Annotated in this window: 50 protein-coding genes (2 of these 50 running past the window's edge); 21 read left to right on the top strand and 29 right to left on the bottom strand. The window is 40.8% G+C overall.

What is annotated here, in order from left to right; translation table 11 throughout:
* Positions 1-825: the 5' portion of a methylisocitrate lyase gene (gene prpB, locus EVU92_RS13130; protein ID WP_130051603.1), read on the bottom strand. It extends 51 nt beyond the left edge of the window; the window shows 825 of its 876 coding nt (coding positions 1-825); the start codon lies at positions 823-825; the stop codon falls past the left edge of the window.
* 84 nt (positions 826-909) lie between these two features.
* Positions 910-1,614 carry a GntR family transcriptional regulator gene (locus EVU92_RS13135; RefSeq protein ID WP_130051604.1) on the bottom strand — a complete coding sequence of 235 codons (705 nt, stop codon included), beginning with the start codon at positions 1,612-1,614 and terminating at the stop codon, positions 910-912.
* Positions 1,615-1,895: 281 nt separating this feature from the next.
* On the opposite strand from EVU92_RS13135, the gene rsmF reads away from it, so the two are divergent.
* Positions 1,896-3,335 carry a 16S rRNA (cytosine(1407)-C(5))-methyltransferase RsmF gene (gene rsmF / locus EVU92_RS13140; protein ID WP_130051605.1) on the top strand — a complete coding sequence of 480 codons (1,440 nt, stop codon included), beginning with the start codon at positions 1,896-1,898 and terminating at the stop codon, positions 3,333-3,335.
* 310 nt (positions 3,336-3,645) lie between these two features.
* A complete protein-coding gene (locus EVU92_RS13145) occupies positions 3,646-4,461 on the top strand; it encodes a polysaccharide deacetylase family protein (RefSeq protein ID WP_130051606.1) in 816 nt (271 codons plus the stop codon).
* On the opposite strand, the gene EVU92_RS13150 is transcribed toward EVU92_RS13145, so the two are convergent.
* The 14 genes from EVU92_RS13150 to yceD all read right to left on the bottom strand — a co-directional run bounded on the left by EVU92_RS13150 (position 4,458) and on the right by yceD (position 16,157).
* On the bottom strand, positions 4,458-6,278 hold the full coding sequence (locus tag EVU92_RS13150; protein ID WP_130052295.1) for an alkaline phosphatase D family protein: 1,821 nt from the start codon (positions 6,276-6,278) through the stop codon (positions 4,458-4,460). The genes EVU92_RS13145 and EVU92_RS13150 overlap by 4 nt on opposite strands.
* A 35-nt stretch (positions 6,279-6,313) precedes the next feature.
* The gene (locus EVU92_RS13155) at positions 6,314-7,093 is read right to left on the bottom strand and encodes a YchF/TatD family DNA exonuclease (RefSeq protein ID WP_130051607.1); all 780 of its coding nucleotides are present in this window, start codon (positions 7,091-7,093) and stop codon (positions 6,314-6,316) included.
* A gap of 13 nt (positions 7,094-7,106) precedes the next feature.
* Positions 7,107-7,433: a PilZ domain-containing protein gene (locus tag EVU92_RS13160; RefSeq protein ID WP_054554720.1), complete on the bottom strand. Its 327-nt coding sequence runs from the start codon at positions 7,431-7,433 to the stop codon at positions 7,107-7,109.
* 8 nt (positions 7,434-7,441) lie between these two features.
* The gene (locus EVU92_RS13165) at positions 7,442-8,335 is read right to left on the bottom strand and encodes a DNA polymerase III subunit (RefSeq protein ID WP_130051608.1); all 894 of its coding nucleotides are present in this window, start codon (positions 8,333-8,335) and stop codon (positions 7,442-7,444) included.
* A gap of 1 nt (position 8,336) precedes the next feature.
* Entirely contained in the window at positions 8,337-8,963 is a 627-nt protein-coding gene (gene tmk, locus EVU92_RS13170) for a dTMP kinase (RefSeq protein ID WP_130051609.1), read from the bottom strand.
* A gap of 18 nt (positions 8,964-8,981) precedes the next feature.
* Complete coding sequence (gene mltG / locus EVU92_RS13175; RefSeq protein WP_130051610.1) at positions 8,982-9,959, bottom strand: endolytic transglycosylase MltG; 978 nt, start codon at positions 9,957-9,959, stop codon at positions 8,982-8,984.
* Positions 9,956-10,768 carry an aminodeoxychorismate lyase gene (gene pabC / locus EVU92_RS13180; protein ID WP_130051611.1) on the bottom strand — a complete coding sequence of 271 codons (813 nt, stop codon included), beginning with the start codon at positions 10,766-10,768 and terminating at the stop codon, positions 9,956-9,958. The genes mltG and pabC overlap by 4 nt, the downstream gene beginning before the upstream one ends.
* 57 nt (positions 10,769-10,825) lie before the next feature.
* Positions 10,826-12,064 (bottom strand): beta-ketoacyl-ACP synthase II, encoded by a 1,239-nt coding sequence (gene fabF, locus EVU92_RS13185; protein WP_054554715.1) that lies wholly within the window; start codon positions 12,062-12,064, stop codon positions 10,826-10,828.
* A gap of 117 nt (positions 12,065-12,181) precedes the next feature.
* Positions 12,182-12,418: an acyl carrier protein gene (acpP, locus tag EVU92_RS13190; RefSeq protein WP_016707440.1), complete on the bottom strand. Its 237-nt coding sequence runs from the start codon at positions 12,416-12,418 to the stop codon at positions 12,182-12,184.
* Between the two features lie 238 nt (positions 12,419-12,656).
* Positions 12,657-13,403, bottom strand: a complete 747-nt coding sequence (gene fabG / locus EVU92_RS13195; RefSeq protein WP_130051612.1) for a 3-oxoacyl-ACP reductase FabG — start codon at positions 13,401-13,403, stop codon at positions 12,657-12,659.
* 11 nt (positions 13,404-13,414) lie between these two features.
* Positions 13,415-14,341 carry an ACP S-malonyltransferase gene (gene fabD, locus EVU92_RS13200; RefSeq protein ID WP_130051613.1) on the bottom strand — a complete coding sequence of 309 codons (927 nt, stop codon included), beginning with the start codon at positions 14,339-14,341 and terminating at the stop codon, positions 13,415-13,417.
* A 70-nt stretch (positions 14,342-14,411) separates the two neighbouring features.
* The gene (gene plsX / locus EVU92_RS13205) at positions 14,412-15,440 is read right to left on the bottom strand and encodes a phosphate acyltransferase PlsX (protein ID WP_054554712.1); all 1,029 of its coding nucleotides are present in this window, start codon (positions 15,438-15,440) and stop codon (positions 14,412-14,414) included.
* An 11-nt stretch (positions 15,441-15,451) separates the two neighbouring features.
* Positions 15,452-15,622 carry a 50S ribosomal protein L32 gene (gene rpmF / locus EVU92_RS13210; protein ID WP_036967969.1) on the bottom strand — a complete coding sequence of 57 codons (171 nt, stop codon included), beginning with the start codon at positions 15,620-15,622 and terminating at the stop codon, positions 15,452-15,454.
* 10 nt (positions 15,623-15,632) lie between these two features.
* A complete protein-coding gene (yceD, locus tag EVU92_RS13215) occupies positions 15,633-16,157 on the bottom strand; it encodes a 23S rRNA accumulation protein YceD (RefSeq protein ID WP_130051614.1) in 525 nt (174 codons plus the stop codon).
* 141 nt (positions 16,158-16,298) lie between these two features.
* Here yceD and EVU92_RS13220 point away from each other — a divergent pair, with 141 nt between their 5' ends.
* Positions 16,299-16,895: a nucleoside triphosphate pyrophosphatase gene (locus EVU92_RS13220; RefSeq protein WP_130051615.1), complete on the top strand. Its 597-nt coding sequence runs from the start codon at positions 16,299-16,301 to the stop codon at positions 16,893-16,895.
* Here the strand turns inward: EVU92_RS13220 and EVU92_RS13225 are convergent.
* On the bottom strand, positions 16,843-17,535 hold the full coding sequence (locus EVU92_RS13225) for an HAD-IA family hydrolase (RefSeq protein WP_130051616.1): 693 nt from the start codon (positions 17,533-17,535) through the stop codon (positions 16,843-16,845). The genes EVU92_RS13220 and EVU92_RS13225 overlap by 53 nt on opposite strands.
* The gene (gene rluC, locus EVU92_RS13230) at positions 17,522-18,490 is read right to left on the bottom strand and encodes a 23S rRNA pseudouridine(955/2504/2580) synthase RluC (protein ID WP_130051617.1); all 969 of its coding nucleotides are present in this window, start codon (positions 18,488-18,490) and stop codon (positions 17,522-17,524) included. Before rluC ends, EVU92_RS13225 begins: the two co-directional genes overlap by 14 nt.
* A 619-nt stretch (positions 18,491-19,109) precedes the next feature.
* Here rluC and rne point away from each other — a divergent pair.
* Positions 19,110-22,250 carry a ribonuclease E gene (rne, locus tag EVU92_RS13235; protein ID WP_130051618.1) on the top strand — a complete coding sequence of 1,047 codons (3,141 nt, stop codon included), beginning with the start codon at positions 19,110-19,112 and terminating at the stop codon, positions 22,248-22,250.
* Positions 22,251-22,455: 205 nt separating this feature from the next.
* Here rne and EVU92_RS13240 read toward each other — a convergent pair whose 3' ends face one another.
* The 5 genes from EVU92_RS13240 to yejK all read right to left on the bottom strand — a co-directional run bounded on the left by EVU92_RS13240 (position 22,456) and on the right by yejK (position 26,031).
* Complete coding sequence (locus tag EVU92_RS13240; RefSeq protein ID WP_130051619.1) at positions 22,456-23,340, bottom strand: PhzF family phenazine biosynthesis protein; 885 nt, start codon at positions 23,338-23,340, stop codon at positions 22,456-22,458.
* A 150-nt stretch (positions 23,341-23,490) separates the two neighbouring features.
* Positions 23,491-23,856: a cupin domain-containing protein gene (locus tag EVU92_RS13245; RefSeq protein ID WP_130051620.1), complete on the bottom strand. Its 366-nt coding sequence runs from the start codon at positions 23,854-23,856 to the stop codon at positions 23,491-23,493.
* A gap of 2 nt (positions 23,857-23,858) precedes the next feature.
* Positions 23,859-24,380 carry a GNAT family N-acetyltransferase gene (locus tag EVU92_RS13250; protein WP_130051621.1) on the bottom strand — a complete coding sequence of 174 codons (522 nt, stop codon included), beginning with the start codon at positions 24,378-24,380 and terminating at the stop codon, positions 23,859-23,861.
* Positions 24,381-24,830 carry a DUF3291 domain-containing protein gene (locus tag EVU92_RS13255; RefSeq protein WP_130051622.1) on the bottom strand — a complete coding sequence of 150 codons (450 nt, stop codon included), beginning with the start codon at positions 24,828-24,830 and terminating at the stop codon, positions 24,381-24,383.
* Between the two features lie 184 nt (positions 24,831-25,014).
* Positions 25,015-26,031 carry a nucleoid-associated protein YejK gene (gene yejK / locus EVU92_RS13260; RefSeq protein ID WP_130051623.1) on the bottom strand — a complete coding sequence of 339 codons (1,017 nt, stop codon included), beginning with the start codon at positions 26,029-26,031 and terminating at the stop codon, positions 25,015-25,017.
* Between the two features lie 63 nt (positions 26,032-26,094).
* Between yejK and EVU92_RS13265 the strand changes: the two genes are divergently transcribed.
* From EVU92_RS13265 to EVU92_RS13300, 8 genes are all read left to right on the top strand, one after another.
* Complete coding sequence (locus tag EVU92_RS13265) at positions 26,095-26,307, top strand: DUF1414 domain-containing protein (protein ID WP_036967930.1); 213 nt, start codon at positions 26,095-26,097, stop codon at positions 26,305-26,307.
* A 5-nt stretch (positions 26,308-26,312) separates the two neighbouring features.
* Positions 26,313-27,806, top strand: a complete 1,494-nt coding sequence (locus EVU92_RS13270) for a DUF3413 domain-containing protein (RefSeq protein WP_130051624.1) — start codon at positions 26,313-26,315, stop codon at positions 27,804-27,806.
* A gap of 75 nt (positions 27,807-27,881) precedes the next feature.
* Entirely contained in the window at positions 27,882-28,361 is a 480-nt protein-coding gene (locus tag EVU92_RS13275; protein WP_130051625.1) for a DUF4124 domain-containing protein, read from the top strand.
* Between the two features lie 259 nt (positions 28,362-28,620).
* Positions 28,621-30,345 (top strand): bifunctional isocitrate dehydrogenase kinase/phosphatase, encoded by a 1,725-nt coding sequence (gene aceK / locus EVU92_RS13280; protein ID WP_130051626.1) that lies wholly within the window; start codon positions 28,621-28,623, stop codon positions 30,343-30,345.
* Positions 30,346-30,361: 16 nt separating this feature from the next.
* Entirely contained in the window at positions 30,362-31,300 is a 939-nt protein-coding gene (locus tag EVU92_RS13285) for a LysR family transcriptional regulator (RefSeq protein ID WP_130051627.1), read from the top strand.
* A gap of 187 nt (positions 31,301-31,487) precedes the next feature.
* Positions 31,488-31,931 carry a PA2169 family four-helix-bundle protein gene (locus EVU92_RS13290; protein ID WP_054554697.1) on the top strand — a complete coding sequence of 148 codons (444 nt, stop codon included), beginning with the start codon at positions 31,488-31,490 and terminating at the stop codon, positions 31,929-31,931.
* A 309-nt stretch (positions 31,932-32,240) separates the two neighbouring features.
* Positions 32,241-33,683: an IS1182 family transposase gene (locus tag EVU92_RS13295; protein ID WP_004589456.1), complete on the top strand. Its 1,443-nt coding sequence runs from the start codon at positions 32,241-32,243 to the stop codon at positions 33,681-33,683.
* 312 nt (positions 33,684-33,995) lie between these two features.
* Complete coding sequence (locus EVU92_RS13300) at positions 33,996-35,204, top strand: beta-propeller fold lactonase family protein (RefSeq protein ID WP_168990021.1); 1,209 nt, start codon at positions 33,996-33,998, stop codon at positions 35,202-35,204.
* Positions 35,205-35,448: 244 nt separating this feature from the next.
* On the opposite strand, the gene EVU92_RS13305 is transcribed toward EVU92_RS13300, so the two are convergent.
* Positions 35,449-36,426: a catalase family peroxidase gene (locus EVU92_RS13305; protein WP_130051629.1), complete on the bottom strand. Its 978-nt coding sequence runs from the start codon at positions 36,424-36,426 to the stop codon at positions 35,449-35,451.
* A gap of 289 nt (positions 36,427-36,715) precedes the next feature.
* Between EVU92_RS13305 and EVU92_RS13310 the strand changes: the two genes are divergently transcribed.
* Positions 36,716-37,114 (top strand): biopolymer transporter ExbD, encoded by a 399-nt coding sequence (locus tag EVU92_RS13310; protein ID WP_130051630.1) that lies wholly within the window; start codon positions 36,716-36,718, stop codon positions 37,112-37,114.
* Between the two features lie 59 nt (positions 37,115-37,173).
* Here EVU92_RS13310 and EVU92_RS13315 read toward each other — a convergent pair whose 3' ends face one another.
* The 3 genes from EVU92_RS13315 to EVU92_RS13325 are packed head-to-tail and all read right to left on the bottom strand — an operon-like array spanning position 37,174 to position 41,833.
* The gene (locus tag EVU92_RS13315) at positions 37,174-40,197 is read right to left on the bottom strand and encodes a TonB-dependent receptor (RefSeq protein ID WP_130051631.1); all 3,024 of its coding nucleotides are present in this window, start codon (positions 40,195-40,197) and stop codon (positions 37,174-37,176) included.
* Between the two features lie 8 nt (positions 40,198-40,205).
* Positions 40,206-41,276 carry a FecR domain-containing protein gene (locus tag EVU92_RS13320; RefSeq protein ID WP_130051632.1) on the bottom strand — a complete coding sequence of 357 codons (1,071 nt, stop codon included), beginning with the start codon at positions 41,274-41,276 and terminating at the stop codon, positions 40,206-40,208.
* Entirely contained in the window at positions 41,273-41,833 is a 561-nt protein-coding gene (locus EVU92_RS13325; protein WP_130051633.1) for an RNA polymerase sigma factor, read from the bottom strand. Before EVU92_RS13325 ends, EVU92_RS13320 begins: the two co-directional genes overlap by 4 nt.
* Positions 41,834-42,270: 437 nt before the next feature.
* Here EVU92_RS13325 and EVU92_RS13330 point away from each other — a divergent pair, with 437 nt between their 5' ends.
* From EVU92_RS13330 to EVU92_RS13365, 8 genes are all read left to right on the top strand, one after another.
* Positions 42,271-43,476, top strand: a complete 1,206-nt coding sequence (locus tag EVU92_RS13330) for an efflux RND transporter periplasmic adaptor subunit (protein WP_130051634.1) — start codon at positions 42,271-42,273, stop codon at positions 43,474-43,476.
* 14 nt (positions 43,477-43,490) lie between these two features.
* Entirely contained in the window at positions 43,491-46,664 is a 3,174-nt protein-coding gene (locus EVU92_RS13335; RefSeq protein ID WP_130051635.1) for a multidrug efflux RND transporter permease subunit, read from the top strand.
* 104 nt (positions 46,665-46,768) lie between these two features.
* The gene (locus EVU92_RS13340) at positions 46,769-47,362 is read left to right on the top strand and encodes a PilZ domain-containing protein (protein WP_130051636.1); all 594 of its coding nucleotides are present in this window, start codon (positions 46,769-46,771) and stop codon (positions 47,360-47,362) included.
* 84 nt (positions 47,363-47,446) lie between these two features.
* Positions 47,447-48,505, top strand: coding sequence for an agmatine deiminase family protein (locus EVU92_RS13345; protein WP_130051637.1), 1,059 nt, complete (start codon positions 47,447-47,449; stop codon positions 48,503-48,505).
* Positions 48,498-49,391 (top strand): carbon-nitrogen hydrolase, encoded by an 894-nt coding sequence (locus EVU92_RS13350; protein ID WP_130051638.1) that lies wholly within the window; start codon positions 48,498-48,500, stop codon positions 49,389-49,391. The genes EVU92_RS13345 and EVU92_RS13350 overlap by 8 nt, the downstream gene beginning before the upstream one ends.
* Before the next feature lie 29 nt (positions 49,392-49,420).
* Positions 49,421-52,894, top strand: a complete 3,474-nt coding sequence (gene mfd, locus EVU92_RS13355) for a transcription-repair coupling factor (RefSeq protein ID WP_130051639.1) — start codon at positions 49,421-49,423, stop codon at positions 52,892-52,894.
* Entirely contained in the window at positions 52,894-53,727 is an 834-nt protein-coding gene (locus EVU92_RS13360) for a CsiV family protein (protein ID WP_130051640.1), read from the top strand. The genes mfd and EVU92_RS13360 overlap by 1 nt, the downstream gene beginning before the upstream one ends.
* Before the next feature lie 11 nt (positions 53,728-53,738).
* Positions 53,739-54,002 carry a DUF3862 domain-containing protein gene (locus EVU92_RS13365; RefSeq protein ID WP_130051641.1) on the top strand — a complete coding sequence of 88 codons (264 nt, stop codon included), beginning with the start codon at positions 53,739-53,741 and terminating at the stop codon, positions 54,000-54,002.
* 33 nt (positions 54,003-54,035) lie between these two features.
* Here the strand turns inward: EVU92_RS13365 and EVU92_RS13370 are convergent, their stop codons facing one another.
* Together EVU92_RS13370 and EVU92_RS13375 are read right to left on the bottom strand one after the other, a co-directional pair.
* Positions 54,036-55,421, bottom strand: coding sequence for a hypothetical protein (locus EVU92_RS13370; RefSeq protein ID WP_130051642.1), 1,386 nt, complete (start codon positions 55,419-55,421; stop codon positions 54,036-54,038).
* Between the two features lie 108 nt (positions 55,422-55,529).
* Positions 55,530-57,671 carry the 3' portion of a TonB-dependent receptor gene (locus EVU92_RS13375; RefSeq protein ID WP_130051643.1) on the bottom strand. Its footprint extends 450 nt past the window's final position, so 2,142 of the gene's 2,592 nt are visible here — the last part of the coding sequence; the start codon falls outside the window, past its right edge; its stop codon occupies positions 55,530-55,532.

A 57,671-nucleotide genomic window follows, 5' to 3' on the forward strand; every position in this document is an offset into this window, starting at 1 on the left:
ATAATCTAAAAACTCATATAATTCCGCACGTGTTTGCATGTTGTCTACTTGGCTTTGTTGCGAGCCTTCGCTAAGAATAGACGAATACACATTAAGTGCAGCTTTGTTCATAGCTCTAAATGCACTAAGTGGATAAAGTACAATTTCAACACCCACTTCGCTTAATTGCTCTGCTGTATATAGCGGTGTCTGGCCAAACTCAGTGATGTTCGCAAGAATTGGAACATTTAACGCTTTTGCAAATGCTTGGTAGTCGGCTAAATCATGCACAGCTTCTGCAAAGATTGCGTCGGCACCTGCTTCAACACATGCGGCAGCGCGGTCAATGGCTGCATTTAAACCTTCTTTTTGGAATGCATCAGTACGTGCCATGATGTAAAAATCGCTATCTGTTTTCGCATCTACCGCAGCTTTAATACGGTCAACCATTTCATCTTTTGACACGATTTCTTTATTAGGGCGATGACCACAACGTTTTTGTGCAACTTGGTCTTCAATATGGAAACCTGCAGCACCTGCCTTAGTCATTTCTTTCACTGTGCGTGCAATATTAAATGCACCACCCCAGCCTGTATCAGCATCAACTAGAAGTGGTAAGTCGGTAGCGCTGGTAATTCGACGAATATCTTCAAGTACATTATCTAAGCTAGTCATACCTAAATCTGGCATGCCGTATGATGCGTTAGCAACACCTGCACCTGAGAGGTAAAGTGCTTGGTGACCTGTTTTTTCTGCCATCATTGCGCAGTACGCATTGACGGTGCCAACCACTTGTAGTGGCTTATTGTTTGCGATTGCCTGTTTGAACTTTAATCCTGCTGACATTGGATAACTCCTATCTTTGAACGGTTTCAGCTCTTTGGCTGACTCTAATTTTTAAATCTAAATTATGACTGTTTAACGACTGCACTACTGTTTTTTTGCTGCTAGTAAGTCAAACTTAGTCTGAATATTTGCCTGAGACGCACTTATGTGGCGCTTCATAAGCATTTCTGCTAATTCCCCGTCATGGTTTTCAATAGCATTGATAATTGCCAAGTGTTCATCAAATGCTTTTGATACACGTGGCCCAACCATACCCATTTGTACACGGTACATACGAATTAACTGGTACAACTCATTACATAAAAGATGAATTAGGTGCGCGTTTTTAGAGCCTTTAATAATGCGATAATGAAAATCAAGGTCGCCCGCTTCTTGGTAGTATGATTCACCTTCTTTTACACGCTGTGTTTGTAAATGCTGGTTCAATAACTGCTTTAAACCCTGCACTTCTTCAGGTTCCATGTTGTCGGCAGCTAACCGACAAGCCAACCCTTCTAGGGCACTACGTACCTGATATACTTCGATTAAACGCTCAGCAGTCAGTGCTACAACACGACAACCGACATTCGCTTTACGCTCCACTAAATAACAGCTTTCTAAACGATTTAATGCCTCTCTTAAGGTGGCACGACTTACACCATAGCGTTTCGCTAATTCTGGCTCAGAAATTTTGCTACCCTGCTCAATGGTGCCTTGTACAATTTCACGACGCATGTCGACAAACACTTGGTCTGATGCAGTTGTGATCGTGATATCGTTGTAGTTATCGTTGGCTTTTTGCTCTGTCATAAATAAGTCTATCAAAGTACTAAATTAGGATTGTCGACAATTTGTAAGTTCACTATGCGCTCTAACATGAAAAGTGTCAACCTCGAGATCAGCAAAACAGACTAAAAAACCACCAAAATGTCGACATAAAATGATATTTGTCAAAAATAATGGCTATAAACAACATTTATATTGCCAATTTGTCGACACTTCAATATTAACCTGAACAAGCTAAAAATATCCCATGAAAGCGCTATAAATGGTATGATCTACCAATTATTACGTGACGTGAGAGCCATTTAGTGGACGCTAATACTTATATCCCTGACTCATTTATTGATGATGTTAAAAGCTACCTTCCTGAACATTTATCATTAGACGACTTTATTGCAGCCTGTCGACGCCCACTTAGACGATCTGTACGCGTAAATACATTAAAAATGTCAGTCGCAGAATTTCAGCATCAATGTGCCAATAAAGGATGGGAGTTAACAGCGATCCCATGGTGCGAAGAAGGCTTCTGGCTAACACGTCCAAGTGACGAAGAAGCGGCCCTTGCAATCGGTAATACCGATTTACACTTAAGTGGCGCTATGTATGTGCAAGAAGCCAGCTCAATGCTGCCGCCGGTTGCACTGAGAGCTGAAGTTAAACAAAGCGATGCTGTACTTGATATGGCTTCAGCTCCGGGCTCGAAAACATCACAAATCGCTGCCATGATGGATAATAATGGCGTGTTAGTGGCCAATGAGTTGTCATCGTCACGCTTAAAAGTATTAGCAGCAACCCTCAAACGTATGGGCGTAGGTAATTGTGCTTTATCACATTTTGACGGTGTGATATTCGGGGATTACATGTATGAGTGCTTCGACAGTATTTTGCTAGACGCCCCGTGTTCAGGTGAAGGCACGGTTCGTAAAGATGCAGATGCCCTAAAGAATTGGTCAATCGAGTCTAATATTGATATTGCTGCTGTACAAAAAGCCCTTATCAAAAGTGCCTTTTATGCCTTAAAACCTGGCGGCACATTAGTTTATTCGACCTGTACTTTAACACCACTTGAAAACCAACAAGTGTGCGAGTATCTATTAGCAGAATTTCCTGATTGCATCGAAGTACAATCGCTTGATAGCCTTTTTGATGGTGCAGAGAAAGCAACAACCAGCGAAGGTTATTTGCATGTTTGGCCGCAAACTTACGACAGTGAAGGTTTCTTCATCGCTAAATTTAAGAAAATAGCGTCAAGCGATAACCCAAATCAAAAAGTTAAAAAAGGCGCATTTCCGTTTGCTGAGTTTGATAAAAAGCAAAGCCAAGCGTTTATGCAAACAATTAAAAAACAGTTCGGTCTAAAATCACTACCAGGGAATTTAATGCAACGTGATAAAGAGCTTTGGTTATTCCCTGATCGCTTTAATGAACTGCAAGATAAAATTAAATACTCCCGATTAGGGATCCAGCTTGGTGTTATTCACAAAGGCGGAGTTCGCTTAGCTCATGAATTTGCCACTGTATTTGGACAAAAATGCGATAAAAACACCTTTGAGATGACACAAGCACAAGCAAACGATTACTTTAACGGTAAAGATATTCGACTCGAAAAACCAACCCAAGATAATGGTGAAGTGATCTTAATGTTATGTGGATGCCCTGTAGGCCTTGGCAAGTGGCAAAAGAATAAAATTAAAAACTCACTACCTCGTGATTTAGTCCAAAATGCTCAGTTGATAACTTGGGTATAAGTTGCGCATAATGACTGTATAAATAAGGTACTAATTTAGGTAAAAAGCCGTAACAGACTGATTTTAAACTAGTATAAAATTTGTACATTTACCGTGCAATTTCCTGCTGATTAACTACACTTAAAAGTACTTTCTACTTCTCCCTACTGAATTTAGAAGGTGTTTTTTTATAGTTAGCGCAGGCTCGCACGAGCCACCCCCTAAGCCCAGAACAATGCGGATTCGTTCTGGGCGTTTTTTATTCAAAAGTCGCATAGTAAAGCATCACCCTTTTTGATTTCATTGTAAAAACAATGATAAAGGATTGATTATGCTTAAACCCCTGTGCGTCGTACTACCACTTTTAATAAGCAGCCAAACTCTGGCAAAAAGCAGTGACTACCTAGGCTTTGACTACCCTAATAAGGCTAAAAATGCCGTCAGTATCACTTTTGATGATGCAAGACATAGCCAAGTCGATACCGGTTTAGCGCTTTTAAACAAGTACCAAGTAAAAGCGACATTTTATGTATCTCCTTTTAACGTAAAAGAACGTGTTGAAAAGTGGCAAATGGCAGTTAAAACAGGTCACGAAATTGCTAATCATACGGCAAGCCATTTGTGTACGGGTAACTTTGAATGGCTTCGTGAACTCGGCGTATCACTTGAACAAGTTACATTAAAAGAAATTGAGCAGGATATCCTTAAAGGACAGGATTACATAAAAGCCACACTTAACGTGACACCAACCGCTTTTGCGTACCCTTGTGGAAATACTTTTGTTGGGCGTGGTGCCAATACAAGAAGCTATGTCCCATTAATAGCCAAGCATTTTAAAACCGGTAGAACTTGGCTTGATGAAACAGCGAATAATCCAAACTTTACTGACTTTTCGCAGTTAACTAGTTTACCCATTGATGGGCAAACATTCGCTGAGATCAAAAAAACCATAGAGCAACACCGAAGCAACAATAGCTGGATCATTCTTGCAGGCCATAATATAGGTAAGCGAGATCAGTACACCACCGACAGTAAAGTACTAGAGCAGCTTATTGTTTATCTACAAGACCCTAAAAATGGTTTTTGGTTAGATACGGTAAGTAATGTTGCCGACTATGTTGAGGCTAACCGCAAAGCATTCGATTAATTATCGTTTAAATCGAATTCAGTAATTTGGTTGTCAGCGTGGATCAGTTCATATTTAGCGAGTAAACCATCGTTGAGCTCAATTAAGCTGATAGCCGCATTACTGACCAAATACTTTTGCCCTTCTCCTATGGTTTGATGTTTATCAACTTCCATCTGCCAACGTTTAGTAAAAAAGTTAAGTGGGCTTTTCGGGGCATACAAAATTGAGTCTAGCTTATCGAGGATATTAATAAGCTTACGAGGAAATTCATTTTTAATGCCACTGGCAGTCAACTGCCAAATACGGTTTTTATGTTTACCAAAGCGCTTTTGCACTGAAAAGCAAAATGAGTAATGTACATCACCAGAGAGGATCAAGGTTTCCTTTGGTGTATCTTCACGGCGAAATGTATCGAGCAATTTTTTTGCCGATCCTTCGTGAGCCATCCAGTTTTCAACATCAACCAACAATGGCTGTCCGCAAAAATTAAAAATCGCTTGGATTGCTTCAATCGATTTAACACCGAATACCGGAGCTGGAGATACGATAATCACTTTATCGTGAGACAATAAGCTTTCTTCTAATTCAGTGAGCCTTTCCCAATCAAGTAAACCTGATGGCTCATTGAAATTTTGTTCATTACGCCATCGGTGCGTTCGGGTATCGAGTACTACAACTTTAGGAATGGTATTAAGCTCGTAATGCCAATGGTTAAAATTGAGTATTAGCTTATCAAAGTCTTTAAAATTCCAGCTCTGTTGCTGCAGGCTTTGTTTAAAACTGGGTAATAATGACAGCGAGTTATCACCTGCGTCATTACCAATCCCCTGCATTAACCAATAACTAATTAGGCCATTATTTACAATGCGACGGCTAGATGGGTGCTGATAAATAGCTTGCTCCCAACCCGCGGTTAAGTTCCAATCATCGGTGACATCATGATCGTCAAACATCATTAATGTCGACACATTGGCGAATAACCTTTCAACGCTTTGAAGACCCTTTGCAAAGCCAACCAGTGCGTCCTTTTCGAGTTTAAAAAGATTTGCGTATTTAGGGGCTAATGCTGGGCATTCAATTGATTCAAAATCAATTAGCTGCCAAGTAACAGCGCTGAAGTTTAATAAATAAAGCGCTATAAATTCTTGAAAATGAATTAAGTGGTTTTCTGCTTTTAAGCTTGAGAAGTGTGGCTCATCTTTTTTAAGCCAATAACCAACACCAAATTTGCTCCGTTTCTGCCAAGGCACTTTGGGTAAGTGTAAATGGCGCTGGTAAAGTTGCTGCTCAAATCCTGCTGGTAAATCTAAATCAAGCGCTGGCTCTTGAAACACACCAAATAGGCTAATCACTTTTTCGATCGCGAGCAGCATTGGCCCGGCTACATCATCCGCATATATTTGGTCGCCAGATAACAATAATAGGTCTGCACCTGCATTAAGTGAATGGCGCTGATCATTTTGCCAATTATCTGCAGCAACAAGGCTGTCTTTTGCAGGGTGATGAGGGTTACGACACGAGCCATGCAGAATTCTATCGAGTCTATTTGGGATCACAAATGCAGGAGATTCTGCTCGTTCATAGCAGAAAGACGACAAATCAAGGCTTTTATCTTCATCATGTAACGAATAGTAGATCAGTGAATCAACTGCAAACTGGCCGCTGGCGGGCATTACATTGATAAAATTTAAGTGAAGATGGAGCCCTAATTGGATTGACTCTAAATTCGAGAATGTCTCAACACCGCTAAACTCTATTCGGTATTGGCAAGGCCTAGATGTAACAAATTGAAAGCACACTCGCCCTGCATCTGCTCGGCGTACCATTGGCCCCATTACTAACTGAGGTAAATTCGATACGCCGTACACTATTACGCCCTTTTAGCTTGATTGAACAACGAGTAAAAGTTGTTGGTTGTTGCTTCAGCTAATTCGTTAAAAGTAAGCCCTTTTAACTCGGCAATGTAGTAAGCGACATCTTCAACATAGGCTGGTTGATTTGTTTTACCACGATATGGCACAGGTGCTAAATACGGTGAGTCTGTTTCGATTAGTAAGCGATCTAGCGGAATTTGCTTTACAACGTCTTTTAACTCTACGGCATTTTTAAATGTAACAATGCCCGAAATCGAAATATAAAAGCCCATATCAATGGCTTTTTTGGCCATTTCCCAGTTTTCTGTAAAGCAATGCAATACACCACCACAGTTTTCCGCATTGTGAGCGCGCATTAAATTGATGGTGTCTTCTCTGGCATCACGAGTATGGATAATTAGTGGCTTATTAAGCTCATTAGCAACGTCAATATGACCAACAAAACTTTCTTGCTGAACAATATGTGTGTCTTTTGAGTAATAGTAATCAAGCCCAGTTTCACCAATTGCTACTACTTTGTCGTGACTAGCTAGGTCGATGAGCTTTTGTTTATCCAGTGCGTCTTTTTGATCAAGTGGATGAACACCACATGATGCAGAAACATCTGGATAGTTTTGTATTTTATCCAGCATACTTGGGAATTGATCTAAGGTCACACTGACACACAAGAAGTGTTCAACTTTCTTTGCGCGGGCGTTATCAAGTACTTGGTCTAAGTTTAGGTCGAGTTTATCGAAATCTAGGCGATCTAAATGGCAATGAGAATCTACAATCATGGTACTACTTTTATTACATGGTATAGGTCGGATTGCCTGAGTTTAACATAGTACCGAGTAGTTTTTCGATTTTAGCATTCAAATTGGTTTTATCATCGATAAAGTTAACACCGATACCTGGTGGGTTTGAGCTTTGTGCACCTTGTGGTGTTATCCAAGCAACTTTCCCCGTTACTACATCATCTTCTAGTGCATCTGGTAAGGTGACTTTTAGAGCTAATGAATGGCCCATTTCAAAACGCATATTAGTGCGAACAAATAAACCACCATTTTTTAAATAAGGCATGTAACAGCGATATAATTCTTCTAAGTCTTCAATATCTACTAATAATTCTTGCACGATACTTCCTAATTTTGGCTTTCCCGTAAAGTAAACGCTAGTTGCGAAATGGCTAGTTCCATATTCAAGCCAAGCACATGTGAGCTATTATAAAGAAACTCTGAGATTGCAGATTGTGCTTTCTGATAATTGAAAAAGTCCATTCCTAACACCAATTGCGTCTTGAGATGCTCTGTTAAAAATAACGCAAATACATTAACCAAGCTATGGTCTTTATTAAGGATGTCGACTAACGCACTGAAATTATGGCTGTCTTTTATCTCAGTTGCAAATTTAAAAAGTGAATCGATTGCCTCAAGTTGATTATCATTTTGCCACTGCTCAACAAGCAGTGGTTGCCTAGCGAATAATTCTAACCATGAATAATTAGGGATATTTAAAAGAGCTAACCATTGTGTTGTATATTCTGGGTTAACTTTTATTTCATGAACTGCACAGCGACTTAAAATAGTTGCTGGTAATAATGCCGTTTGCTCACACGTTAATAATAAATAGCGGCGTATACTAGGCTCTTCAAGAGTTTTTAATAAGGCGTTAGCCGCTGCAGTGGTCATTTTGTGACATTGTTCAAGTACCACAACTTTATTACCGTTTTGAGCGGCTGAATGATTGATAAAATCACTTATTAAACGAATTTCATCAACCCCTATCGTCTGCCCCTCTACTTTAACAACACGTTTATCTGGATGGGTACCCGCTTGATTCAGTTGACAACTTTTGCAATTACCACAGGCTTTTAAGTTTACAGGTGACGCACATAGTAAGCCATCGGCAAGCGAATCGACTAAACGTTGTTTGCCTACACCTTTATCACCATTAAATAATTGTGCATGATGAAAGCGTTGCTGTGCAAAGCTTTGCGCTAGCTGCTTATAAAGGCCTTCAAGCCATGGCAAATGCATATTAGCTTAAACCTGCAAAAAAGTTATCAAGCACCTTTGTAATTGCCGCATGCACTTCAGGCATTGTTTTATTAGCATCCACTGTTTTGATGCTGTTGTCAGTGCTTGCAATTTCAAGGTAACGTTCTCGCGTGCGCTCAAAAAAGCCTAATGCTTCTTGTTCAATACGATCAAGCTCACCACGGCCTTTTGCACGAGCAAGCCCAACTGCAGGGTCAATGTCTAAATAAATGGTTAAATCAGGCTTTAAACCATTTAGCACCATATCAGCTAAAAAAGAGAGTTTAGTTTGTTCAATACCACGGCCACCACCTTGATATGCTTGTGATGAAAGATCATGGCGATCACCTAACACCCAAGTGCCCTTTTCAAGTGCCGGATTAATAACATTAGCAACTAATTGCGAGCGTGCTGCATACATGATTAATAACTCAGTTTCGCCTGTAACCGTTTCTTGGTGAGCCTGTTTTACGATATTACGCAGCTCTTCAGCCATAGCTGTACCGCCAGGCTCACGCACATTAATAAAATCGACTTGCTTGTTTTCTAAATAAGCTTGGCATACGGCAATGGCCGTTGATTTTCCGGCCCCTTCAAGGCCTTCAATCACAATAAATTTTGCTGTCATATGACTCAATTCTGGTTGTTAGTTTAATTGGTACTGCTTTACCGCACGATTATGTTCTTGCAATGTTTTCGAAAATTGATGGCTGCCATCACCTTTCGCAACAAAATATATAAATTCAGACTGTGGTGGATTAACCGCTGCAAGCAACGCCGCTTTCGAAGGCATAGCAATCGGTGTTGGCGGCAAGCCTTTTATTTTATAAGTGTTATACGGTGTATACGTCGTTAAATCTTTGCGTTTGATATCGCCATCAAAATCAGCACCAATGCCATAGATAACAGTGGGATCTGTTTGTAAGCGCATATTTGTTTTTAAACGATTGGTAAAAACTGCAGAAATTAATGGCCGTTCACTGGCTAAACCGGTTTCTTTTTCAATTATAGAAGCAAGTATTAGAGCTTCATAAGGTGAGCTTAACACTAAATCTGATGCTCTATTTTGCCACGCAGATTCTAGTTCCTGCTGCATTTTACTATAAGCACGTTTTAATAAGCCGCTGGCACTATCTCCACTGTGGTAGTGATAGGTATCAGGGAACAACCAGCCTTCTAAATTTTTTTGCGTGTTACTTATCTGCGTCGCTAAATTTTTTGTATCTAAGTCATGTGTTAAATGCACTTGCTTTTGGATATTAGCAACGACGTCACGAAGAGGCTGTCCTTCAATAATTGTGAAGCTAAAGCTTACTTGTGCACCTTGATTAATGCGGCGGATATTATCAATCACAGCGCTTGTATCAAGTTCATAAAGACCCGCTTTTAGATCAGTAAGCGTAGGATCTAATTTAGCGAGCACCTGAAATTTAAAGCAGCTATCAACCCACTGTTTTGCTTGCCATGCTTGGCAAAGTTGATTGAACCCAGTACCACGTTCTACTTTAAATAAAGTACTGTTTTCAACCTTTAACGGCATTTTCATTGCTGATTGAAGCTGTTGATAGCCAATACCACAGCATAGCAATGCTAATAACAGCACGCTAACAATGACTTTTATCACACATTCTCCTTGGCAAACTGCGCCGTTAATAGCGCTTTACTGCGTTCAATATCAAATTCTGTATCAGTAATCCGTGAAACGGGAACCACGCCCATTAAACTATTACACATAAATACGGCATCCATAGCTAAAAGCTCATCTAGTTGGATTGCTTTAAATTCAATGGCTAACTTATCACATAAAGCGCTGAGATAAACCCCAGTGATACCGCAGCGGTTTAACTTAGGTGACATAACTTGACCGTCTTTAATGGCAAAAATATTTGCAGCCGAGCACTCAATCACATTGTTATCATAATCAAGTACAACAACGTCATCACACTCAAGGGTGTTCATTTGTCTTTTGATAAGTACTTGCTCTAAACGGTTCAATGTTTTTAAGCCTGCAAGTAAAGGTTGATGTGCAAGTTTAACGTCGCTAACTGCTAGGCTTACGCCCTGCTGCTGCCAACTTTTATAGTGTGAAACTGCAGGCATTACACTGATCAGCACTTGGATACTTGGTGTATCTGGTAAGCCATAACCACGCCCACCTGCACCTCGGGTGATAACTACTTTTAAAATACCCGCTTGCGTTTCACTGATTGCGTGGTTAACCCTACGCTCGATTGCAGGTAAATCTAACTCGGGGAAAAATAGCCTTTGCGCGCATTCTTCTAATCGCGCTTTGTGTAAATCCCAGTGCTCAACGACAGAATTCACCACAGAGGCTGTGGTAAAAAAGCCGTCACCATAATTTAAGCCACGATCTTGCGTGCTTATACTGGTATCTGGTGTGGTTATTTTTATTGTTTGTTTTAATTTATTCATACAAAAAAGCCCAGTCAAACAACTGGGCTCTTCTTTTTAGTCCGTTGTTAAAAAGAATTATACCTTTTTAAACAGCAACGAGCCATTAGTACCACCAAAACCAAATGAATTACATAGAGCGTAATCCAATTTAGCGTCTCGTGCAGTGTGCGGTACATAGTCTAAATCACAGCCTTCATCTGGGTTATCAAGGTTGATTGTAGGGCTTACTTTCTGATCAACAAGTGACAAGATAGTAATGATCGACTCTACCGAGCCAGCAGCACCTAACAAGTGACCCATCATTGATTTCGATGAACTTACCATCACATCTTTAGCCGCATCACCAAAAATAGTTTTAACGGCTGATGTTTCTGCCTTATCGCCTGCATTAGTCGATGTTCCGTGAGCATTAATGTAGCCAACTTGGTCTGCATTAACTTGTGCATCGTTTAGGGCATTTTCCATCGCCAGTGCTGCGCCTGCACCGTCTTCAGGTGGAGATGTCATGTGATATGCATCACCACTCATACCAAAACCAACGAGCTCAGCGTAGATTTTCGCGCCACGTGCTTTAGCATGCTCATATTCTTCCAGTACGATAACACCTGCACCATCAGCAAGAACAAAACCGTCACGGTCTTTATCCCAAGGGCGTGATGCTGCTTGTGGATCATCGTTACGGGTTGATAATGCACGTGCTGCATTAAAGCCACCCATACCAATTGGTGTCGATGCTTTTTCAGCACCACCGGCTACCATTGCATCTGCATCGCCGTATGCAATCATACGCGCAGCATGACCAATGTTATGTAGACCTGTAGTACAGGCTGTAACGATTGAAATATTTGGACCACGTAAGCCGTGCATAATCGATAAATGACCAGAGATCATATTGATAATGGTCGAAGGCACGTAGAACGGAGAAAGCTTTCGCGGGCCGCTATTTAATAGTTTAATGTGGTTTTCTTCAATTAAAGTTAAACCACCGATGCCAGAACCCACTGCTACACCAACACGGGTGGCGTTTTCTTCAGTGATCTCTAGACCAGAATCTTGTAGTGCTTGTACACCCGCTGCAATGCCATATTGGATAAACAAATCCATTTTCTTTGCATCTTTCGGTGACATGTATGCTGATGCATCAAAGTCATTCAGCAAACCTGCGAATTTGGTGCCGAAACTTGAGGTATCGAAATGCGTGATAGTTTGAATACCACTTTTACCGTTTAACAAACCTTGCCAAGTAGATTCAACATCATTACCTAGCGGTGTCAACATTCCTAAGCCAGTTACGACGACTCGACGTTTAGCCACGGGTTGCCTCCAATAAGGAAATTATTTTAGGTGGGGTGTATACCAAATTTATTAGTATCATTCTTCAGATAGACTAAGGGCAGCTTAATGCTGCCCTTAAAATCAAAATGCGTAAAATTACTCAGCGTGAGCTGTAACGTAATCGATTGCAGCTTGAACTGTAGTGATCTTTTCAGCTTCTTCGTCTGGGATCTCAGTGTCGAATTCTTCTTCAAGAGCCATTACTAGTTCTACTGTGTCAAGTGAATCAGCACCTAGGTCATCAACGAAAGAAGCTTCATGTTTTACTTCTTCTTCTTTAACACCTAGTTGCTCAATGATAATTTTCTTTACGCGTTCTTGGATGTCGCTCATTCTTCTTTCCTTTATTAAAAACGCCAATGCGTTATTTTCAGATTGCGGCGTAGTTTACGCCGCATAATTCTGTGATTCAAGGATTTGCTGATAATTACTTATCTGGTCAAACCTCTCGAATAGTATTTGTTCATTTATCGCTTATTTTCATAGCGAATTCAAGTATGTTTAAAGCAAGATCACAAAAAATTCAACAATTTTCGATAATCTTTCGTTAGCAAATTTCTGCCAACTTTCATTAGACCATGTACATCGCGCCATTTACGTGCAATGTTTCGCCTGAAACATACGCAGCAGCGTCAGATGCTAAATAACATACCGCAGCAGCAATTTCATCAGGTTGACCTAAACGTCCTGCAGGTACATTTGCAAGCGTAGCCGCTTTTTGGTCTTCAGTCAGCTCATCTGTCATATCTGTTTGGATAAAACCAGGTGCAACAACGTTTACAGTGATGCCACGTGATGCAACTTCGCGTGCTAATGACTTAGTAAAACCAATTACACCCGCTTTCGCTGCAGCATAGTTAGCTTGCCCCGCATTACCCATAGTGCCCACTACAGAACCGATATTAATGATACGGCCATTTTTCTTTTTCATCATAGGGCGTAAAACAGCCTTAGATAAACGGAAAATTGAGCTTAGGTTAGTGTCGATGATGTCATCCCACTCACCGTCTTTCATACGCATTAATAAGTTATCGCGAGTGATACCTGCATTGTTAACTAATACATCGATATCACCTAAATCAGCCTTGATCGCAGCAAGTGTCGCCTCAATCGATTCAGGATCTGTAACGTTAAGAGCATAACCTTTACCGTTGTCACCTAGGTATTCACTGATTTTAGCAGCACCTGATTCACTTGTTGCTGTACCCGCTACTTTTGCACCTTGTGCAACTAGCGTGTTTGCAATCGCTTTACCAATACCACGGCTTGCACCAGTGATTAGGACAACCTTGCCCTCAAGAGAAAATAAATTTGTCATTCTATTCCTACTTATTTCGCTTCATCAATAGCAGCTTGCGTATTAACCGCAGCACATACCATTGCTTTATCAATTCGTTTTGCAAGACCCGTTAGTACTTTACCAGGGCCAAACTCATAGCTTTGTGTGATACCTTGCGCAACTAATGCTTGTACTGTTTCAGTCCAGCGAACTGGGCTGTATAGTTGACGTACTAATGCATCTTTAATTGCTTCACTTGATTGCTCTGCTTTTACATCAACGTTGTTGATTACATCACACTTAGGTGTATTAAATGTTAAAGCAGCTAAATCAGCAGCTAATTTCTCAGCAGCTGGTTTCATTAGTTCACAGTGAGAAGGTACGCTTACTGCAAGTGGTAAAGCACGTTTAGCACCTGCTTCTTTACATGCTTCTGATGCACGCTCAACTGCCGCTTTATGGCCGGCAATAACAACCTGTCCTGGTGAGTTGTAGTTTACTGGTGAAACAACTTCGCCATTTGCTGATGCTTCACACGCTGCTTTAATTTCGTCGTCACCTAAGCCGATGATTGCAGCCATAGAACCAACACCCGCAGGTACTGCTTCTTGCATGTATAAACCACGATTTTCAACTAGTTTAACGGCTTCGCTTAAGCTTACAACGCCAGCACAAACTAATGCTGAATACTCACCTAAACTGTGACCGGCCATCACAACATCGGCATCAGGGTTTGCGTCTAACCATTGACGGTAAATAGCTACACTAGCAGTTAAAAGTGCTGGTTGTGTACGATGGGTTTGATTTAATTCTTCTTCTGGACCATTTAGTACAAGTGCAGCTAGATCATAGCCAAGAGCTTCAGATGCTTCAGCGAATGTTGTTTTAGCAATCTGTGAATCAGCTAATAGTTCAGATAACATGCCCACAGTTTGTGAGCCTTGACCTGGAAATACGAGTGCAATTTTATGTGCCATACTTTGCTCTTATAATTAAACAAAAAAATATTCTGTAGCAGGCAGCATAACAAGTTTTAGATATGCTGCACTACTTTGTTGTTGGATGTGTTTGCTCAAAAATCGCAGCGATTTTTTCAGGGAGTTGGCGTTCGACTTCCCGCGCGGCTTCATCAATAGCTGCATGAAACGCCTTCGGTGAGGCATTGCCATGGCTTTTAACAACAATACCGCGCAATCCTACCAGACTTGCGCCGTTATACTGGTCGGGGTTCACCCGCTTGTAGAGTTTTTTTATCACCGGACGTAATAAAAACGCTAAACTTTTGTATAAGAAATGTTTGTGTAAGGCTTTGGTGAGTTTGTGCATGATCAGTTTGGCAATACCTTCACAGGTTTTTAATGCCACATTACCTACAAATCCTTCGCACACAATAACATCGGCTTTTCCGCTGAAAATATCACTACCTTCACTGTAACCAGTGTAGTTGAGATATTCACACTGCTGCATTAACTGTGCAGCTTGTTTTATTCCTTCATGCCCTTTGATGTCTTCAGAGCCAATATTCAATAAACTAACTCTTGGGTTATCACAGCCAAGAGCCTGCCCTGCTACCACAGAACCCATAATGCCAAATTGATAAAGAGTTTGTGCATCACAATGCACATTAGCACCTAAATCAAGTAAATAGACTGGGTTTTTACGTTCGGTTGGAACGGCAGAGATTAATGCAGGACGTTTTACGCCTGGAAGCATCTTTAATACGTAATGCGCCATAAAAAATAACGCGCCTGTATTTCCAGAACTTACACACGCTTGCGCTTCACCCGACTTGACTAAATCGAGGGCAACTCGCATTGATGAATCTTTTTTAGAACGAACCGCTGAAGCAGGTTCACACGCATTTGTCACGACTTCGCTACAATGACGAATAATTAAACGAGGGTGCGAAACAGAATCGAGTGCTTCGAGTTCTTTTAGAATAACTTGCTGATTACCACATAAGATGAGTCTTAAGTTGGTATTAGCATTTACCGCTTGCACGGCAGCGGGGATAGATGAACGGGGGCCGTAATCGCCCCCCATCATATCTAACGCTATGGTTAGATTGGTCAGCATATAGCAATCTCTTAGTTAGAAATTACTTTAACGCCTTTGTAGTAACCGTCAGCAGTTACGTGGTGACGACGGTGAGTCTCACCAGAAACTTGATCTACAGTTAAAGTTGGACCACTGATCGCATCGTGTGAACGGCGCATGCCGCGTCTTGCACGAGACTTTTTGCTTTTTTGTACAGCCATTAGTCTTCTCCTAAGAATCTTTCTTAAGTTGTTTCAAAATATCAAATGGATTTGGTTTGTCATCTTTTGCTGCTAATTTACCAAAGCTAGTAGGCTCTGATGAATAACTGCACGAAGCTTCGTTGTGTGTAGGCACTATTGGAATCGCTAAAATCAATTCGTCTTCGATTAACTCAAATACGTTGATTTCACCGTTTTCGTCCAGTTCTACTTCATCGTAGCCTTCAGGAAGATGATCTGACTCTGCATCCAAACCAACTGGCGAATACACAAAGTCTTGATCCAAATCCAACCCTAATTCACCATTACAGCGTTGACAAGTTACAGTTACATGTGTTGATAAGTTTCCACTTATTACCACTAAACCTTGCTCATCAATTTTGCAATGAATCTTTACCGCTATTTCACCTACTTCTTCCTGCACAACTTGCTCTAAACGAGAAAGTTTTTCAAGCGGGACAATACCGTCATACGTTAAACGATGTTGAGCTGCTTTGCTGGGATGAAGAGTGATGGGAATTTTCACCTTTTGCATAGGGGCTGCATCATATAGATAGTTAGTAAGTTAGTCAAAGTAAAAAACCAATTTTGATAGGTTTTTAACGATCTTCTGCTTTGTTTTCGGATTCATTGTGGCTTATCCTTGGCAAAATACAATTTTTATCCAGAATTTATTATGAAACCAACACTTATATTAGCGTCCAGCTCACCTTTTAGACAGCAATTATTAACTAAGTTTAACTTACCTTTTCAAAGTTTTTCACCAGATATAGATGAATCCCCTATTGCAGCTGAAACGCCAGAACAATTAGTTGCACGTTTAAGCGAGCAAAAAGCCCGAGTTGCCAAACAACATTTTAGTGAAGGTTTGGTGATCGGCTCTGATCAAGTTGCGGTATTCAACGATACAATTTTAGGTAAACCTCATACTAAAGAGAATGCCGTTAAGCAGCTATCATCGTTCAGTGGCCACACAGTGACCTTTTTAACGGGTTTAAGTGTATATGACATACAAAGCGATAAAGCAATTACCACTGTGGTGCCATTTGATGTGACATTTAAAACACTCACACTTGAGCAGATCAATGCTTATTGCGATGCAGAGCAGCCATACAACTGCGCAGGCAGCTTTAAAAGTGAAGGGTTAGGCATCTGTTTATTTGAAAAGCTCAGTGGCGATGACCCTAATACATTGATAGGTCTGCCACTGATCACATTAACTAAAGTGCTGGCTGAGTTTGGTGTTGATATATTGATGCTTCAAGGGAAGTAGTTAAAACTTGTAATAGCTGTTGATATGAATCAACAACACATAACGGCGTGTGTTGTAGTAACTGCGCCGGGCTATGAGCACCAAAACTCACACCAATACAAGCAATACCTGCGGCATTAGCCATTGCCATATCGAGTTGGCTATCGCCAACCATCACAGCATCACGTTTAGCTATGCCCTGCTCTTGTAAAATTTGCTCAAGCATATCCGGTGATGGCTTAGACTTAGCATCATCTGAGCATTTTACAGTGGCAAAGTACTTACCAAGGCCTGACTCGTTAAGTAGTCTATCGATGCCTTCACGACCTTTACCGGTAGCCACTGCCAATTGCATACCTGCGTCGCTTAGCTGCTTTAGTACAGTTTCTACATCAGCAAATAAAGGCGTGGGTGTGACATCTAACTCACGATACTGCGCTTTGTAGGCTGCAACCAGTTCATCGTTTAAATGTAAATGGGCAGGAAAAAGCGCCTCAGTAGCCTTTGCTAGCGATAAACCAATCACATCTTTTGCTTGCTGAACTGTTGGTACAGCAATACCGAGCTGTCTTGCTGTATTTTGCAAACAAGTAACGATTTTTGGCACAGAGTCCATCACTGTGCCGTCCCAATCGAAAATAACCAGCTTAAACTTGTTCATTATCTGCACGTAGCTTTTTAATGCAGTTTTTAAGTGCATTATCTAGTGGTGCCTCAACATGCATGGTTGTTTCGTTTTTAGGATGCATAAAACGTAAATCATGAGCATGTAAAAACAAACGATTTAAACCAGTTAGCTTGTTCACGTATTGATCAAACTCTGCAACGCCGTATTTATCATCACAAGCAATCGGGTGACCTTTACATTGTGTATGCACACGAATTTGGTGAGTACGCCCTGTTACCGGCGACGCTTGCACTAGTGAGCACTCAGCATATCGCTCAAGCACACGAAAACGTGTATGTGATGGTTTACCTTCAGTATTATCAACGCGTACAACACGCTCACCTGACTTCAACGTGTTTTTACGAAGTCCTTCGGTAACATTTTTTGTTTTAGAGTCCCATTGGCCATCGACTAACGCCCAATAGTTCTTTTCCATGGTTTTTTCACGTAACTGCTTATGCAAATCAGTCAACACAGAACGACGCTTTGATATTAGCAAGCAACCTGATGTGTCACGGTCTAAACGGTGAACAAGCTCTAAGCTACGCTCCTCTGGACGAAGTACACGAAGTGCTTCAATTAATCCATAACTCAAGCCACTGCCGCCATGCACAGCCATGCCCGAAGGCTTGTTGATCACCATTAAATACTTGTCTTCAAACAAAATGGCGTCTTCAAGCTGTTTTACCTTATCGAGTTTTTTTGGCACAAACTCTTCTTTTTCAGCCACTTTAATAGGTGGAATACGAACTACATCATTTAGTTGTAGTTTGTAGACAGGTTTTATGCGTTTTTTATTTACTCGCACTTCGCCCTTACGAAGGATTTTATAAACTGCACTTTTAGGCACACCTTTTAGGTGAGTAATAAGAAAGTTATCAATACGTTGACCGAGATGGTCTTCACCTATGGTAACAAACGAAACTTGTAAGCCGGTTTTTTCTGACATTGCCTAATCACTGATTTAAGTAAATAATTTAGTTGCTAACGCGACGGTAATAGTGGGATAATCACCGTCGCGAACATAAAGTTTGCAAGTAACAACGGTGCTTTTATCACATTAATACATTCGTGAAGCATATTCTGGGTTGCCGATCATACAGATCCGCGCTAAGTTTTCCAAAGCTTTTATAATTACCCAGCCAACACGAGCGTTCAATTATCGGCGATGCGCGTAATATATTGCCTGAATAATTTGAGCACGAATGTTGATTAATGAACATAAAAAGCAATTGAACAAGATAAATTGACTGATAGTGACGACGTAGCAACGTCATTCAGATACAGCTGTTGTAGCAAGACATTGAATAAAAATTTGAACATGGTCGACTTCGGGACAGAACTCGTAAATTAAAACCGCAGAATTGGCGGCAGTTTTGACACCAAAAAGAATTTAATAACGTGACAACATGTTATTGTCAGCCACACTTAGTGATGCTCAATGTAAGCAAACAACCTCAGGTTTTGACTTTAACCAGTCGTGAGACTGCACAAAAACAACCGTCAGAAACCACTGAACAGACGAGTTTATATCGTCATGTCAGCGACAGAATTAGTAGAGTAACAATATGAAACGTATGCTAATCAATGCGACGCAGCAAGAAGAAATGCGCGTTGCACTGGTTGATGGCCAGCGCCTGTATGATTTAGACATAGAGAGCCCAGGTCACGAACAAAAAAAAGCAAATATTTACAAGGGTAAAATTACCCGTATCGAACCGTCACTAGAAGCAGCCTTTGTTGATTATGGTGCTGAAAGACACGGTTTCCTTCCTCTTAAAGAAATAGCTCGCACCTACTTCCCACAAGGCTATACATTCCAAGGTCGTCCAAATATCCGTGACGTGATCAAAGAAGGCCAAGAAGTAATCGTGCAAGTTGATAAAGAAGAACGTGGCCAAAAAGGCGCAGCGTTAACTACTTTTATCAGTGTTGCAGGTAGCTATTTAGTACTTATGCCTAACAACCCTCGTGCGGGTGGTATTTCCCGCCGTATTGAAGGTGATGAGCGTACTGAACTTAAAGAAGCACTAAGCCGTTTAGAATTACCTAAAGGCATGGGCTTAATTGTTCGTACTGCAGGTGTTGGTAAATCATTTGAAGAACTGGATTACGACTTAAAAGCACTATTAGTGCATTGGCAAGCAATTCAGCAAGCAGCTGATAGCGGCCCTGCTCCGTTCCTAATTCACCAAGAAAGTAACGTAATTTTCCGCGCAATCCGTGACTATTTACGTCGTGATATTGGTGAAATTTTAATTGATAAAGCACGTGTATTTGAAGAAGCGAAAGCGCATATTGAGCGTTTCCGTCCAGATTTCATGAGTCGTGTTAAGCTTTATCAGGGCGATGTACCACTATTCACTCACTACCAAATTGAAAGCCAAATTGAGTCTGCTTTCCAACGTGAAGTTCGCTTACCATCAGGTGGTTCAATTGTAATCGACCCAACTGAAGCGCTAACGTCTATCGATATCAACTCATCAAAAGCCACTAAAGGCGGTGATATTGAAGAAACAGCACTTAATACCAACTTAGAAGCCGCAGACGAAATTGCCCGTCAATTACGTTTACGTGACTTAGGTGGCCTTATTGTTATCGACTTTATCGATATGACACCACCACGCCATCAACGTGAAGTTGAAAACCGTTTAAAAGACGCTGCTCGCCCTGACCGTGCCCGTGTACAGATTGGTAAGATCTCGCGCTTTGGCCTGCTTGAAATGTCGCGTCAACGTCTGCGCCCTTCATTAGGTGAAGCAAGCCAAGGCCCATGTCCTCGTTGTAATGGTCAAGGTACGATTCGTTCTAACGAGTCAATTGCATTGTCTATCCTTCGTTTAATCGAAGAAGAAGCAATCAAAGACAACACATCTCAAGTAAATGCACAAGTGCCTGTTGCTGTTGCCGCTTACCTATTAAACGAAAAACGTCGTAGTGTTCAGCGCATCGAAAAGCGCCATAACGTTGATGTTGTGATCATTCCTAATCAACACATGGAAACACCTCATTACGAAGTAGTTCGCTTACGTAAAGACGAAACAATCGAAACAGTAAGCTACGAGCAAGTTGTTGCTCCTGAGCCAGAAGCATTTGAAATGGCTAAAGCGCCTTCAGCACCAGTTCGTGAAGAGCCGGTTCTAAAAGGTGTAGTAATGCCTACAACACCTGCTCCTCAAGCTGCGCCTAAAGTTGAACAAGCCACTCCTGCGGCTAAAAAGTCTGAAGGTGGTTTATTTGCTGCAATTGGTAAATTCTTCAAATCATTATTCAGTAATGCCGAAGAGGAAGCTGAAAAAGAGCAAGAAGAGAAAAAGGCAGCACAAAGACGTAGCAATAATCGTCGCAACAACGACAACCGTCGCCGTAGCAACAATCAACGTCGTCGTAATTCGCGCAATAAGCGTCCTGATGATGCACAAGCTAAAGAAGAAAACACAAACACTTCTAATAAGCCTGAGCAAAAAGAAGGTAACGAGAATCGCAACAAACGTCGTCGTAATTCTAACAACAGAAAACGTAATGAAAAACGTAATGATGATGTAGAGCAAACGACAAAAGATACTGCACAAGAAACGCAAGCTGAGCAACCGAAGGAAACTAAACCTAAGGTTCGACGTCAACGTCGTAACTTACGCAAGAAAGTTCGCATACAAGATGAAAATGCAGATGATGCTAATACAGTAAAAACAACTGAAACAGTTGAGCAAACTGCAAAAGCTGAGAAACCAGCTAAGCCTGCAAAAGAAACAGTAGCTGTTGAGACTGAACAAGCAGAACAATCAGTTTCTGAAAAGAAAGTTCAAGCTAAACCAGTTAAAACAGAAGCTGAACCTAAACAAACAGAGCAAATTGAATCTGTTGAAGCATCAACAGACGAAGAGCAAGCGCAACCTCGCACTCGTTCTCGTCGTTCACCACGTCACTTACGTGCTGCTGGTCAACGTCGTCGTCGCCCTGAGCAAGACGAGAAGTCGAGTGATGACAAAACTGATGCTCCTGCATTCATTCCGGTTGCTGATCAAGCTGCTGCTGAATATGAAGCTGAGCTAAAAGCCAAACAAGCTCAAGCTGGAGAGACAGTAAAAGCTGAAGAACCAGTAGAAGCTGAAAAACCAGTAAAAGCTGAAGAACCAGTAAAAGCTGAAGAACCAGTACAAGCTGAAGAACCAGTAAAAGCTGAAGAACCAGTACAAGCTGAAGAACCAGTAAAAGCTGAAGAACCAGTACAAGCTGAAGAACCAGTACAAGCTGAAGAGCCAGTAAAAGCTGAAGAGCCAGTACAAGCTGAAGAGCCAGTACAAGCTGAAGAACCAGTACAAGCTGAAGAACCAGTACAAGCTGAAGAACCAGTAAAAGCTGAAGAGCCAGTACAAGCTGAAGAGCCAGTACAAGCTGAAGAGCCAGTAAAAACTCAAGAGCCAGTACAAGCTGAAGAGCCAGCACAAGCTGAAGAGCCAGTACAAGCTGAAGAACCAGTGAAAGCTGTAGAACCTGCTAAAAATGAAAAAACTGTTTTAGTAAAAGGTTCAGCAAGCGCTGCAATGGCAAAACCTACGCCAGTTGCAGATAGTGAGCCAGAGCCAACACCAGCGGCTATGGCGCATGACAAGCGTACAGCTATTCCAGATAGCGGCCTTCGTGCAGGTTCAATTAAACCTGCTGGCAGAGCCAGTGCTGATATGGCAAAAACCTTAGCGGCTGATTAATTTAGTCGCTTAACTAAAAAAGCCGCGTTTTATAACGCGGCTTTTTTGTGTGTAATGTTTTTAAATAATACCAATTCGCTTAGTTAAGTGATCTATTTTGAGGCAAGGAAACCTCGTTGATAGCAAGGCAAAAATTTCGTTATTTAGTTGTTCTAAATCAGAAATTTTTAACGCAGGTAGCGACAGGTTTAATCCCTCAAAATGATTAAGTATTATTGCTGATTGGTATAACAATATCTTGTGTACCTAGGTGAGTTGCATAGCCGCCCACAAGCACCTTATAAACACCCTGCTCGTTCGAATAAACACTGGCTGAAATGTGTGAACTGCACCCCATTGCTCGGCCTTGTTCAAACTTAAAATGATTTTCTTGCTGTACAAATACATGCTTTGATAAGTAGCATGCAAGCGCACCACTGGCGCTACCGGTTGCTGACTCTTCGGGTATACCAACCAAAGGCGCAAAGTTACGGCAACTTGCGGTCAGCTCACTTTGCTCTTCACATAATTCAAAGGCATGAACACCAATTACATTATGCTGTTGGCAGAACTCGCTAAGCGCAGCTTCATCGATATTGATTTTATCTAAGTAACCATTGGGCACAGCGATAATAATATCCGGTAAACCTGTAGTTATTACATCTATTGGCAAGCCTGTTTCTGCGAATGTTGTTTCACAAAGCCCTAGTAAGTTTGCAAAGTCACCATAAGCTAAGTTGCCAAGATATTTTGGCAAGGCTTGCTCCATGGTAATTTGCCCGTCTTCGGCAATTGTTACACCTAACAAACCCGCTTTTGTTCGCTGAGTGTAATTACCTGCGTTTAAAATACCTTGGTCATATAAGGTAGCAAACACCGCAAGTGTTGCGTGTCCACAAAAATCAACTTCTTCGGTTGTAGTAAAAAATGATACAGCAAAGTCAACTTCATGATCTTGCTCTACAAAAGCCGTTTCTGAAAAGCCAACTTCTTTTGCAATCTTCAATTTTTCTGTATCTGAAAGATTGTCAGCATTTAATACCACGCCTGCAGGGTTACCACCTGCTCCCTCTGCTGTAAATGAGTTAACTAAAAATGCAGTTACTGTCATTATTTTTTCCATACTTAAGTTAAAAACTAGGTATTGCACTTGCGCCATAATATATCGATATGTCTGTAGTGCTATAAAAGTTGAGATCTAAATTGGCTGTTTTCAAGGAATATAATTCTTACGATTCTAAATCTAACACCTAAGCTGACGTTACACCCATACATCATTAACCGCGGTCAACTGCCCACCTGCATTACCTGTATTTACAACCCCTTTAGGTTCAACAAGCATTATTTTACATTCTGTGTCTGCCTTTGGTTTATGTTCAACGCCCTTAGGAATTACAAATAATTCACCAGCTTCTAAAGTCACTACGCCATCCCTAAACTCAATTTCAAGCATGCCTTCAATAACAATGAATACTTCATCAGTATCAGGGTGATCATGCCAAACAAATTCACCTTCAACTTTAGCGAGTTTAAATTGATAGTCATTCATTTCAGCAATGACCCTTGGCGACCAATGCTCTGTGAATTTAGAAAACTTGTCTTTAAAGTTAACTGGTTTGTAAGTCATATTTATTCATCTCCGAAACGATCTTTGTGTAAGTCAAATTCATAAAATAACATTCCATTTTCCTTTGAAGCTTGTTCTTCAAAAGCCAATTTTTTTAAAAGCTTAATCGATGGTGTATTTAACTCATCAACACCAGCAATAAGCTTACGCCAGTATGAATGAGTACAAGCGAGGTTTATAAAGCCCTGCAATAACTCAAACGCAAGACCCTGCCCCCAATACTGCTCAGCTAACAAATAACCGATATGAGCATCATGCTTTTCGGTATATACAAATAAAAGCCCAATAACTTCTTGATGTTGAGATTGCAGCATTAATAGACGGCACTCGTTAAACATGTTAGCCAGCCACTTTTCAGCTGCAGCTATAGAATCTACCCCCTGAAAATAACTAGGTAAGTTTGCAACTACAGCAGGTGTTAATATCGCAGGTAAAGCGTTAACTAAAGTAGTTCGCTCTGACTTAGTATCATTCGAGTTTAATTCAATAACGTTTAGTCTCTGTGTATTAAATGAAAGATTCATTTAATCTCTTAAATCTTCAGCTGTAAAATTACTTTTAAATGTAAAAGCATAAGGTGTGTCACCGTTTGTACGAAGATATTGCAACTTCTCTAATGCTTCTTGAGGGGTTGGAATATGCTTATCTTCAATCCACCATAAAACATAACTATCTTCAGCTAAGCGATGAAACCATTCAGCTTTTCTACGCATGAAATCTCTGTGATGAGTGCGAAACATAAAATTTTTAAGATCTTCAACGCTTTCCCACACAGACATATTGATAATCATATTCGGATCATCAAATAACTTAATATTGGTAGCATCACCTGATTCGTCTTTTAATCGCCATACAAATCCAGCACTGTTTTCAGCAACGCCATTTATTAAATCGAGATTGTCTACAAAATCTTTTATTTCTGGCGCATCCAATGGATATTTGGCAAGAGCTATATTTAGCTGAGCAAGTTTCATCTTATGACTCTCCATAGCCATAGGGAAGTTTGTACCTTTAGTGTATTAAAATGAAGCTATATATCAATAACAAAGTTATTGAAAATCAAACCTAACTTATCTAATGTTTTTGTTCATAAATAAAAAGCCCAGCTAGTGCTGGGCTAAAAAGTGTTATCTATCTTCATATTAAAGTTGAGTCAAATTAACTCTCTTCCTGCTCCATAAAACGCTGTAGCTGGTCTTTAAGGTTAGGTGGAATACCTTTGATCACAAGTGTATCCGTAGCCTCGTTGTACATTACGCGCTCACCTAAGTGTTTACGTTCAAAGCTCACGCTGACACCACCGCCCATGCCTGAGAACTTCACCATACTAGTGACTGTTTTCTTATCAACAGGGAAAGACTCTTCTAAGTCGTAACTTTGCTCTTGGCAAAAGCTGTCAAATGGACTGTCTTCATTTTTCGATAAGGTTGCAGAAAGTTCTTTAACGTTGGCATCTTCACCTGTTGTCACGCAATCATTACAGTAATCAAATACTTGCTTGCGTAGCTCGTCTTTCTCTGACTTATCGTATTGTTGCTCAGATAAGTAATCTTCTACAGCATTTAACATGACTTGGCTTTGCTGTTTAGGATCAATGCCCTCTTCGCAGCCTAAAAAGTCTAAAAAGAAGTCAGCAACTTTACGACCCGCACGACCTTTAATAAACGACACATAGCGGTTATCTTCTGGTTGTGTATCCCACGCAGTTAAATCTACACGTGCAGCTAGTTGCATACGCGAAATATCTAAGTGGCGTGATGATGCTAGATCAAGCTCAGAAGTAATTGAATAATGCTCTTTAATATTGATCATCGCAATTAACAAGAAGTCACTTGCCACATATTGATAATGGCAAAAAACTAAATAACCCGTTTCGTTAAAAGCGTACTTATTTAACTCTTCTTTAAGCACATTCGTTGCTTGCTCTGTCATGTGCCAAAAGCCTAGTTCATTGTTACGGTAACTTTGCATTGCTGAAGCAACAATGCTGTTTTTCTCGCCGCTGAATGCACAGTAGCCTTTACCTGGCTTACCATTATATGCATGGTGTAGCTGCTCAATAAAAACGGCTACTTTATCGTTAACAACCATCTCATCATTGCGTAAATGAATATCTGTATCGTCATCTTTTTTGTCTACATAATGAACGACTAATTTTTTAACATCTATTGTCATCTTTGTTTTTCACGCCTCTGGTGTTAAAATACGGGAATATAACTCTTTTTATCGAACCAACTGATGCCTATCATATCAAAATATTCTAATGAGCAAGTAGAACAAATCGTTGATCAGCTGATTGATGTACTAACAGAGCACAAAGCGCCTGTTGATTTAAGCCTTATGTGTTTAGGAAATTCTATCACGCATATTTTAAAAGAGCATGTACCATCAGAGAAAAGACAAGCTGTTGCCGACAACTTTGCCAAAGCATTAGCACAGTCGGTTAAATAAGATTTATGAATTTATCGCAACAAAGTCAGTTTTCTTCAAAAGTAAGTCAGCTTTTAAGTTGGGGCCATTGGTTCACTTTTGCCAACATAGGTTTAGTGCTATTTATTAGCTTAAGCTACTTAGTCGCAGACAGTGCACCAACCACTTTTATAGGCTATGTTTACATGCTCGTGACTTGGTTAAGTCACACGAGCTTTATTACTTTTATTGCCTTTGTTTTAACGATATTTCCATTAAGCTTAGTGTTTCCATACCCTCGGCATATTAGAGGGATGGCAGCAATTATCGCAACACTTGGGGCATCATTCTTAACGCTTGATGCCTATGTGTATTTCAACTTGGGTTATCACCTCAATACTTCTGCCCTACCAGAGATAGTTTCTTTATTGTGGCACCGTTTAACAAGCTCACCCGCATTAACAACGATTCTTGCAGGCGGTATTGTTCTGCTAATTTTAGCGTTTCAATTATTAGTCAGTAACTATACTTGGCACCATTTGGCGCGTTTAAAGCAATATAAATTCCCGCGCTATGCAACCAGCACTATCTTAGTGTGCTTTGCATTAAGCCACAGTATTCATATTTGGGCTGACGCTAACTTAAAATTTGATATTACTAAGCAAGATAATGTATTGCCATTGTCATACCCAACAACAGCAAAAAGCTTATTAGCAAAAAATGATTTACTTGATATCGAAAGCTATAAAGAAGCTCACGATGTTAGGCTAGACCCACATAATATTAATTACTTAGCACCGGCCCCACTTGCCGAGTGTAAGGCTGAGTCGAGTGCTACTATCGATATTTTAGTATTTGAAAACAATACTGAACTTGAGAAATATGTTGCCACTGAGCCGGCACTGCGTAAAACCGATTTGTTCTTACAGCCTGTTGAAGCCGAAGATACTTTATTTAGTTTAGTGTATGGCCTGCCAGCATTTTACAAAGCACCTATTCTAGACAAGCAGCAACTACCTGTGTGGCTTACTGATAATCGCTCAATTCAAATTAATGGTTTTGAACAATTCGAATTTATTAATAACGACGATCAAAACCCTGCGGTACGTTTAGTACGTGCAGATGCTGCAACACAAACTCGCGAATCTGCCAATGCCGTATTTGCTTTTAGCCTTGCTAAAGAAAGCAATGGCATTGTCACAGCCTCACGTCTATACAGCTCAGATAAAAAAGTTGTACAAACCGATGGGCTTATTCAACCAAGCGATATTATCGCCACCAGCGTTGGTCACTATCTTGGCTGCAAAACATTAGCTAAACAAACCATGTTAGGTAGTAACCTATATAAACGTCATGATGACACTGGCGTAAACTACTCGCAAAATGTATTTATCGCATTTAAAAAAGACCGAATCACCCTGATTGATTCTGATGGTAATTTTAAAAATATTTCAGCAGCACAAGGCTTTGCAATTGAACAAGGATTAGATATTCCATTCTTAGTGCAAAGTATTAAAAAACTGAAGCGATATACGCCTTAGAACTTATTGATAAATCAATAATATGAACTAGCTTTAGATATTAGACACCTTATTTGATTAGGAAACACGGATGTCATGAAAGCCATAATCATTTACCTTATATCAATAGCCCTACTGTGTTTTTCATACAACTCAATGGCTGCCACCACTGAATACTATAAATGTGTTACAGACAGAGGCACAATATTTAGTGAATTTCCCTGCGGTAGCCGCGCAATAAAACATAAGATCCAAGTAACCGACCCAGACTTACAAGCTCCGAAAAACTTTGTTAAAGAGCTTAATGAGCTCGAACGCCAGCAAATTATCAGGAATATTGAGGCTGAAATTCGCAGTTATAAGTACCGTTTAGATATTTTAAGCCGCAACCGAGATAGAGCTCAGTATCAACAAGAACAACGCCTAAATCGTATTTTGTCTGATAAAGAAGCTAAGCAGATTAGTAAAGACATCAAAAAGCAACTGAAAGCAATTAACAAGCAATATGGGCGTGACGTGAAAAGTGTTAATAAAAAACTCGCAAAACTTGAGAAAAAACTAGCTCGCTATAATTAAATACACTTTACTATTGGGTTTAAAGAATAAATAACATATTCTTAACACCGATAGAGTTATTGCTCTATGTTGGTATAAGACCAACTCGCTTAATTAAGTGAACTATTTTGATGCAATAAAACCTTGTTGATAACAAGGCAAAAATGTCGTTATTTAGTTGTTCTAAATTAGAGATTTTTAACGCAGTTAGCGACAACTTTAATCCTTCAAAATGATTAAGTATTATTGCGGGTTAGTATGATTGTTAGAAGGAGTTTATATGCAGCCACAACACATTGCAGAGTTAATTTTATCTGGGTTTCGCAATCACTATAAACTCTTTCAAGCGATCACTGCCAAAGCGCCACTCGCGTTTGCAAACCGCGATTGGCAAAAAATAAATGAGATAAGCAAACTCAGAATTAGCCATTACGATGATCGGGTTAACGAAACCATTGCTAAGCTCAAATCGCTTAATGAACAGCAAATTATTACCTTAAACCAAACCTGCTGGCTTGAAACTAAACAACTCTATCAACAATTTTTGCGCTTTCACCCTCAAGCAGAACTCGCCGAAACCTTTTACAACTCGGTGTTTTGCCGCTTATTTCATCGCCGTTATTTTAATAATGACTTTATCTTTGTTAAAGCAACTTTAGCGGATGCTCCAGCATTACCGATGGAAGTAGAGTACCGAAGTTACCACCCTGTTGTTGATGGCCTAAGACCCACGATACGCAAAATTATTAACCAGTTTGATTTTAAAGCGCCCTTTGTCGATTTAGAACGCGATATCCGCTTGCTGGTAAAGGCCTTTTATAAGCAAGCACCCGACACACATCACCAAGCATGGCAAATGCGCTTTGATATACTGCAAGCCCCGTTTTACCGAAACAAAGCTGCTTATATTGTTGGCCGTGTGGTATCAGAAAGTGGCGTACAGCCATTTATTATTGCGGTGTTGCATCATGAAGACAAAGGTCTATACCTCGATGCCCTACTTACCAAATCATCGCAAATGCGGGTTATTTTTGGTTTTGCGCGTGCTTATTTTATGGTTGAAACCCATGCGCCATCTGCGTTAGTACGCTTTTTAAATCAGCTTATGCCGAACAAAACTCTGGCAGAGCTTTACAATGCAATAGGTTTTCATAAACAAGGTAAGACCGAGTTTTACCGAGAGTTTTTAAGTCATTTAGAGCATTCAAACGATCAGCTTGTTATTGCCCCTGGTACACCCGGGATGGTGATGATGGTATTTACCCTGCCTTCGTTTGGTTATGTATTTAAAGTCATTAAAGACACCTTTGGTGAAAGCAAGCCCTTTGGCCGCGATACCGTACTAAAACGCTACCAATTAGTAAAAAGCCATGACCGTGTTGGCCGCATGGCCGACACCATAGAGTATTCGAACGTCGTATTTCCACTGGCTCGATTTGATAGTAAATTACTTGAAGAGTTACATAAAACCATTGGTTCTTCGATGATAATTGAAGGCGAATGGTTAATCATCAAGCATTTGTATATTGAAAGACGGATGACACCGTTAAACCTGTATCTTGAAAATGCCAGTGAACAACAAGCGTTTGAAGCAATAGAAGAATATGGTCAAGCTTTAAAAGAAATGATCGCCGTAAATATTTTCCCAGGCGACATGCTGTTGAAAAACTTTGGGGTGAGTAAACATAATCGCATTATTTTTTACGACTATGATGAAGTTCAGTACCTAACAGACATGAACTTTCGCGCCTTACCAAAAGCAAAGTCGTACGATGATTACTTAACCAATGAGCAAAGCTACTCTGTGGCACCACAAGATGTGTTTCCAGAGCAATTATGTACCTTTGTGACAGCAAACCCAGTGTATAAGCAATATTTATTAAGTACACACCCTGAGCTTGAAGATCCAGCCTATTGGCGACAGGCACAATACAATTATAAGCAAGGTGTAGTTAGCCACATTTATCCATACCCTGCTGCACAACGATTTATCCATTATTGGTAAACACCAAGGACACACAATGAATATAAGTAAAATAGATTTAAACTTACTTGTTTACCTAGATACCTTACTAAGAGAGTGTAATGTAACTAAAGCTGCTAATCAGCTGAGCATTACCCAACCTGCCATGAGTAATGGCCTAAAAAGACTCCGTAATTTATTTAACGACCCTATTTTAGTGCGTACCAGTGAAGGGATGGTACCAACTGAGCGTGCAAAAGAATTACAGCCGGTGATCCGCGGCATTTTAATGACTCTTGAAGAAACACTTGCACCAAACCGCGAATTTGAAGCATCACAAAGTAAGCGTGTATTTCGTATCATGGCCAGTGACTATGCAGCAAGTACCCTTGCCCCACGCTTATTGAGCAAATTACACGAAGAAGCGCCCGATACCACACTCGATATTTTGACTCCAAGTGATGTAACCTTCCACGATGTTGAAAACGGTAAAGTGGATATGGCTATCAACCGTTTCGAAAACTTACCGCAATCGTTTCACTATAAACAAATTTGGAAAGACAGCTTTTGTTGCTTAGTAAAAGCAGATAACCCAATTATCAAAGACTTCAGCCTAGACAGCTATTTAAAAGCCCGTCATATCTGGGTAAGTAAAACAGGCTTTGGTGTAGGTGTTGGGATGGACCCTAAAGATGTGCAAAAGCTAGGTTGGGTAGATGAAGCGCTCGCTCACTTTGGTAAACACCGAAATATTGCCACCTTTACTCGTAACTACCACGTTGCCATTCACTTAGCGAAAGAACAAAACTTAGTAGCAACTTTACCATCTAAAGCGGCAAATATTTATTTAGACGATCCGGGCCTTACAATTCTAGAGCCGCCATTCCCTATTCCACCATTTGAGCTAGATATGATTTGGAGCCCGCTGCTACACCGCGATGCAAGCCATATTTGGTTACGCCAAAAAGTTGCAGAAGTAGCCGACGAGCTTAAGTAAGATTTTACCACTGAATTTGTAATTATTGCTGATAAGCAACGTGTTAGCTTAGCTTATCAGTAATCCCCCCTCCTATAAAAAAACTACAACCACTTGAAATACAATAACTTTATATTTAAGTGATGAACTGGAATATGCTTTGCAAGTATCTAATTACATTGTTTTTAATATTCAAAAAGAGGTCATTATGAATACTCATCAAGGACAAGACGTTCATCATATTGCAGATATCATTCAAGTTATGAATAGCGGTATCGATTTTTATGAAAAAGCACAGGAAAAAGTAACCGACCCAAGCATTATTGCCTTATTTCAACGCATGATAGATGCGCGTAAAGTAAGTGTTGAGCGCTTACAACCTTATGCCATTAACGAAAATGGCGAGCGTGAAAATGGCTCTGACTTTGCTGTAGAAGCACGTAAAGCCTATACATCTTTAATAACTAAACTTGGTGCAGACAAAAACGCCACGTACGTTAGCGAACTTGAAGAAGTTGAAGATAAAACACTAGCTGAAATCAAACACGCGCTTAAAAAACCACAACCACATGACTGTGAAGCAGCATTATCAAAAACCCTGCTGACAATTCAAAGTTGTCATGCTGAAATGAGTAAAATGAAAAAGCATTAAATTGTGAGAGTGCAAAGCCCAGTTAAGCTGGGCTTTTATCTGTTTAGATATAGATAAGCGGTGTGTATCTCACCTGAGAGTTTAGCTGATAGGTTTAAACATCTATTGAGAGACAGCAACAGCTTAATTCACCATCCGAAGTGCGAGCTTTTCCTAAGTTCCGCTAAGTTCCCAGACTGTGTGAAAACTCTGATCACCTTTTGGTCTAAGTATGTTCTGCTTATGATCTATTAATCTATACATTTAGTTCACTTAATATACTGATATTTATATAATTAGACTATTGATTCAGTTGAGGGTTGAGGCAGTATGTCAAAGTTTATAAGCGGTGAAAGTCGTGACCAATCAACGTTATTTCCAGAATCGTTGGAAGACTACGTCAGTGAAGATAATACGGTCAGAGTGATTGATGTTTTCATTGAGGAACTAAATCTAGCTGAATTGGAGTTTAAAGGGTTAACTTTAAAGTCCACAGGCCGCCCTAAGTATCATCCAGCCACATTATTAAAACTGTATCTTTATGGTTACCTCAACCGTATTCAATCATCCCGCCGATTAGAAACCGAATGCCAACGCAATATTGAACTGATGTGGCTACTTGGTAAGTTGGCACCCGACTTTAAAACGATTGCTGATTTTAGAAAAGACAACGGAGATGGTATAAAAAATGTGTGCAAAACGTTTGTTGAAGTCTGCCGTCGTCTGAATATGTTTGAGAAACCAGTTGTTGCCATCGATGGTAGTAAGTTTAAAGCTAGCAACAACAAAGGCAATAATTTTACGCCAAGCAAAGTTAAATTCCACATCGACCGAGTCGAAAAGAATATTGAACGTTACCTTGAATTACTTGATGAAGCCGATAAAGAGCAAGCTAACGTCACAAAAATTAAAGCCACAAAAGATAGGCTAGCTGACTTTCGCAGCCAGTTAAAAAAACTACACGAGATTAAAGAACAAGTTGAAGCTCATCCTGACAAGCAAATATCCACTACTGATCCTGATTCACGTTTAATGAAAACTCAAGGTTTTACAAGAGTTGTGAGTTATAACGTGCAAAGTGCGGTTGATACCAAGCACCACCTTATAGTGGCGCATGAGGTGACCAACGTGCCAGATAGAGGCCAGCTTGCGTCAATGACAAAACTCGCACAAAAAGCATTGCGCAAGGAAGATATAAGGGTATTAGCAGATAAAGGTTACTTCAGTCAGCCCGATATAAAAGATACTATCGATTTGGGTGCAGAGCCAATCATGCCCAAGACGGATACATCGTCCTCTGAAAAGAAAGGGATATTTAACCGCTCACTCTTCAAATACGATGCAAATAAAGATATTTACTTATGCCCCGCTGGTAATGAACTTCAAAATCGAATGCAGGTATTTGAGCAAGGTAAATACCTTGATGTTTACTTCAATCACATTGCTTGTCGAGATTGTAAAATAAGAAGTCAGTGCACTAACTCTAAAAAAGACCCTAGGCGAATAAGGCGGTGGGTGCATGAGATTCTGACAGAAGAAATGCTTCAAAAGCTAAAGAATGAACCTGAATTGATGCTTCATCGCAAGCAAACTGTTGAGCACCCCTTTGGCACAATTAAACTCTGGATGGGAGCTACCCACTTACTAACACGAGGTTTAAAAAGCGTGGGGACAGAAATAAGTCTTCATGTCCTAGCTTACAACTTCAGAAGAATGATAACAATTATGGGAGTTAACGGCCTAAGTAAAGCAATTAGAGTAGCGTTGCCATAGCAGTTTCGCTCGCGCGGAGAAAATTGCGATACTGAGAAAAAATCGATCGCAACCATCTTAAATGGTTTCAAACTAAGAACATACCCAAGACAATTTATTAAAAATTAGTTTTCACACAGTCTGTTCCAATTTCTGACCATCAAGCTTGACTCGTTAATGCCCCAAAATAATTCAGAGCAATAGATCTTGTTTACTTCGATCCTCCTAATTCTCCCAATCAAAAGTCATCCGAAGTAATTTGGGTAGCAGCATTTTCTGACATTATAAGGCATCATGCAATCTAACTTATGTTTCTATGAGAGTGTCGAGTTAATGTTTAACAATAAAAAGCTGATTTTATTTTTCATATTTATTCTGCTAATTGACTTCAATGTTGCTGCTAATAGCACGTTAGAAAGTCTTCAGCTCACCCAAATACTAAAGGATGATTATGACGGTGTTGATGGTTTAGGTAATCCTAGAAGTGTAAAAATTCTTTTGAATAATTCTAAGGTTTTTGTGTCTAGCGGAGATGATAATGCTTTTGCCATTTTCAATATCGACAATAATTTTAACCTAGCTTTCAGTCAAATATTTAAAAATTCTTCTGCCAACATAAATGGACTAGAAGGAGCTTCAGGTGTTACCTATTTGGACCAAGGTGATCAGGTAGTTGTCACAGGCTTTTATGATGGAGCTTTAACCCAATTTTCTAAAAATAAAAACAGTTATCAATTTAATAAAACTATTAGTGACGGTCTTCATTATGAACGAGTATTTAAGAGTGATGTGTCCGTTGGTAAATTAGATACCCTTGGTCTGCTTGGCGCTTGGGATGTAATTAAGACACACAACGAAAAGCAACTCTTAGTTGCAAGCTATATGAGCAATGCTGTCGCGATTTTTGATATTACATCCGATGGTCAGATTCTTTTTAATAGAGCAATAAAAGACGCGAGACCACTTGAAAATAGCCTAGGAAAACCAGTCAGTTTAGCCTTGTCTTCATTGAGTAATGAATTATATGTGCTTGGTTTTGATAACCATCAATTAACTATCTTTGATCGAAAAGATGGAGGGGAGTTATTGGTAAAACAAGTAATAAAAAATGGCGTCGCTGGCGTGGAGCAATTTGTTAATCCTCAAAAGATCGTCGTTTCACCTGAAGGAAAGTTTTTATATGTAGCTTGTTCAGGTAGCAACGCGATTGTTGTTTTTCAAAAGAAAGAAACAGGACAATATGCTTTTGTGCAGGCAGTAAATAATTCTGACATTGGTGGTTCAGGCCTAGAAGGCGCCAGTAGTTTAGCAATATTGGCTGACGGCTCGAAAATTTATGCTGCTGGAGAGGCGGGACACGGCTTGTATTTGTTTAGTGCGGGCGTTGATGGGCGACTTAGCTTTAAGAGTAAACTGTTAAGTGTTCATGATAACGAATTAATGAAAATATCATCGATTACTCTTACTAGTGATAATCAACATCTGTTGGTGGCTACTGGTAAAGGTAATTCATTATTTGTCTTTAAAATAAAAAAACTATAGGCATCACGGAACAAGAACAGTTGGTTAGGTTTCGCTTAAGTGTGCGTTACAGGGCGTCAGCTCTTATAAGGTAAGAACTGTTGATGCTTAGGTAACCGAACGACTCTTGCTGGTATAGAACCGCCCACGACTCTAACTCATAACTGTCCAAAAACGAGTTTACCCGACAGTCTGCTATTGACTCATACACACCTGTCAGGTTTATTAATTCCTTTTAATCAAACCTGACACATACACTTAAGACTTATTGACCCGTCAAACGCTTTGCAAATGAAATCGCATAAGCTGTTGAGCGTAATTTAAGTACTTTGTCATCACTTGGCATAAAGCCTTTAGACAAAAGATTTGGGTCATAATTAGTGAGGTCACAACCTGATTCACCTGTGGATTCTATGGTGAGCTTTCCTAAATTAACTGTTTTGCGATCAGCGGGCCAACGAACTGAAGGGTCAGTTAACGCATCACCGGGCTCGGCTAGTTCAGCTTGAAAACGATAATGAACCTTGCCTTTCGCTAAATCCTCTTCAAGTCGCTTAGCCAGAAATGATTTTGGTAAGGTTTTAATTTGCTCTTCTGTTAGCACCTGTTCTGGCTCTTCTGGCACCATAGTCCATCTAAAGGCATGCTTAGCGCCCTTTTCATCAACCATGTAAAAGGTATGCACACCAAAATACCGCGAAGACACATACGACGCTGGCGGGTTATGGCTTTGTAGCCAATTAAACTGCCCTAACGTACTCGGGTTTTGCTCTCTGTATGCTTTTACTTTTGCAAAATCGATTTTCCCTGTTTTCTCGTCAGGTAATAAGGTACTTAGCAAACCAAAAAATGCTTCTGGTCTGTTACCAGCAAACACTGGCGTAGTTAGCCCTGCAATATTGTGTACATCACCATTTTCTAGTACAAACTGCACCCCCATTCCTCGCGGCGAGCGTGATGTTTCATCAGCATGAGGGTTACCCCCGCCCATAGAAAAACGAATATTCGCTTTTGACGGTGCGTTAAATAAAGGGCTGATTGAATACTGTTTTGCTGCTTGATTAGGTGTAAATGTGCCAACAGCGCACACACCTTTGGCGTGACCTTTCCTAATTCCAGGCTGCTTACCTGAAAGCTTCTCAAATAAATTAATAAAATCTTGCCCATTTACTGGTTGCTCAGCAAAACTTGCTGTTGGTAAAACAAGGCACATGGCACAAACTAAAGACTTAATTTTTAGCATTTATCCATCCTTTAAACTTAGTTCCAACACAGATGACCTGACTAACTTCATAATGATTTCATCAAAGTTAATAAATATTTTTACCAACAAAAACGCTACAAACATTTAATAAACTTAGAATATTTATTTAACTACAGTATTTTTAAAAGCTGCTAACTTTAAATTTAGGATCCTAAAAACTGCTGTGGCGCCCAGCATTTTAAAAATAATCCGTGTTCTTAACACGACTATGGCTAGTCCACTTAATAATAAATTTTGTGGCTTGGTCAAAAACAACAAGGACCTAATTATGGTGAAACAACATAAAAAAAACACTGCAAACGCTGATGTAGATATGACTCCTATGCTCGATATTGTGTTTATCTTGCTAATATTTTTTATCGTAACAACCTCGTTTGTTAAAGAGCGCGCTATTGAAGTGAATCGTCCTTTAGCAAAACCAAGCCTTGATAATCCCAAAAAACAAGCGCAATTTACTATCACTGAAAACGACAGTATTTATTTTGCAAACCGGCTTATCACACCAGAGCAAATAATCGCTAACCTTGCCTTATTTGCCGCACAGTTTGAAATGACGAATGTACAAGTAACAGCAAGTGAGCAAAGCAGCCACAAAACCTTGGTCACCTTGCTTGATAAAATAAAACAATATCAAGATGTGCCAATCTCTATAAGCACGTCTTTATAACTAAAAAAGGGCCTAACGGCCCTTTGCAAAGTTAAATAATAAAGGAATCTAAAGGGAGTTTAGAACTTGTACTCTGCACCTACGTAGTAGTACGCACCGTTAAAACCAAATGGTGCAGAACGACGTGAATAAGTGAAGACACCCGGACTTGAAACAATGGTGTTGCCAGTTGCATCAACAATCGTACCCGAGCGTGAATTACCAATGGTGTTCTTATCTGGGTAAACATCAAATAAGTTATTTGCACCAATGTTAAATGACAGGTTTTCGTTAAAGAAGTAGTTAACTTTTACATCAGTTAAGATTTCAGCACCGTATGTTTGACGACCACCATCTTCAACTGTGTATTCGCCATAGCGATTTAGAGATAGGTTTACAGTCCAATCTTCTAAACGGTAAAGCGCACTTAAGTTTATGCGGTCTTCTGGTTGCCATTCTTCGATAATTGATGTTTCTTGTGCAGAAAATACATCTTCTACCGGAATAGTCTCAAGACCACTACCTGATGGCGTGAATAAATCAACTACATCTGTTTTAGTGAAGTTAGCAGCAAAGGTGAAATCTAGCGTACCGCCAAGGCCTTCTGTGTTCCATGTGGCAACTAAATCAACACCTTCGGTTTCAGTATCGGCACCATTTAAGAAGAACTGCCCCGCACCTGCGCCTGAACTTACAAGTGCAGCATCAAGCGTATCTGACAAGCCTTTACCTAAACGGTTAGAGATAACGATACGGTCGTCGATATCAATCGAGTAGTAGTCAATGGTTAAATTGATATTGTCGGTTACGTTATACACAATACCTAAACTACGGTTTTGTGACTTCTCTTCTTTTAACTTAGGAATACCAATTGATTGCGCTAAGGTACTGTCGTTTCTGAATGTACCTACTTGCTCAGCAACTAAGCTGCCATCATCGCCTACAACAAACTGTGTACTTACGTTATTAAAGTAAAGTTGTTGCATAGAAGGCGCTCTAAATCCTGTACTTAATGCACCACGTAAAGACACATCTTCAGTCACAGACCAGTTACCCGCTAACTTAAAGTTTACGGTATCACCAAAGCCTTTGTAGTTATCGTAACGTACCGCACCTGAGATAATCACATCATCAATAACATAGGTTTCTGCATCCATATAGAATGAGATCACATCGCGTGACTCATCAACAGATGATGCCGGATCTGAACCACCAAAACCTTGCGTACCACTTGCAGCATCAACACTACCTACCCCACCATTTAAACCTGAGTAGATGCTCATACCATCAACAGTGTCGTAATCACGGTATGCGTATTCGCTACCTTCAAGAATACGGAACTCATCAGTACGAAGCTCTGCACCCAGTGCTAATGAGAAATTATCGTAGTCTTTGGTGTAATCAAGGTTAAGTGTTTGAAGTGATAATTCAAGGCCGTATGCATATGCTGAACGGGGGATAGTGGCACGAATTTCTGCCGCGCTTAAACCTTGGTTATAACGAAGGTAGTTAGCGTATGAGCCATTGATAGTGTCACTTGTTGTGTAATCAATGCTGTTTTCGCCATAGGTGTACGATAAATCAATGCTTGAATCATTATCGAACGACTTTTTAAAGCCAACATTGTAAGACACGTCATCAATAACGGTATTAATTTTCGGTAAGAATCCCATAGGAATGGTTGCATCACCATCTTGTAATACAGGGTTACCATTGGCATTTGCGTTGTGACGGAAAAACGCAGCTGATTCATTTTCACGATTTGAATAGGTGATAAAACCATATAACTCACCACCAGCAAGTTCATAGCCAGTGTTGATAGTTAAAGCAAATTGCTGTGAATCTGCATCACCAATTCTAAACGTATCACGAGGTGCGGTTAATTCACGCGGGTCGCCTGCTAATAGCGTCCCGTCATCAAGTTCAGTACAGCCGTAAAATTGACATGAGCCATGAAGACCTGCACGGTTTGTTGGCGCACGATCACGGTAGTTAATTGTGGTATTTAAATACCCATTATCACCTAGTGCAAAACCTTTATTGAAATCAACATTTACTGTTTCACCATCACCTTCTGAATACTCACCGTAGTTGATGGCCGCTTTACCGCCCTCTTCAGCGTCTTTTAATACGATATTAATAACACCTGCAATGGCATCTGAACCATATTGCGCAGCAGCACCATCACGTAATACTTCAATGCGTTTAATAGAAGCCGCAGGGATAGCATTCATGTCAGTCCCTGCCGTACCACGACCCACAGAGGTATTAATGTGAATAAGGCTTGCTTGGTGGCGGCGCTTGCCATTGATAAGAACTAAGGTTTGATCGGGCCCTAAACCGCGTAATGTTGCAGGGCGAAGTGCATCAGTACCATCACTGATAGACGAGCTTGAAAAGTTAAAAGACGGTGCAATAGCCTGAAGCATACGGCCTACTTCTGTTTGGCCTGTATTCTCTAGTGCTTCGGCACTTAAAATATCAACCGGAACCGGTAAATCTTCAACCGAGCGTCCTGCTACACGGCTACCGACAACGGCAATTTTTTCGATGTTTTTTTCTGCTGATTGATCTTCTGCTAACGCTTGCGTATTGGCGGCAAGCAGTAATGGCACGACTGCAGCGCTGACCCCTGATACTTTGATCATGTTATTATCTATCCTATCTACTTGTTTGAGTTTTATACTCAGCAAGCCTTGATGATCAACAACCGCATCGAGCTCAGTGCCTTCGAGCATCGCATTGAGTGCATCAAGTTTGGTGTAAAAACCAAACACAGATTGCGCTTGATATTGCTTCGCTAGTTCGAAAGAAAAAATGACTGTTTGATCTGTTTGCTTTGCAAATTCGATTAACGCCAAATCAGCTCGTTGCGCTTTGATGTCAAATTGCAGCATTTGTTTTTCAGCCGCTATTGCTACTTGGCCTGTAGTGAGGCCATAAATAACAAAAGAGGCAGGTAACAACCGCAATTGCTTACTGCGCAATTTAAACAAACAAGTGAGGAAGAAAAATCCGCTATGTAAATTTAACTTTTTTTTAATTAATTTTTTGTGACGAGAAGGTGGCGCATAATTAACATCATTATAATTGCGTATTCTCATAGGCAGAACTAACCTTTTGCAGCGATCGTTAAGCTAACACGATGTTCACCTAAACGTTGATGTTCTACACCTAAGTTGGCCTGTAATGAGTCAAGCAAACCTTTAATGTCGCCTGTTTTAAACACCCCAGCTACTTTCAAAGAGGCAAGTTCTGGGTCATTTAGCTCAAAACGCGTGGCTGTATAACGACTCACCTCTTGCAGAGCTTCGTCTAAAGACTCACCATTAAAAATTAACATTTCTTGTTGCCATGCCAAGTCGCGTTGGACGTCATCAACAGATAACTGCTTAATTGGCGCTGTTTTACTTTGTTTTATTAGTGCCTTCTCGCCTGATACAACCACATTCGCTTTAAGTGCTTTTATATCTGCGCTGTTATCTGAAGCATCTTTTAAACGATTAAAATCACTGGCATCAACCTGAGTACTCGGATCAGTAATCATCACTTTGCCCTCAGTCACAACTAACTCTAAGTCTGAGGCAGAATTTCGCTGAACATTAAATACTGTGCCAAGTGCAGTAAAAGATTTATCACCAGCAATTACGGTAAACGGACGACTAGGATCTTTAGCAACATTAAAACGCCCTTCACCACGGCTCAGGATCAACTGACGACGATCGCCCGAGTAAGCAACTTCAAGTTTAGTGTTGGTATTGAGCTGCACAATAGTGCTGTCTGGCAGAACAAATTCAGCTTGCTCGCCGACTTTAGTGCGATAAATTTTGGTAAATTTAGCATAGTCGTTTTCTTCACTTTGCCAGTAGCTTGAATAGATAAGCATAATACAACCAAGCAGCATCACTACTAAAAAGCTCGCAGCAGTTGCCATACCAAACACTGCAGGTTGTTTTTGCGGTGCTTTATAAGGGAACATACTACTTAACTCATTGAGCACGCTCATTTCATCCCATAAAGTCGCAAGTTCAAACAATGCTTCTTGATGAGCTGTGCTTTGATGAGCCCACATGTGCAATTGTCTCACTTCATCTTTAGATAAACCGCGATCAATTGCACTTATCCATTGACTCGCCTGCTCTTGAATCATTTCTTTTGATGAAAATGGATGGACATTACTCATTTGTTCACCTCTTTTGCAGTGAACTCAGTGGTTGGGTTAAATGTCTGGGGTTGTACGTCGTGTGATTTCATTGCTCGGTGAACATGTAATAAGCCTTTGGCTATATGTTTTTCAACAGTACTTTCGCTGAGTTCCATTTTAGCTGCAATTTCCTTTTGGCTTAAGCCATAGACTTTTTTTAAGATAAAACATTTTTTAATTTGAGGGCTTAATTCGTTAGTCACTCGGCAAAAAAACAAAAAACGTTCTTTTGAGGTCACTTCATCTTCAAGTGCCATTGAACGCATGTGATGCTCAACCTGTTGTTGTTCATCTAACGATTCTTTGTATTTATTGTCCCATTTAGCAATGTGATTTAGTGCCAAATGTTTAGCCGTTTTCAGCATGTAACTGTGAGTATATTCGATATTTTGTTTAAGATCAGCTTCATAACTTTTTATAAACGTCTCTTGCACAATATCTTCTACATCATCAGGGCTGACAATACGTGATACAAAGCGCCTAAGTTTGCTCGATATCTCAGTAAAAGCGGTGATAACCCCAGTTTGATCTGTCATCCTTAACTCACCTTTATTATATTTTTATTGCTTTAGGGTACGAGATTTCATTTTAATTACAAGCCATTTGTTAATTTTTTGTACCCTTGGTAAACAAAGATTTTATAAACTCATTAAAATCTTCTGTTTTAAGCGTCATAAGCTTGCTCTACTGTTTCAAAAATCACGCTACTTCATCCACCTCGACTCACTATTTGGCTATATTTTTTATTAACTTCCACCTACTAAATCGGTTTTTAGTTTGAATACATTAAGCGACTTAGTGACGGGCTAAATTAAGTCATCTTTTGGTTTTAAATAAAAAGTAAACTACAGGGTGTACCTTTTTCTTTTTTGGGTATAAACTAAACGACAAATGAATATGCATAATTTCGTCTTTCGTGTTTGTTTGACTATTTCTATGCATACCTACTTAACAATTGGACTGTGGAGTAAACATGCGTCTGCCTTTCGCACCTGCCAAATTATCATTATCTGCGTTGTTACTTGTGTCTGCACCCTTGCTACTGCAAGGTTGTTCTGAAGCGCCAGAGCAGCAACAGGGTCAAATGCACCCAGCAGCTGTCGCTACTATGACTATGGAAACACACGATGCACCTTTTACTATTGAGCTGCCAGCAACGCTGTCTGGTTCAAAAGAAGTTGAAGTTCGAGCCCGTGTTACCGGAATCCTTGAATCACGTAACTTTGAAGAAGGTCAGCGTGTCGAACAAGGCCAATCTCTGTTTACTATTGATCTTGAACCTTACCAACTTGCGGTTGATCGTGCGCAAGCTGCACTTGATGGTGCAAAAGCAGCGCTTGTTCAAGCTGATCGTGACGTTAAACGATTAGCTAAACTACGTGCCGAAAAATCTGTTTCACAACGCGATTACGATAACGCTAGTTCAGCTAATGATATTGCAAAAACTGATTTAGCCGCTGCAAAGGTTGCGTTAAAAGAAGCCCAGCTTAATCTTGAATATGCGCAAGTGAAAGCCCCTGTCGCAGGTGTAATGGGACGTGAGTTTGTCTCGGAAGGAACCTATGTTTCTGGCCCAGATTTACTACTGACTCAAATGACTCAGTTTGACCCTATTCGTATTCGTTTTGGCTTATCTGAGCGTGAACAACTGCAAATGCGTCAAGATGTTAAAAATGGCTCACTGACGTTACCTGAGCAAGGCCACTGGAAAACACAAATTAAACTCCAAGACGGCTCTTTATACGGACAAACCGGTGAAGTTAACTTCTCTGATGTGCGTATTAATCCAAACACAGGTACCAGTGAGTTTCAGGCAATTATTCCTAACCCAGATTTTCAACTTCGCCCGGGCCAATTCGTTCGCGTTGAGTTAAGTGGTGCAGTACGTAAAAACGCTTTCATCGTTCCGCAACGTGCAGTGCTCGATAACGGCACGGGTAAGTTCGTTTATGTTGTAAGTAAAAACGAGCAAGGTATGGATGTCGCGTTACCTGCCCCTGTCACTGTGGGTGAATGGATCAAAAAACCAGAAAACGAGCAATACCAAAACTTTTGGTTAATTCGCAGTGGGTTAAAAGAAGGCGACCAAGTTATTGTTGATGGCATGGCGCGTATTTTCTTCCCGGGTATGCCAGTAAATGTTGGCAAGCCAGCCGCTAACTCAAGCCACGCAGAATAAGCACAGGGAGTCTTATGTTTTCTCGTTACTTTATAGACAGACCCATTTTTGCGTTTGTTATATCTATTGTTATTGTGCTTGCGGGCCTTGCTGCGATGCGCAGTTTACCTGTAGCGCAATATCCTGAAATTGCGCCTCCGGTTGTACAAGTGACCGCAGCCTATCCGGGTGCATCCGCCAGTGTACTTGAGCAAACGGTTGCCACACCGATAGAAAATGCCATTACTGGTGTTGAAGGTATGATGTACATGTCATCGACTTCAACGAGTGCAGGCTCGACCACCATCGAAGTAACCTTTGAAATTGGTACTGATGTGGACCAAGCAGCTGTAAACGTGAATAACCGTGTAAAGCAGGTTGAAGCGCGTTTACCTGAAGAAACTCGTCGCCAAGGTGTGGTTGTCCAAAAAGGCTCTTCTAGCTTTTTACAAGTGCATGCCTTTTACTCTCCTGACGGTACACGCTCGAGTTTATGGACTTCAAACTATGTCACCATGAACGTGCTTGACCGTGTTAAACGTATTCCGGGCACCACCAGTGTGCAAATTTTTGGTGCTAAAGATTACGCGATGCGTATTTGGCTACGCCCAGATGTAATGAGCCAGCTAGGGGTTACTGTTGAAGAAATAGCAGGGGCAATCCGAGTACAAAACTCGCAATACGCTGCAGGTAAAATTGGTGCGACACCAACTACTCAATCTCCACAAGAGCTCGTTTACAGTGTGACTGCACAAGGTCGTTTGTCTGAGCCTGAACAGTTTGAAAATATCATTATTCGTTCAAATACCGATGGCAGTAGTTTACGCTTAAAAGACGTAGCACGCGTTGAGCTAGGTTCGAAAGATTATAACTTCAAAGGGACAATTAACGGTAAAGAAGCAGTACTATTAGGTATCTTCTTGCAACCGGGTGCCAATGCTCTTGATGTAGCTGAAGAAGTAAATAGTGTTATCGAAGAAATGAAAAGCCAATTCCCTACTGGACTTGCACATTTAACTTCGTACGACACAACCCGTTTTGTTGAAGTATCAATTCGTGAAGTAGTAAAAACACTGCTTGAAGCCATGGTATTGGTATTCTTAGTGGTGTATTTATTCTTACAAAACTGGCGCGCTACCCTAATACCTACCCTTGCAGTGCCAGTATCGCTACTTGGCACGTTTGCCGGCATGTATATGCTGGGATATTCAATTAACTCACTCACCTTATTCGGCATGGTGTTGTCGATTGGTATTGTTGTTGATGATGCCATCGTGGTACTTGAAAACGTTGAACGTATTATGCATGAAGAAGGACTCGGTGCCAGAGACGCAGCTGTCAAAGCTATGAGTGAAGTAAGTGGCCCTGTTGTAGCTATCGTTCTGGTTCTGTGTTCTGTGTTTGTGCCAATTGCGTTTTTAGGTGGCTTAACAGGTGAGTTATTCCGTCAGTTCGCTATTACTATTTCGATTGCTGTGAGTTTATCGGGCGTGGTCGCCCTAACGATGACGCCTGCTCTTTGTGTACTTATTTTGAAACAAGAACACAAGCAAACAGCCCGCTTCTTCTTATGGTTTAACGCTATGTTTACCAAGATAACTGGCCGTTATGTGGGGGCTGTTGGTTTTATGGTGCGCCGCGGTCTTTTAGGTGTAATCTTAATGACGGGTATGATTGCTGCAACGATTGGCCTTTGGCAAAACACCCCAGGCTCGCTTGTACCCGATGAAGACCAAGGTTATTACATCTCTGCAATCTTTTTACCTGACGGTTCATCACTTGAGCGTACCGAGGAAGTAACGCAACAAGTTGTAAAAGCAGTACAATCAAACCCAGCTAACGAAAACGTTGTTGCGTTTACAGGCTTTGATTTTATCGGCGGTGGTTACAAAAATAGTGCTGCGACTTTATTCGTGACACAAAAGCATTGGGATGAACGCGAAGTTGATACCAAAGCACTTGTGCAAGAGCTATTCATGAAAACGGCGGGTATTAAAGAAGCACTCGTACTTGCCTTTAATCCACCTGCTATCTTTGGTTTAGGTAACACTGGTGGTTTTGAATTTTACATTCAAAACAAAGGCGATAGCGACCCAGACAAACTTCAACAAGCGATGCAGTTAATGACAGCAGAAGCGCAAAAGAGCCCAATCATCAGCGGCCTGCAAACTCTTTGGCGCCCTGATGCACCGCAACTTCGTGTTGATGTTGACCGAGAACAAGCGCGTGCCATGGGTGTAGAAATTGATGATGCGTTCACCGCCCTTGCAGGTAACTTAGGTACTTATTACGTCAACGACTTCAATAAATTTGGCCGCGCATGGCAAGTCCTAATGTCTGCAGATGCTGAATTTAGAATGAAACCTGATGACATTGGCCGTATCTATGTTAAAAACAACCAAGGTACTATGGTGCCGCTTTCAGCCTTTACCACTATCGAGTATAGCCGTGGCCCTGAAAACTTAAACCGTTATAACAACTTACCAGCAGTTAAACTAATGGGTAATGCAGCACCTGGTTTCAGTTCGGGTCAAGCTATCGCTGAAGTTGAACGTATTGCAGAAGCTGTCTTACCGCCAAATATGACCTACGAATGGACGGGCTCTGCATTCCAAGAAAAGCGCAGTTCGGGTACCACAGGGATTGCCTTAGGACTTGCAGTGATCATGGTGTTTTTGATTTTAGCAGCCCTTTACGAGCGTTGGTCATTACCACTGTCTGTAATGCTTGCCCTGCCATTTGGTACCTTTGGTGCACTAATAGCCGTTTGGGTGGTTGGCATGACAAACGATGTGTATTTCCAAATTGGCCTTGTCACCCTACTCGGTCTTGCCAGTAAAAACGCGATTCTTATCGTTGAATACGCCTTAATGAAACATCAACAAGGCTGGAGCGCTAGTACTGCTGCACTTGAGGCTGCACGTTTACGTTTTAGACCAATCATCATGACTTCACTTGCTTTCATTTTAGGCGTTGTACCTTTAGTACTTAGCTCTGGTGCAGGCGCTGGTGCCCGTCATAGTGTTGGTACAGGTGTTATGGGCGGTATGATGGCAGCCACATTCTTAGCTGTATTCTTTGTACCTCTGTTCTTTTATTGGTTAACGGCACGTAAGTTAACTGAAAAACGCTCAAGACAAGAGCTTGCTGATGAAATAGCACACCATCACCAACAAGAACATGTCAAAACCCAAGAGGGTAATCTGTAAAAAATGAAGGGCAAACAATGAGTTTGCCCTTTTTTTGCTTATTTGATTACTAGCAATTTGCAGCTTCGAACGCTAGTATTAAGGAAAGATGTGTGGAGTGCAGCATGAATAATCAAAAATTAGCCGAATTTGAACAATTTTTTCAAATTAACGAGAGCAACCGTGTCAATTTGTACCCGGTTGAACCAAGTGCTGTGCCAAAAACCAATGCTGAGCTCGAGGCCGATATTCCTGCTTTATTCAAACTTGCCAACGAAGTAAATGAGCTTGAGCAAACGAGCTTACGACCACTACGTAATCTAGGTGATGTTGCACAAGAATTAGCAGCGTTTTTACAGGCGCAGTCTCGTAAAATCGATTTAATCATGAGTCATATCTTAGCCTCTGAGCAACCAGACGATAACGCAAACTATTGCGACAGTTACGGTGGTGGTGGTGTAAAGCTTACCTCATCTGAGGTCTATGAATTAGGTCAAACATTTCGCACTAAGTTGTTTTTACAACATGAGGCGTCTGCTATTTATTGCTACACCGAATTAGTGGCGATTGAAAAATGCGATGATGATAAATATCAATACACGTTATTGTTTACTGCTATTCGTGATGCTGACCAAGATTTAGTCGTTCGAGCGGCCTTACACGCACAAACACGCCAACTAAAAAAACGTCAACAAGAAAACAATCCGCAAGATAGTTAAAAATCGCGCTTTATCGCGCACAAAAAGCTGACATCTATGGCTAAAATGCTAAACTAGCCCCACCTTAGTTTGTTTATTACCTTCATGAAATTTAGACTTTTACCTGAATGGGCTGAGCAAGATGCCGTTATGCTCACTTGGCCTCATCTAGACACTGATTGGGCAGCAAATTTAACCGCTGTTGAGCCTGTGTATGTAGCGCTTTGCCAAGCAATTAGCCAACAACAAGATGTTGTTATCGTGGCCCATGATAATGCCCTAAAAACACATATTGCAGCTTTACTTGCAAAAGCTGATGTCGATGCAAGTCGCATTCACTTTGTGGTGACACCGTGTAACGATACCTGGGCACGTGACCATGGCCCATTGACCTGCGCGAATATTGATGACGCAAGCCAATTAAAAGTGATGGATTTTATTTTTAATGGCTGGGGCAATAAATTTGCAAGTGATCTCGATAACCAAATTAATCAAGTGCTTGTAAAGCAAGTCGCTAATCCTAAAAATGCTTATCAGCAAAGTGAGCTGGTTCTTGAAGGCGGCGGCGTTGAAATTAATGAACACGGCGTGCTACTCACAACCAGCGAATGCTTATTAAACCCAAATCGTAACCCAGAACTTACAAAAGCGGATATAGAACAAACGCTTGTTGAGCAACTAGGGGCTACTTCTTTCCTTTGGGTTGATCACGGTTATCTTGCTGGTGATGATACCGATAGCCATATTGATACGCTGGTACGTTTTGCACCAAACAACACCCTAGTTTATGTGCAGTGTGATGATAAAAATGATGAACATTTTGCTGCCCTTGATGCCATGGAAAAGCAACTGCAATCATTTAAAACCGCTAACGGTGAAAGCTATGAGCTTATTGCCTTACCTTGGCCAAAAGCGGTATTCAATGAAGACGGTGACCGACTACCTGCCACATACGCTAATTATTTAATCATCAATAAAACCGTTTTAGTGCCAATTTATGGTGACGAACACGACCAACTTGCACTTGGTCAGGTTGCCAAAGCATACCCAGACCACACTGTTGTTGGTATTAATTGCCTGCCAATTATTCACCAATTTGGCAGCTTACACTGTATTACAATGCAATTACCGCGCGGCTTTTTAGCAGGAACAAACAATGACTAAACCAACGCATTTAAAGGTTGCTCTTGTTCAGCAATCAAACACCGATAATGCTCAAGACAATATGGCAAAATCGATTGCAGGTATACGCGATGCAGCAAGCCAAGGCGCTAAGCTTATTGTTCTTCAAGAGCTACACCGTAGTTTATATTTTTGCCAAACCGAAGATGTAGACGTTTTTGATTTAGCAGAAACAATTCCGGGCCCAAGTACAGATACCTTAGGCGCACTTGCCAAAGAGTTGAATGTGGTGATTGTGTCATCGTTATTCGAAAAACGTGCGACAGGTCTTTACCACAATACCGCTGTGGTACTTGAAACTGACGGCAGCATTGCCGGTAAATACCGCAAAATGCATATTCCTGATGATCCTGGCTTTTACGAGAAATTTTACTTCACACCCGGTGATTTAGGTTTTCAGCCTATTCAAACGTCTGTTGGTAAATTAGGCGTATTAGTGTGCTGGGATCAATGGTTCCCTGAAGCCGCACGATTAATGGCAATGTCGGGGGCTGAGATTTTAATTTACCCAACTGCGATTGGCTGGGACCCTCGCGATGAGAAAGACGAACAAACACGTCAAAAAGACGCTTGGGTTATTTCACAACGCGCTCATGCCGTTGCCAATGGCGTGCCTGTGATCAGCTGTAACCGTGTTGGCCACGAAAGTGATCCAAGCGGCCAAAGCGAAGGTATTCAGTTTTGGGGTAACTCTTTTATCGCGGGCCCACAGGGTGAGATTCTAGCCGAGGCTAACAACAGCGATGAGCAATTGTTAGTTGTTGAATTAGACCAAGCACGTAGTGAAAACATACGTCGAATTTGGCCTTACCTTCGTGATCGTCGTATCGACCACTATCAAGACCTAACTAAGATTTATCGAGACTAAGCAGTAAAAACAGTTTAAAGGAGTAGTAAATGGCGTTTGCGCAATGGGCAGCATTGCCTTGGGTAAAATCTGAGAAAGATAAAATTCAATGGGGACAACTTACTGGTAGCGGACTTAGCATCGCCATCGCAGAAGGTGTAAAACAACACAACGAGCTGGTTGTGATAGTCACCCCAGATACGCCAAGCGCCCTACGCCTTGAAACTGAGTTAGAATTTCTATTGCCTGAAAACCCAGTCATGGTCTTTCCTGACTGGGAAACGCTGCCTTATGATCATTTTTCACCACACCAAGATATTATTTCTGCACGCTTAGCCACGTTAAACACATTAAAAAAAGAACAACAAAGTGTTTTAATCGTACCTGTATCAACTTTGATGCTTCGTACAGCGCCAGCATCATTTATTTATGGGTCAACCCTTAACTTTAAAGTGGGTGATATCTTAGATACGCACACTCTACGTGAAAATCTTGAACAAGCAGGCTATTTGCATGTACAACAAGTGATGGAGCATGGTGAATATGCTATCCGTGGCTCTATCGTTGACTTGTATCCTATGGGTAGCCCTCACCCATTCCGTTTAGACTTTTTTGATGATGAGCTCGACAGCATTCGTTTATTTGATGTTGAAAGCCAGCGTTCAGATGAAAAAGTAGATAAAATTGAGCTGTTGCCAGCTCATGAGTTTCCAACTAATGACTCTGACATTGAGCGTTTTCGTATCAATTATCGTGAGCAATTTGGCGCAAGCTCTGAACAAGACTCAATTTATATGCAGGTCACCAAAGGTACGTGGCCTGCCGGTATAGAATATTATATGCCTCTGTTCTTTGATGAATTGGCAACTATATTCGATTACTTACCTAGCAATACGACGTTTATGCATTTTGGCGATATTGAACATGCTGCTGATCAATTTTGGCATGATGTAAATGTTCGCTATGAAAACCGCCGTGTTGATCCACTTAGACCATTACTTGAACCTGTAAAGCTATATCAAAGCGTTAATGAACTCTTTGGTGAGTTTGGTAAATACGCACGTATTCGTTTATCTCAAGCGAAACTAGGCACTAAAGCAGGCCATACAAACCTTGCCAGTAAAGAGCTACCAAACGTACGTATAGATCATAAGCTACATGAGCCTTACCAAGGTTTAATTAACTATGTTGCTAGTGAGAAAAAACAAAAAGGCCGCATACTGCTGTCGGTTGAATCTGACGGACGCCGCGAATCTTTACTGACACTATTAAAACCAAGTGGTTTAAAGCTCAAAGAATTCGAGTCTTTCAGCGATTTTACAAATAGTGCTAGTGATGTTGGCTTAATAGTATCGCCACTTGAACAAAGTGTAGTGTTAGACGGTAAACCCCGTTTAACCATTATCACTGAACAAGAATTATTAGGCATTAAAGTATCGCAACGTAGACGTCGTAAACATAAATACGAAGCCAGCCAAGATGCACTTATTCGTAATCTTGCTGAACTGCGTGAAGGCCAGCCAATTGTTCACCTTGATCATGGTGTAGGCCGCTACCAAGGGCTTGAAACAATTGATGCTGCCGGTGTGATTACTGAGTTTGTTACGATCATCTACGCCAACGAGGCAAAACTATACGTACCTGTTTCTGCGTTACATATGCTTAGCCGTTATTCTGGTGGCGAAGAGGCCTCTGCCCCGCTCCATAAATTGGGCTCCGATGCATGGGAAAAAGCCAAGAAACGTGCCGCTGAAAAAGTTCGTGATGTCGCCGCAGAATTATTAGACATTTACGCTAAACGCCAAGCTAAACCAGGTAATAAGTTTAAGCTTGATGGCAGTGCTTACCGTCAGTTTAGCGACAGCTTCCCATTTGAAGAAACCGATGATCAACGTAATGCCATTGAATCTGTGCTTGGAGATATGCAAAGTAAACAGGCAATGGATCGTTTAGTATGTGGTGACGTAGGCTTTGGTAAAACAGAAGTGGCCATGCGGGCTGCTTTTGTTGCCGTAAATGATAACAAGCAAGTTGCTGTACTTGTGCCAACGACACTGCTTGCTCAGCAACATTATGAAAACTTTAAAGACCGTTTTGCCGATTTACCTATTGAAGTTGGCGTTTTATCACGCTTCAACTCAACAAAAGAGCAAAAAGACACGCTTGAAAAAATGGCTGAGGGCAAATTAGATATTGTTATTGGTACTCATAAACTGATCCAACAAGATATTCAATTTAAAGATCTTGGTTTATTGATTGTTGATGAAGAGCACCGTTTTGGTGTGCGTCAAAAAGAGAAAATCAAAGCATTACGTGCCGATGTCGATATTTTAACACTCACTGCGACCCCTATTCCACGTACATTAAACATGGCGATGAGTGGCATGCGTGACCTGTCAATCATAGCCACACCGCCTGCGAAACGTTTAGCGGTTAAAACCTTTGTTAGACAAAGAGATGCAGAACTTATTCGCGAAGCAATTCTGCGTGAAATTAAACGCGGTGGTCAGGTGTATTTCTTACATAATAATGTTGAAACTATCGACCGAGTTGCTGAAGAAATAAGTGAATGGGTTCCTGAAGCTAGCGTAACAACAGCACATGGCCAAATGCGCGAGCGTGAGCTTGAGCAAATTATGAGTGATTTTTATCACCAAAAATATAACGTGATTGTATGTACCACCATTATCGAAACAGGTATCGATGTACCGACAGCCAACACCATTATTATGGATAGAGCAGATAAGCTTGGCCTTGCGCAGCTGCATCAATTACGTGGTCGTGTTGGCCGTAGCCATCACCAAGCGTATGCCTATCTTCTCACTGGTAACCCTAAATCACTCAGTAAAGATGCCGTTAAACGCCTTGAAGCAATTGAATCACTTGAAGACCTTGGAGCCGGTTTTGCTCTAGCAACCCATGACTTAGAAATTCGTGGTGCCGGTGAGCTGCTAGGTGACGATCAATCAGGTCAAATGCAAACCATTGGCTTTAGCTTGTATATGGAGATGCTTGAGCAAGCTGTAAACTCGCTAAAAGAAGGCAAAGAGCCAACCCTAGAGAACTTACTTGGCCAGCAAACTGAAGTTGACTTAAAGCTACCTGCATTATTACCCGATGATTATATTCATGATGTAAATGCGCGATTAAGTATCTATAAACGCATTGCAAGCTGTGCTAATCTCAATGACATGGACGAATTACAAGTAGAGTTGATTGACCGTTTTGGCCTACTGCCTGATGCTACGAAAAACTTATTCAGTTTGCAGCAATTAAAACTACAAGCAAGTAATCTTGGCATTAAGAAGATTGAAGCAAACCCGAAAGGTGGCTATTTTGAGTTTAGCCAGCATACAAAGGTTAACCCTAGCTTCATCATTGGTTTGATACAAAGTGCACCGCAGGTGTATAAAATGGATGGCGCAAACAAACTGCGCTTTGCAATTAGCGAAGCCAACGCTCGTGAACGCTTAAAAATGGTCACTGCAATGATTGCAGATTTTGAGAAAAAGGTTAGCCATTAATGTTGTTTAGAAATAGTTTAATATTGCTTTGTTGCTTATTTACAAGCTCATCATATGCAACACGTTGGTTTGAAATTGAAGTTCTTATTTATAAACAGCGCCCAGCTCCTTACTTACAAGAAGATTTCAGTCTAAAACACGATGAAATCAAGGCTAAGCGTAGCAAAGATATATTATCTCCTGCGTACACAGCACAAGCGAAACAGGCTTGTATTGAAGGTGATAACCGCTTTCGCTCTGATTCGTTTACCGACTCTTTAGTCAATACCAACCCTCATTCTAATGTGTGTGATGACAGTGTTGATTTTTTAGCTAGTTATAATCAACTGCCTGTTACACCCGTTGTTGAACCGCGTGAAGATACTGACGAAATATATCTAATTGCACCAGAGCAATTACAGTTTGTTGATCAAAAAGACCAGCTTGATAAAAAGGGCTTATCTCCTATTTTGCATACAGGATGGCGTTTTCCTGAAATGAGTGAAAGAAGTGCACCAAGCATCCGCTTATTTGCTGGAGAACACTTAGCAAAAAACACAAGATCACTTGAAAATGAAAATAACGATTTTATCAGTTTGATCGATCCTACTGAACGTTTTATTCCCGACCAGCTACAAAACGTGCCTGAGTGGGAATTAGACGGTTTAATGAAAATTTATGTTCGTCACTACCTATTTATAAATGCAGATTTTGATATTAGTCAGCGTCTAGAAAACGGTGATTATGAAAAAGCACGTTTTTCACAATTTAAACGTGTGATCAGTAACGAGATACATTATTTTGATCACCCTCGTATGGGTATGATCTTGCAAATAAGACGCTACAACCATTAATGGATACAATTATGAAAAAATATATGGCAATTGCAGCAGCTGCTGCGGCACTTACTTTAGCTGGCTGTTCAAAAGTAAGTCTAGAAAACTACGAAAAAATTGAAATTGGCATGGATAAAACTGAAGTTGAAGCTATTTTAGGCTCTGCTGATAAGTGTGAAGAAAAAACACTACACACTAACTGTATTTGGGGTAACAAAGACAAAAACATTGAAATTACCCTAGTGTCAGACAAAGTATCGCTTTACAGCAAAACAGGTTTAGACGCTAAATAAACCCTAGTGGGTGGCCAAGGCCACCCTTTTTCATCATTCATCATTTATCTTTTCTTTCAGAATATCTGTTTGCGAGTAAATCCGCTCAATATTGACAATCTTGCTGCGATTTAACGTAATCTTGTAACGCTGATACAAAGTCTCGTCTTCGCTCTGGGTAAACACTAATACAACATTTAATTGATAACGCCTCTCTACCGCTTTCTTAGAGATTTTATTGCTATCAAGATGATAGAGCTTACCTTCGCCTCGCTTTAAGTAGCGAGCAAACGGTGCCAAGCTAAATTGCATGGTTTGTTGAAGCGTATCATATCCGGGTAAAAACGCCTTGGCACTGACATGTGTTTCACTTGCAAAATGTAGCCACTGTGCAGCCTGTTTATTTTGATGCCGGCGCTTAGAAAAGATTTTTCTCACAGCTTTCGGAATACGTTTAAAGCTTGTGTATTCAAGCCAAATGTATTGGCTTGCGATCTTCTCTTTAGTAATACTGTTTTTAAACTGAAAGCGCCACTTTGGTCGGCCTCTAACAATCGCTCGCCAGATCACCCGTGTAATATCTTCTTTGAATATTTCACGAAGGCCATAAATCACACCTAAGATTAAAATCAACGTCGCTGTTACTTCGGTAAAATTTGAACGCGCATTTAATACAACTAACATCACAAATGCCATGATCACAGCAGTTACGGTACCCTTTACCATACGTTTTAAATAACTGTTTAAATGACGGGTGCTACGAGTAAGCACTACCCCATGCTCAATTAAACGTTGTAATAAACGCATTTTATTAGTGATACGATTTGCATCTTCAAGTGTTGATTGCGAGTTATACTCTTGTTCTTCTCGGTAACTGTTTTCTGCTTTACAAAACTCTAAAAGCTCGCTGCGCTCTTTTGCAAAATCACTACTGCGCGGCCCTTCATCTAGTAGTTTCAAAAATGACTGCTCTACATGCCAACTTAAGTAGTTATCGGCGTTTTTATAAAACGGCAGTAGCTTTTCATCATCTGGGGTATAGCGCCTTAGCTTTTTCAACAAGCCTTTGGTTTGCTCGCACAATTCGATAGCGGCAGGATAAAACTCTTCGGCTTCTTGGTGTTTTAGGGTGTCTTTAATATCGGCATTCAGCGCTAGTCGAACTTGATAACAATACAAGTTTAAGTTTTGCCGATAATCTTGCTGTTCACCTTTGTTTTTACTAACAAAGCGACTTCTCACTAAGGGTAAGTGAATGTTGTTAGCGTTATACGCAAGATGCGATTTAAAATTGTTATTAAAGAATGATTCTTCACTCAGTGTTTGTGGATTAACACTCATTTCATTCGGAATGGAGAAATATAGGTCGAGTCGTTGCTCTGTGCGTGGTTTAAGCTCAGGCTCGATAATAAAAGATAAGTTTTCGTCTTGTTTAAGCAATATCGCCTCGTTTGTTAAAAGTACCCTTATAGTTTACGCGTTGATATACTTTCAGACAATAAAAAAGGCCCAGTAAAAACTGGGCCTTAGTAATCATTTCAAACTAGATTAGAACTTAACGTTCATACCAGCGAAGAAACGACGACCTAGTACATCGTATGTGTACGGGTCAGTGTTTGAGTCATTGTTACCTGAGTAGTAAGGTGCTTGCTTATCGAATAAGTTGTTAACACCTGCAGAGAATGACACTGTGTCGTTCAGGATGTATGAACCACTGATGTCGTGGTATACAACAGTACCAACACTTGGTACTAGACATTCGCTATCGTCAGCAAGACATGCATAGCTGTCTAAGCCGTCGATCATACGTGCTTGGTATTGTGCATCCCAGTTGTCGCCAGACGCGTTAAGAGTGAAGTTAGACTTAACTTTCGCGTAGCTACCGATACCTGAAGTTACAAGACCTGTGTAATCGATTGTGCTTGTGCCTGAATCAACGATGTACTCATCAAGGATAGTTACATCAAGACCTGTGCGCCAGTTAAGACCTGCAGCTTCAAATGCATACTTGAAGTTTACGTCGTAACCTTTAGTAGATTCGTTACCAATGTTTTGTAATTGGTTATTGAAGCTAATGCGACCAGTGCTTTGGTTGAAGTTGATTGCAGAAGACTGACATAGTGCAGTATCTTGGTTCTTGTATGCGCCCGTAGAAGCATCAAGACAGTTTTCAACGATGTATTGGTTGTTTACGCTTGAAATTGAGTTTTCGATTTCAATTTCGTAGTAGTCAACAGTCATTGAGAAACCATCTAACCACTCTGGAGCGTATACGAAACCAGCTGTTACTGTATCAGCAAGCTCTGGAGTTAATTGGTCGTTACCACCAACAGTTACTTCAGCTTGGTCTTGTGCACCAGGGAAGTTTACTTGTTCGAATGAAGGTGATTTACCTTGGTAAAGCTCAGATACTGTAGGTGCACGGAATGCAGTTGAACGAACTGCACGTAGCATTAGTTCGTCATTTACACGCCATGTTAGACCTAGTTTCCAAGTCTCATCTGAACCAAATGTGCTGTAATCGAATGCACGAACAGCAGCGCTTAAGTCAACCATTTGTGCAAATGGTGCATCAGCTAGAAGTGGAACAGCGAATTCTACGTAAGCTTCGTTTACGTCAAAACGACCACCAGTTGGCTCAACACGTGGGTCATTTGCAAGACCTTGTGAAGTTAGTGAATCTGGAACATACCATGCTTTTTCTTCACGACGCTCGATACCAGCAGCGAAACCAACGTAACCAGCAGGAAGTTCCATTACTTCACCGTTAAGGCCAGCAGAAAGAACTAATAATTGGCTACCACCTGAATTGTTTTCAGTGTAGTTGTACTGTGCAAGGTTGCTACCTGACCAATCAGCTTGATCAAGTGGGTTAAAGTCACCCTCTTCGATTGCGTCTTGGATTGAACCCATGTTTAGTAGGTTAGTTGCGCGGTCAACTGAGTCGTTACGACCGAATACTACTGAAGTATCCCAGCCCCAACCATTGTCGAATGCACCGTCAAGACCGATTACTGCGCGAACTGTGTCAACAACTTGCTCATAACCACGAGGACCAACATCAGTCATACGACGACCGTAAGAGATGTCTTCACCGTCAGCTACACCGTGAGAAAGAAGTGAATCACCCATTGTTTCTGCATCATAAGTGAAGTCAAACCATACTGGCTGTGGAGCCATTTGTTGAGTTGACCAACGCTTAGAGTAAGTGAACTCAGAAACTAAACGCGTTTCATCAGTTACGTCAAAGTGGCCGATACCTGTTAGGTTTAAACGACGCATTGGCGTGTAAAGGTAGCTTGTTGCTGAGTAGTTGTAAGCATCACCTGCTGAAGTGAAGTCATGCCACTCGCCATCTGCTTGACCTTGTAAGCTTGCATTTTCAGCCCAAACGTGACCGAAAGGCGTGTAAGAAGAACCACCACAGTAGAAGCTACCGTTATCGTAATCTTCTTCGATTGGACAATCAGAGAAATCACGGTCTGCTTGAGAAGCATCGCCACGGTCAGTGTATTGTAAACCAATTACAACGTTACCACGGTCAAAGCTTGAACCCATTGTGATATCGAAAGACGTTTCGTCCGCATCGCCTTCACCAGTGATAGCACCGTTAAGGTTCATGTCTAGACCTTCGAAGTCGTCTTTTAAGATGATGTTAACAACACCAGCTACCGCGTCAGTACCGTATAC

Origin of the sequence: Pseudoalteromonas sp. MEBiC 03485 (assembly GCF_004195145.1) — a bacterium.
Lineage (GTDB): Bacteria > Pseudomonadota > Gammaproteobacteria > Enterobacterales > Alteromonadaceae > Pseudoalteromonas > Pseudoalteromonas apostichopi.

Bases quoted from the DNA above. Each gene is read 5' to 3' on its own strand.
- yejK (WP_130051623.1), bottom strand. From the start codon at position 26,031: ATGACAATAGATGTTAAAAAATTAGTCGTTCATTATGTAGACAAAAAA.
- EVU92_RS13275 (WP_130051625.1), top strand. From the start codon at position 27,882: ATGAAAGCCATAATCATTTACCTTATATCAATAGCCCTACTGTGTTTT.
- EVU92_RS13245 (WP_130051620.1), bottom strand. From the start codon at position 23,856: ATGACTTACAAACCAGTTAACTTTAAAGACAAGTTTTCTAAATTCACA.
- EVU92_RS13155 (WP_130051607.1), bottom strand. From the start codon at position 7,093: ATGATTGTAGATTCTCATTGCCATTTAGATCGCCTAGATTTCGATAAA.
- EVU92_RS13150 (WP_130052295.1), bottom strand. From the start codon at position 6,278: ATGGGGCCAATGGTACGCCGAGCAGATGCAGGGCGAGTGTGCTTTCAA.
- EVU92_RS13325 (WP_130051633.1), bottom strand. From the start codon at position 41,833: ATGACAGATCAAACTGGGGTTATCACCGCTTTTACTGAGATATCGAGC.
- EVU92_RS13365 (WP_130051641.1), top strand. From the start codon at position 53,739: ATGAAAAAATATATGGCAATTGCAGCAGCTGCTGCGGCACTTACTTTA.
- aceK (WP_130051626.1), top strand. From the start codon at position 28,621: ATGCAGCCACAACACATTGCAGAGTTAATTTTATCTGGGTTTCGCAAT.
- EVU92_RS13350 (WP_130051638.1), top strand. From the start codon at position 48,498: ATGACTAAACCAACGCATTTAAAGGTTGCTCTTGTTCAGCAATCAAAC.
- EVU92_RS13360 (WP_130051640.1), top strand. From the start codon at position 52,894: ATGTTGTTTAGAAATAGTTTAATATTGCTTTGTTGCTTATTTACAAGC.
- EVU92_RS13135 (WP_130051604.1), bottom strand. From the start codon at position 1,614: ATGACAGAGCAAAAAGCCAACGATAACTACAACGATATCACGATCACA.
- EVU92_RS13265 (WP_036967930.1), top strand. From the start codon at position 26,095: ATGCCTATCATATCAAAATATTCTAATGAGCAAGTAGAACAAATCGTT.
- EVU92_RS13335 (WP_130051635.1), top strand. From the start codon at position 43,491: ATGTTTTCTCGTTACTTTATAGACAGACCCATTTTTGCGTTTGTTATA.
- EVU92_RS13300 (WP_168990021.1), top strand. From the start codon at position 33,996: ATGTTTAACAATAAAAAGCTGATTTTATTTTTCATATTTATTCTGCTA.
- rne (WP_130051618.1), top strand. From the start codon at position 19,110: ATGAAACGTATGCTAATCAATGCGACGCAGCAAGAAGAAATGCGCGTT.
- EVU92_RS13310 (WP_130051630.1), top strand. From the start codon at position 36,716: ATGGTGAAACAACATAAAAAAAACACTGCAAACGCTGATGTAGATATG.
- EVU92_RS13250 (WP_130051621.1), bottom strand. From the start codon at position 24,380: ATGAATCTTTCATTTAATACACAGAGACTAAACGTTATTGAATTAAAC.
- tmk (WP_130051609.1), bottom strand. From the start codon at position 8,963: ATGACAGCAAAATTTATTGTGATTGAAGGCCTTGAAGGGGCCGGAAAA.
- EVU92_RS13255 (WP_130051622.1), bottom strand. From the start codon at position 24,830: ATGAAACTTGCTCAGCTAAATATAGCTCTTGCCAAATATCCATTGGAT.
- EVU92_RS13220 (WP_130051615.1), top strand. From the start codon at position 16,299: ATGAAACCAACACTTATATTAGCGTCCAGCTCACCTTTTAGACAGCAA.
- EVU92_RS13225 (WP_130051616.1), bottom strand. From the start codon at position 17,535: ATGAACAAGTTTAAGCTGGTTATTTTCGATTGGGACGGCACAGTGATG.
- EVU92_RS13330 (WP_130051634.1), top strand. From the start codon at position 42,271: ATGCGTCTGCCTTTCGCACCTGCCAAATTATCATTATCTGCGTTGTTA.
- plsX (WP_054554712.1), bottom strand. From the start codon at position 15,440: ATGCTGACCAATCTAACCATAGCGTTAGATATGATGGGGGGCGATTAC.
- EVU92_RS13290 (WP_054554697.1), top strand. From the start codon at position 31,488: ATGAATACTCATCAAGGACAAGACGTTCATCATATTGCAGATATCATT.
- EVU92_RS13340 (WP_130051636.1), top strand. From the start codon at position 46,769: ATGAATAATCAAAAATTAGCCGAATTTGAACAATTTTTTCAAATTAAC.
- EVU92_RS13145 (WP_130051606.1), top strand. From the start codon at position 3,646: ATGCTTAAACCCCTGTGCGTCGTACTACCACTTTTAATAAGCAGCCAA.
- EVU92_RS13295 (WP_004589456.1), top strand. From the start codon at position 32,241: ATGTCAAAGTTTATAAGCGGTGAAAGTCGTGACCAATCAACGTTATTT.
- EVU92_RS13270 (WP_130051624.1), top strand. From the start codon at position 26,313: ATGAATTTATCGCAACAAAGTCAGTTTTCTTCAAAAGTAAGTCAGCTT.
- rluC (WP_130051617.1), bottom strand. From the start codon at position 18,490: ATGTCAGAAAAAACCGGCTTACAAGTTTCGTTTGTTACCATAGGTGAA.
- EVU92_RS13165 (WP_130051608.1), bottom strand. From the start codon at position 8,335: ATGCATTTGCCATGGCTTGAAGGCCTTTATAAGCAGCTAGCGCAAAGC.
- yceD (WP_130051614.1), bottom strand. From the start codon at position 16,157: ATGCAAAAGGTGAAAATTCCCATCACTCTTCATCCCAGCAAAGCAGCT.
- acpP (WP_016707440.1), bottom strand. From the start codon at position 12,418: ATGAGCGACATCCAAGAACGCGTAAAGAAAATTATCATTGAGCAACTA.
- EVU92_RS13305 (WP_130051629.1), bottom strand. From the start codon at position 36,426: ATGCTAAAAATTAAGTCTTTAGTTTGTGCCATGTGCCTTGTTTTACCA.
- EVU92_RS13240 (WP_130051619.1), bottom strand. From the start codon at position 23,340: ATGACAGTAACTGCATTTTTAGTTAACTCATTTACAGCAGAGGGAGCA.
- EVU92_RS13320 (WP_130051632.1), bottom strand. From the start codon at position 41,276: ATGAGTAATGTCCATCCATTTTCATCAAAAGAAATGATTCAAGAGCAG.
- mfd (WP_130051639.1), top strand. From the start codon at position 49,421: ATGGCGTTTGCGCAATGGGCAGCATTGCCTTGGGTAAAATCTGAGAAA.
- EVU92_RS13285 (WP_130051627.1), top strand. From the start codon at position 30,362: ATGAATATAAGTAAAATAGATTTAAACTTACTTGTTTACCTAGATACC.
- EVU92_RS13315 (WP_130051631.1), bottom strand. From the start codon at position 40,197: ATGAGAATACGCAATTATAATGATGTTAATTATGCGCCACCTTCTCGT.
- EVU92_RS13345 (WP_130051637.1), top strand. From the start codon at position 47,447: ATGAAATTTAGACTTTTACCTGAATGGGCTGAGCAAGATGCCGTTATG.
- rpmF (WP_036967969.1), bottom strand. From the start codon at position 15,622: ATGGCTGTACAAAAAAGCAAAAAGTCTCGTGCAAGACGCGGCATGCGC.
- fabD (WP_130051613.1), bottom strand. From the start codon at position 14,341: ATGGCACATAAAATTGCACTCGTATTTCCAGGTCAAGGCTCACAAACT.
- pabC (WP_130051611.1), bottom strand. From the start codon at position 10,768: ATGAATAAATTAAAACAAACAATAAAAATAACCACACCAGATACCAGT.
- fabG (WP_130051612.1), bottom strand. From the start codon at position 13,403: ATGACAAATTTATTTTCTCTTGAGGGCAAGGTTGTCCTAATCACTGGT.